Genomic DNA, 57,134 nt, shown 5'->3' with positions numbered 1-57,134 from the left:
ACCTTGAAGCCCTGCTTCTTGAAGTAGCCGGCCTGATCGGCGATGGCGGCTAGGCCGACCGAGTTGGCGTTTTCCATGTAACCGATCTTAATGGTGGTGAGGCTTGAGGTGCCGCTCTTGCCACAGGCCGTGACGATCAGCATCATCACCGCAATCAGGGGTAGCAGGAGCCAGCGCCAGCGTCGTTTTGTCATGTCTTTATCCTCCGAACATTTGATTATCGTTAGTTTAGTCTGAGAATATCCAAAAACCGGGGCCGAGATTGGAACGAGTTGTTGATTTTTTGTGAACAAAGTGTGACCGGCATCACGGCGCCGGTCCCAACCCGTCGCGACACGCCGGGCGAACTCCGAACGTTGCGACCGTGCCACCCTAAATGTGAAAAAACTGTGCTTTAGATGAGAAAATGTTAGGCTTTGATCGGTCAACCGCAGTCAAAAAGCGCGGCCCGTGCCGCCCTCATCGGGAAGCACAGGCCGCGCCTGTGGGTGATGCTATTCTTGTTTGGGTTTTGGTTTCCGCTCCAGCTTCCGCCGGGCCTTGTCCAGCTGCAGCAGCTGGTCGGTTCGCCACGGCACGTTGCGGCGGTTCTCCCGCATGATGAACGGGTCGGTGGACTTGGTGAACTCGTTGTGCGACCGCTTGACCTCGCGGAGGAAGTCGCGCGAGGAGATGCGCAAGGCGCCGCGGGAGAACACGGTCCACTGCTCGGCCTGATCGGAGGTGACCACGGTCAGCTGGACCAGCGGCGTGTTCAGGTCGTTGGCGAGCTTTTCGATGTAGGAGTCGGCGGTCAGGTCCTGCTGGGTGAATACCACCTGAAGGTCCCACTTGTCGTATCGCTCCCCGATCCCCGGCACGAACATCGCGTCGAAGACCACGATCATATTGGCGTTCTCGTGGCTGCGGTACTCGGCCAGCTGATCGAGCAGGCGGTCCCGTGCGGCGTCGAAGTGACCATCGGCCTTGAGCTTGGCCAGCTCCGGCCAGTTACCGATCACGTTGTAGCCATCCACGATCAAAATGTGCTTGCGCATGTCAGGCCTTCGTGCGAGCGGTGAAGGCCTGGTACATCAGGATGCCGGCCGCCACGCTGGCGTTGAGGCTTTGGACGTGGCCGACCATCGGAATGGTCAAGGTCGCGTCCATCAGCTTGGCGACGCCCGGCGAGATGCCCTTGCCCTCGTTGCCGATCACCAAGGCGACGGCACCTTGCGCGTCCCACTCGCGGAAGTCCTGGCCGTCCATCGCGGTGCCGAAGACCCACATGCCGCGGTCCTTCAAAGTTTTGATGGTCGCGGCGAGGTTGGTCACCTTGGCCACCGGCACGTGTTCGATGGCCCCGGTCGAGATCTTGGCCACCGTGCTGGTCAAGCCGACCGCGCGGTGCTTGGGGATGATGATGCCGTCGACGCCGACCGCGTCGGCCGTTCGCATGATGGAGCCCAAGTTGTGCGGGTCCTCGAGGTTATCGAGCACCAGGAAAAATGGCGCGTGGCCGGCGTTTTGCGCGTGTTCGAACAGCTCATCCAGGGTCGCGTAGGCGTATGGCGTCATCGCGACCAGGACGCCTTGGTGGTTGCCGCCGTCGGACAGCAGGTCGAGCTTGGCCTTGGGAACGCTTGAGACCAGGATCTTGGCCTTGGTCGCCTTTTGGACGATGTTGCGAATCTGATCGGCATTCAGGCCGGTCTGGACGAACAGCTTGTTGATGGTCTTGCTGCTGCCGACCTTCAGCGCCTCTTCGACCGCGTGGCGGCCGAAGACGAACTCGTCCTCGTGTTCCGCGTCGCTCGGCCGGTCGCGGTACTTCTCCGGCACCACGTTGGCCCGGGGCTTGCGGTCACCGCGGCTGCTCGGCCGCTCGCCGCCGCGGTTGGCCGGCCGCTGACCGCCGCGGTTATTGCTAGGCCGGCGGCTGCCTGGCCGGTTGTCGCCGCCCCGACCGCCTTTGGGGCCGCCGGTGGTGGCCCCGCGGCCGGTTGGGCCTTGTGATTCTGAATGCGCGTTAGGCTTTGCCATGACCGGTTCCTCCGTTCTCCACGTAATCGATGCACCACTGCGCCAGCTGATCGATTCGCGTCAGCTGGCCGTCAAGCTTCAGGTAGCCGAACAGCGCCTCAAAGCCCGTCGAGGTGCGATAGGTCACCACGTCTGTGTTCTTGGCGTGGGTGTAAGACTTGGCGTTGCGGCCGCGCTTGAACATCTCCCACTCGTCTTCGGTCAACAGCGCCGCGTCCGCCATGCCGGCGATTAGGGCCGCCTGGGCCTTGGCCGACACGAAGGACTTCGCCGTTTTTTGCAGCATGTTCGGCCGCACGATGCCGCGGTTGAGCAGGTGCTCGCGAACGTAAACCTCGTATACCGCGTCGCCGAGGTAGGCCAAGGTGACCCCGTTCAGTTGTTTTGCTTCAGTCAAATTTTTCTCCATCTTGTGCCTTGCGGGGTGTCTTCCAAGACGACTCCGGCTTCCGTCAGTTGGTCGCGAATCGCGTCGCTGGTGGCAAAGTCCTTCGCCGCCCGGGCCGCATTGCGCTTGGCAATCAGCGCCTCGACGTCTTCGTCCAGCAGCTGCGCCTTGAACTCAACGCCAAAAATCGCCAGCCACGCCGCCTGGGTGTCAAGCAGCAGGCTCAGGCTTGCGGCCTGCACCTGTGTCGCCGCGGCGTAGCTGTTCATCAGCTTGGTCAGCTCGTACAAGGCGGCCAGGCCGTTTTGCACGTTAAAGTCGTCGTCCATCGCCTGCGTGAAGGCCTCACGTAGCGTCGCGACCTGCGCCGTGATCGCCGCGTCCTCACCGGCCGCCGCGTCGGCCTGGCGGTAGGCCACGGCGTCGTGGGCGTTGCGCAGCTTCTCCAAGTTCCGCGCGGCCTCGTCCAGGCCGGCCTGCGAGTAGCGAATCGGCTTGCGATACTGGGTGGTCGCCATCAAGAAGCGCAGCACCTGCGGGTCGACGGTCTTGACGATGTCATGCACCGTCACGAAGTTGCCCAGCGACTTGCTCATCTTCGCGTCGTCGTCGCCGACGGTCACGAAGCCGTTGTGCATCCAGTAGCGAACGAAGGGCTTGCCCGTCGCCGCCTCGCTTTGGGCAATCTCGTTTTCGTGGTGCGGGAACTCGAGGTCCTGGCCGCCGCCGTGAATGTCGATGGTCTCGCCCAGCATCGACGTTGACATCACCGAGCACTCGATGTGCCAGCCCGGCCGACCGGCGCCCCAAGGCGAGTCCCAGCTGATCTCGCCCGGCTTGGCGCCTTTCCACAGGGCAAAATCGATCGGGTCCTCCTTACGCGCCGTCTCGGCGTCGGCCGTGTGCTGGCTGGCGCCTTGCTCGAGCTCGTCGAGGTTCTTGTGGGCCAGCTCGCCGTAATGCGCGAACTTCCGGGCCCGGTAGTAGACGTCGCCGGCGACCGCGTAGGCGTAGCCCTTGTCAATCAGCTTCTGGACGAAGGCGATGATCTCCGGAATCATCTCGCTGGCCCGCGGATGCGCCGTGGCCGGCTCGATGTTGACGGCGGCGGTGTCTTGCATGAACGCGTCGATGTAGCGCTGCGCCAAGGCCAGCGGCGCGACGCCTTCCGCGTTGGCGCGGTTGATGATTTTGTCGTCCACATCCGTGAAGTTGGACACGTAATCGACCTGGTAGCCCGAGTACTCGAGGTAGCGGCGAATGGTGTCGAACGCGATAGCGCTTCTGGCGTTGCCGATGTGGATGTAGTTGTACACGGTCGGACCGCAGACGTACATGGTGACCTTGCCCGGCGTCAGCGGGTGGAACACCTCTTTCTTGCGCGTGAGGGTGTTATAGATTTCAAGCATAAGCGTTATCCTTTCGCAAGTGTCTCACTATTAGTGTACTCGAAAAGCAGGCCGGGCGAAAGCCGGCGGCCGCAATGTTTGTCGCTTACCGCGCTGCGGTGCGGCGCCGCGATCGGCCCGACTGATACCGGGTGTCGACCTGCACCGTTGCCGATCGCCAAGCGCCAAGCGCAGACCGCTTGGCGTCCTGCCCACGCTGGCCGTGTGGCTAAGCCTGCGCGTCTTCGCCCTGGTCTTCTGCCAGCGCGGCCAGGAAAGCCTCGCCGTACTTGTCGAACTTGGCCTGGCCGATCCCCTTGACCGCCAGCATCTCGACTTCGCCTTGCGGCTTGGCCGAGCAGAGGTCGCGCAGGGTCTGGTCGGAGAAAATGACGTAAGGCGGCACCCCGCCCTTTTCCGCCAGCTCGCGGCGCAGGTCGCGCAGCTTCTGGAACAGCGCGTCGTCGACCGGCTGGGTGCGGGTCGCACGAACCGCCTGCTTGCGCGACACGGTCTGCTGACCGCGCAGCACCGCGGCGCCGGCCGGTGTCACGTGCAGCGTCGGGTACTGGCCACCGATCGGCGTCAGGTAGCCGCCGGCGGTCAGAAAATCGATGAACCCGCTGATGTCTTTTTTGCGGAGGCTACTCATCAAGCCGTAAGTCGAGAGCTGATCGAAGTGCAGGTCCAAGACGCGCTGGGTCTTGGCGCCGGCCAGCACGTCGGCGATCAGCGCCTTGCCGAAGCGTTCGTGCATCCGGTAGACGCAAGACAGCACCTTCTGGGCGTCGACGGTGACATCGAAGCTCTCGCGGTCGTCCAGGCAGTTGGAGCAGCGGCCACAGGGAGCAGATGCCTGGCCGAAGTAGCGCAGGATGAACTGCTGGAGGCAATCGCCGGTGTTAGCGTACTGGTTCATCACCTGCAGCTTCTGGTACTCGCTGGCGCGGTAGGCCTCGTCGCCGTCGCTTTGGTCGATGAAAAAGCGCCGAATCTGTAGGTCGGCCGGGGCGAACAGCAGGATGGCCTCGGAGGCCAGGCCGTCACGGCCGGCGCGACCGGCCTCTTGGTAGTAGGACTCGAGGTCGCCCGGCACCTGGGCGTGGATGACGAACCGCACGTTGCTCTTGTCGATGCCCATGCCAAAGGCGTTGGTCGCGACCATCACCGGCTTGCGGTCGTAGAGAAAATCCTCCTGGGCGGCCGACCGCTCGCCTTCCGACATGCCGGCGTGGTACTTGGCGACCTGGATGCCGTTTTTGGCCAGCAGGGCATACAGCCGCTCGACCTCCTTGCGGGTGGCGCAGTAGACGATGCCGGCGGAATCCGGGTTCAGCCGCAGGTAATCCAGCAGGTAGGCGTCCTTGGCCTGGTCCTTGATCACCTTGAAGCTGAGGTTGGGCCGGGCGAAGCCGGTGTTGATGCGGCCGGCTTCGGGAATCGCCAGCCGCGAGCTGATGTCTTCGGCGACGCGGGTGGTGGCCGTGGCGGTCAGCGCGATGACGGTCGGGTGCGACGGGAGGCTCGCGGCGACGTCGGCGATGGCCAAGTAGCTGGGGCGAAAATCGTGCCCCCACTGCGAGATGCAATGCGCCTCGTCGACGGCCAGCAGGTCGATTCTCAGCTGCCCGAGCTCGGCCTGAAAATCGGCCATCTCCAGCCGCTCCGGGGCGACGTACAGCAGCTTGACCTGCCCCCGGGCCGCCATGTCCAGCCGGTGGTCGGCCTCACCCCTGGCAATCGTGCTGTTGATGAAGGTGGCGGGGATGCCGTTCTCGTTCAAGGCGTCGACCTGGTCCTTCATCAGGGCGATCAGCGGCGACACCACCACCGTCAGCCCGTCCAGCATCAGCGCCGGAATCTGGTAACACAGCGACTTCCCGCCGCCGGTCGGCATGATCACCAGCGTGTTGTCCCCGGCCAGCACCCGGCTGATTGCCTGGCCTTGACCGGGCCGGAATTCGTCGTAGCCGAATTTTTCCTTCAATAAAGCATGCTGCGTGTCCATCTCGCGTCTCCCCCGTTTCGTATCCATCCATTCTACGCGTTCGGCCGGTTGAAGTAAATTACGCCAAAAAGGCCGCCTCCCCGCAACCGGAGGCGACCAAGTCGGCTTCAAGCCGGCCGTTGCCAAGATTAGCCGTCCCCCAGCCCCGGTGCGACGGCGTTTGGGCCGCGGGGGGTGACAAAACGGCGGCTGCCTTGCGACACTGGGGCTGTCGCTACGCCCTGCCGCGTGATACCGCGCCGGAAAGGGGTGGCATCACTTGTCGGATTTCGATGTCGCGGTTACCGCACCGCTGATCGTGGGCGTGCTCATTGCACTTTTTGAGCACTGGCTGCAGCACCACGACTAGCGCTTGTAGCGACGCGCTCAGCCTCCTGGCGCCACACCGGCCACCGCGGTCCCACAACCCGCGGTGGTTTTTGATTGCACCAAAAAACCGCTATCCCCACAACAGGTAGCGGCTTGGGCATCTCTTGTCGAATTTCGATTCGCAGTGAGTATACCACGATCAGCAGTTGGGTGTAAAGAACCGGCATCTGCGACCCGTTGTTGCGCCGCTTCAAATCCGCCACAGCCGGTTTTGGGTCACCCGAATCGGCGCCCAACCGGCGCCATCACCGGGTCACCACTTGCGGTCACCGGTCCCAACACCCAAAAGGCCGCCGCAACCCGAAAAGTTGCGGCGGCCGCGCCGAAGCCACCGGACGCGGTGAATCCGGTGGCCTTGGCCTAATTCGATTACGTTGCTGTCCATTGCTTACTATGGTGGTGCCACCACCGCGCTCGCCGGGGCCGCAGCTACCTCGCGATGCGAGTAGGTCCCAGCTTGGTGCGAGCGGTGGGTTGGTGAAATCCTTTACCCTGGTATCTCCTCCTAAGTTGAAGGAGTTGCACTAAAACTCTTGAGTTTGAAAGCCGTGTGGCACTACACTGCGGCTTGGCATGGGTGGGGTACTAGAGGCGCTTGCGCTCCGGATCGTTCCCCTATGCGGCAGAGGTGCCAGCGCTGCGGCCGCAGCGCCATCCCCGCACGTGACTGATCATTCGAGTGTAGCTTAACACCGGACCAATTTTTCGTCAAGTAATTAGACTCACACGCATTTCGCGTCTGGTGCGTGCCTGAAAATCACCGTGCAACCCCCTCAACCACGCGGTACCCCCGGCCTGCCCCGCCCCAAAAATGACGACGACGCTCACCCCTGCTAGATTATGACCGTCGCTACGCCCGGCACCGCGTGATCCCGCGTCGGCAAGGGGGGAGCGAGCTGGTCTACTTTTGATCGCGCAGTCACTGCGCCCCTCATCGTGGGCATACTCCGGTGCGTTATCCGACGACTGGCTGAGCCACCACAATGAGCGCAAGTCGCGACACGCGTTCGGTCGATCCGGCCGCTGTGGTCCACCGTTCGCGCAAAGAGCCGCTATTCCACAGTCGCTAGTGGCCTCCGTACAAATCTGACCCGCAATGTCTCTACATAGCCAGCGCGTTACTCAAGTTTTCCTCGAACGGGCATCGCGGCTTGCGGCCGCGTGGGTCGATCACCGCATTAAAAAACCGTTATCCCACAACAGATAGCGGCTTGGGTATCAAGATTGTCTACTTTTGATGCAGCACCAGCATAACACGCCGCCCGGTTCTCCTGTTAAGTCAGCGCCGGCTGGGCCCAGTCAATCGCGGCCAGGTGCCTGTCGTGTCGGCCTTGGCGCCACCCCGCATCGTCCTTGCCGCCGACTCAAAAACCGCCGCCTTCCTGAACGGAAGACGGCGGCAGCGGGGCTACTTGGTCATTTCGGCAATCGTCTTGTCGATGTTGGCCAGCACCTTGTCGCGACCCATCAGCTCGATGGTCTCGGCCAGTTGCGGCCCGTGCATGTGGCGGGTGGTGGCGATGCGGATCGGCATGTAGAGCTTGCGGCCCTTCACGCCGCTTGAAAGCCGCACCGAATTGACCAGCTCGTTGACGAAGTAGGCGGCGAAGGTGTCCAGGTGGTGCAGCTTTTCAGCCACGGCCTTGATCACCGGCAGCGCGTTGTCGTCTGCGAGCTCCTTGAGTTCGTCTTCGGTCAGGCTGTCGCGGTCGTCGAAGAAGATGCTCGACATGTCCGTGATCTGGGCGGTGTAGCTCATCTGCGGAATGTAGAGGCTGATCATCTGGCGGGTCCACTCGATGGTCTTCGGGTCCGGATCCTTGGCGATGCGGCCGGCCTCGATCAGGTTGGACAGGGCCAAGGCGGCGAGCTCGGAAGGATCCGTCTTCTTGACGTACTGGTTGTTGACCCATTCCAGCTTCTTTTGGTCGAACCGCGCCGGGGACTTGCTCAGGCGGTGTTCGTCGAAGAGCTTGATGAACTCCTTCTTGGTGAAAATCTCGTCTTCACCCTTCGGCGACCAGCCGAGCAGCGTGATGAAGTTGAACATCGCGGTCGGCAGGTAGCCGAGCTCGCGATACTGCTCGATGAACTGCAGCACGTTCTCGTCGCGCTTGGACAGCTTTTTGCCCGTGGCGCCGTTGATGATCAGCGTCATGTGGCCGAAGACCGGGGCCTCCCAGCCAAAAGCGTCGTAAACCGCCATCTGCTTAGGGGTGTTGGCGATGTGGTCGTCGCCGCGCAGCACGTGCGTGATTTCCATCAGGTGGTCATCGATGACCACGGCGAAGTTGTAGGTCGGCATGCCGTCGCGCTTCAGGATCACGAAGTCGCCGCCGATGGTGTTGCCGTCGATGGAGATGTCGCCCTTGACGATGTCTTGCCACTCGTAGGTCTTGTCGGCCGGAATGTGGAAGCGGATGACCGGGGTCAGGCCCTTGGCCTTGGCCGCCTCGATTTTGGCCTGCTTTTCAGCCTCGCTCAGCCCTTCGTACTCGTAGACATAGTGCGGCATCTCGTGGTTAGCCTGCTGGGCTTCGCGGTCGGCCTGCAGCTCCTCTTCGGTCTTGTAAGACTCGTAAGCCTTACCTTCCGCCAGCAGCTGGTTGACGTACTTGAGGTAGATGTCCTTGCGCTCGGACTGGCGGTAAGGGCCGAAGTCGCCGCCCTTGTCGGGACCTTCATCCCAATCGATGCCAAGCCAGTGCAGGTTTTCGATCTGACTCTTTTCACCATCCGCGATGTTGCGCTTGGTGTCGGTGTCTTCGATGCGCAGCACCATGGTCCCGTTGTTGTGACGCGCGAACAGGTAGTTGAACAGCGCAGTACGCGCGTTGCCGATGTGTAAGTGCCCGGTTGGACTTGGTGCATACCGCACCCGAATTGGTCGATCTGTCAATGCATGACGCCTCCATTTGTTTTAACAATGCATTGCTAGTGTACCACAATCCCTCATAGATGGGGGCGAAAATGCCAGAGTTGCGGCCCGGGCCCAAGGCTTGCGCTCACCTCCCGCCGGTGGCCGCTCGCCGGTTCGCCAGCCGCCGCACGAACGGCGCGTACACGGCGGCACCCAGCGCAAGCTCGAGCAGCTGCAGGGCGGCACCGCGCCAGGAGCCAGTCGCTAGCCACCCGGAAACCAAGGGCGGCGTGGTCCAGGGCAGCATCACCCCGTTGGGCCGCGGCACCCAGCCGAGGTTAAAGGCGGCGCCGGACACGACGACGTTGAGCAGCGGCACCAGCACGAACGGCACGGCCAGCATTGGCTCCAGCACGATCGGCAGCCCGAACAGCAGCGGCTCGTTGATGCCAAACACCCCCGGGGCCAGCGCGAGCCGGCCGGTGCGACGCAGCTCGGCGTTGCCAACCCCCAACAGCACCAGCGATAGCGACAGCGTGGAGCCGCCGCCGCCGTACGTGGTGAAGAAGTCGATGAACGACTGGGTGTAGATGTGCGGCAGCGGCAGCCCGGCGGCAAAGGCCTGCAGGTTGTCCAGGCTCAGGCCCAGCCCAAGCGGCGACCACACGGCATTGACCACAGCCGGCCCGTTGATGCCCAGGCTCCACAGCAGGCTGGACAACCCAGTGTACAGCAGCTGCGCCGGCATGGTGTCGGCCAGGGCCAGCAGCGGCCCTTGCACCCAAGTGTCAGCCAACCGGGCCAAGGGCGGCCACCACGCGTCGGCGGCCACCCGCAGCGCCGCGCAAAAAGCAACCAGCACCACCCCCGGCACCAACTCGCTCAAAGACTGCGCGACGGCCGGCGGCACCGCGGCCGGCAGCCGGCGCGGCCACGGGTGGCGGCTCAGCCAGGCCAGCGCCTCAGCCGCCGCCAGCCCGACCAGAATACCGAAAAACAGACCACCGGTGCCCAGACCCTGGGCCTGGGCGGCGGCGTCCCAGGTGGTCAGCTTCGCCGGCAGCGTCAGAATCGTCAGGGCCAAGCCACCGGCCACCGCGCCGACCGCCGGCCGCAACCCGCGGTTTCGCGCGTGGCTAGCACCGACCGCCACGGCCAGCGCCAGGCCCATCAGGGTGCTGGCGCCGTGCATCGCCACGTTGGCCCACTCGTGCCAGGCCGGCCCCAGCAGCTGCTGCCAAAAGGCGTCCCACCCCGGCAGCGGCAGGTTGACCACCAGCAGCACCAAGGACAGGGTCGCAACCCACGGCACCACCGCCGCCAGGCCGTCTCGCAACGAGCGCAGCACCAGCCAATCGGCGACACCGCCCAGCGGCGCCAGCCGCTTCTCAAGTTTCTCCATCATCTGCGTTCTCCAAAGTCTTGTCGTGGTGGGCCACGCCGCGGCCGCTTCTGCAAGCGCCGCGTGACGCAAAACGGCGCCGCATTCACCCGCGCCGCGGCACGAGCGGCACCGGTCGCGCGGTTTTGCGCGGCGTCAGGCCCTCGGCATCAGTTCCGCGCTGGGTCGGCCAAACCCGGCACCGGCGCCTTGATCCGCTTTTCGTAGGCGTCCAGCCAGTCCTGCGTGATCGGTTCGATCGTCGTGGTCTGGTCGGGCCCGGGGTTGGCCAGCAGGATCCGCGCCGGGTTGCCCTGCGTCGCCACGCTGAAGGTGAACTCGACGTTGGTCGCCACGCCCCACTCGCCTTGGTGGTTCATCGCGATCAGCGAGAACTCGCCGGCCTTGCCGTAGCGGCGGCGGAGTTTTTCGATGAACGGATACACCGCCGCATCGCAGGCCTGCTGCGGGGTCTGCCCCTCACCCATGCGCCGGACGATTTCGTAGGCCAAGCAGCCCTTCATGATGTCCTCGCCCAAGCCGGTGGCCGCCGCGCCGCCGATGGTCGAATCGACGTAGTAGCCGGAGCCGGACAGCGGCGAGTCCCCCACCCGGCCGGCCTTTTTCATGAACAGGCCCGAAGTCGACGTGGCCGCGGCCATCGAGCCCTGCTTGTTCAGCGTGATGGCGCCGACCGTGTCGTGGCCGTCGTAGGGGTTGAGGTCTTGGTCGCGCATCTCGGCCAGGCGGTTGAGCCAGACCTGCTTGGCGCGAGGCGTCAGCATGTTGGTCATCTCAAAGCCCTGCAGCTGGGCGAACTTGGTCGCCCCGGCACCGACGCGAAAACTGTTGTAATGCTCGGCGCTCAACGCCCGGGCGACGGACACGGCGTGCATCACGTTGTGAATGCCGGCCACGGCGCCTTGCGCCAGCGTATCGCCGTCCATGAAGGCCGCGTCCATTTCGACGACGCCTTCCTCGTTGGGCAGGCCGCCGAAGCCCACGCTTTTGTAGTAAGGGTAGGCCTCCACCAGGTTGATCAAGGCCTCCACCGCGTCGCCGGCGCTTGCGTCTTGCGCCAGCAGCTCGCTGGCCTTGACCACGCCTTCATGTGCCATCCGCCACGTTGCAATCGTTCCCCAAGTCATGTGCGTCATCCTTTCTGTTTACCAGTTACACCTATTATGCACCGCCGCCGCTCGCGCCGCCAAGTTTGCGGTCGCCGACCGGGCCGCCGGTGAGCCGGGCAGCCCACGGCCGGTTGCGCGACCCCGTCAGCCGCTGACCGCGGCCAAGGCCCGAGCGTAAATGCGAACGCAGGCGATCAAGTCGGCCTTGGCCAGCCACTCGTCTTCCTTGTGGGCGATGCCTTTTTGCCCCGGGAAAGACGGGCCGAACGCGACGATGTTGGGCACCGCCCGGGCGTAAGTCGCACCGGTGGTGGTGACCGGCGCCGCGGTACTGCCAGTCACCGCCGCGTAGGCCGCAGACAGCGCCTGAATGCGCGGATCCAGCGGGTCGTGGCGGGTGCCGGGCAGCGACCGGGTCACGGTCACGCGGCTGCCGGTCGGCACCGCCGCGGCCAGCCCAGCCGTGACCTGCGACTCGGTGACGCTGACCGGGTACCGAACCGCCAGCTCAAGCGCCAGCCCCGTCGCCGTGAGGGTCAGGTTGTACGGCGTCTGAATCAGGCTGCCGCTGGCGACGTCGTGAAAAACGATGCCAAGCCCCTCACCGTGGTGCTTGCCGTGCAGGCCACCCAGCCAGCCGCAGTAGGCGGCAAGCTGCCCGGCGGCCACCGGGGCCACCGCCTGTGCCAGCTTAGTCAGCGCGTTGTCGCCGAGCTCCGGGGCGTTGCTCGGCGACCGGTGGCCGTGAGCCTCAAGCAGCTGCCCGGCCACGGTCGCACGCATCACCGCCGGCACGTGGCCGCGGTCGGTGTCGCCGCTCAAGGCGGTCAGCGCGGCCAGGCTGCCGTCAACGATCGGCGTGTCGATGCGGTAGTTGACGATGCCGCGTTCGCCGTAAACCACCGGAAACTTGCAGTCCGGGGTCCAGCCGAACGCCGGTGCCCCTGCCGCCGCCAGGTACCGCGGCATGTCGCGGCTCCCGCTTTCCTCGTCCGACCCCAGCACCAGCCGCACCCGCCGCCGCGGCGTGAAGCCGGCGTCCTTGAGCAGCCGCATGGCAAAGAAACAGGCCCAGGCCGGCCCCTTGTTGTCCAAAACCCCGCGGCCGTAGTAGCGCCCGGCGCGTTCGGTCAGCACAAACGGGTCGCTGTGCCAGTCCGCCCCCGCCGCCACCACGTCCAGGTGGCCGAATAGGCCGATTCCACCATCAGTCGCCGGGGCCGCGACGGTGGCTGGCGGTTCGGTCCCGCCTGAGGTCCCGGCCGCGAGCCCGGCCGGAGTCGCCGGCGCGGCCCCCGCCGCCCCTGGGTCACCCGCTGCTGCGGCCGGTGCTTGGGCTGCCGGGGCCGCGACCGTCGGCCCCCAGGTCACCTCGGCGGCCGCGTCTGCGACCACCCGAGCCGAGAAGCCGGCGGCCGTCGCCAGCTCGCAGGCCACGTCCAGCACCCGCCGTGGGGCCTGGCCGAACGGCGCGTGGGGCGCCGGCTCGCCGGCGCTGCTCGGCACCGCGATCAGCGCCGCAAGGTCCGCCGCGAACTCCGGCAGCCGCCGCGTGACGGCCGCATCCAATGCTGTCCAATCGATCATGTTCGCACCTCCGTTGTCTTGTCCATTCTAGCGGGACCGGCCCCGAATTGGCAAGCGCTCATAAACTTTCACATTCGGCCGTGTTAGCGCTTTCCTCTGTGATATAATGAACGTATCAACGAAAAGAGGGTGGCAGAATGACTGAACGAAAAGTGATCCTGTATTTATCTGAGAGCTTAGACGGTTTCATCGCCGAGGAAGACGGTTCCACCAGCTTCCTGAGCAAGCTGAACTCAAGCGCGGCCGACCAAGCCTACCAAGACTTCTACCAGACAATCGACACCGTTTTGATGGGCCGCAAGACCTACCAGCGGGCGCTGCGGCTGGCCGGGGTCTACCCGTACCAAGACAAGGAAAGTTACGTCTTCTCCACCACGCTGCACGACACCGACGACCCGACCTCGGTCGTGGCCGGGAACATTCCGCAGTTCGTGCGGCAGCTCAAGGCCAAGAAGGGCAAGGACATCTGGCTGGTCGGTGGCGCCGACATTTTCACCGACCTGCTGAAGGAAAAGCTGATCGATGAGCTGATCATCACCGTCGCACCGGTGCTGCTCGGCTCCGGGGTCAGCCTGGTGTCGACGAACCTGGCCGACGTGCCGCTGCGGCTGACCAACGCCGTTCAGCACGACCAGTTCGTCACCCTGACCTACGCGCTGGACTAGCACACCGTGGCGCGGTTGGGGCCCACCCTGCCGCTGGCACCAATTCAACCCACAACGTAAAAATCGCACCGCCGCCCTTGTCGGGCGACGGTGCGATTTTTGCGTCTCAGTTGAACAAGCCGGTGACCCAGTCGGCGATCGCCTTGAAGAACGACACGATGGAGTCCCAGACCTTCTGCAAGAAGTTGCGGTTCTCCTGGGTGTTCAGGCTGGACAGCTTGGAAAACAGGCTCTTGGCCGAGTCCTGAATGCTGGTCGCGAGCTTTTGGGCCTGGGCCTTGAAGTCGCTGGACTTCAAGGCGCCGGAGCTTTGAATCTTGACCAGCAGGTTGATGATCTGCGTGCGTTGGTTGTTGTTGATGATGTTGGTCAGGTTGTTGACCTTGAGCTGCGAATCGACGATGTTGCCGATCTGATTCTGCGACAGGGTCTGCTCGCCGCTGTTGCTTTGGCTGGCCATGTCCTTCTTCATGCCGGCGACGGCGTTGTTGAGCTGCTTGTCGGTGTAGCCGTCCTTGTCCTTGTTCTCGGCGGTGATGCCCGACAGCGTGTTGACCTCGCTTTGCGCCGCGTCAATCTGGCTGGCGTTCAGGGTTTGGCCGTTTTGGGCGAACGCGGCGTAAACGCCGGCCAAGGCCCCGGAGCCGTCGATCTTGACGGCACTGGTGATGTACAGGTTCGCGTTGGTCACCCCGGCGGTCAGGGCCGCGTTGCGGTACTGGTCGGCGGTGATGGTCGTGATGTTATTGACGTTGTTGTACGGCACGATTTTGACGTTGATGCCACCGTCGCTGGTCTTTTGCACCAAGGCGCTGGACCACACGCCGCTGGCACTGGTGAAGCTTGAGCCGGACGGGTTCAGGTACTTGACCAGGGTGTCGCCGGTCACGGTCAGCTCGTTCACCGTGTCCAGGCCGGCGGCGCCTTTCAGGGTGCTGAGCGTCCCGCTCTTTTGATCCGTCGTCAGGCTGGTGCCAAGCGTCGCCACCGGCTGAAAGCTTTCGGCGGCGCGAACCGGCTTGGCAGCCGCCACCGCCGCGGTGGCCAGGGCCGCCACCGCCGTTAGTGTGATGAGCCATTTTTTCATGCTGAACGCTCCAATCTCAGTCTGTTTAGCTCAGTGTAGCAGACTCGCCGCGAATGCGCCGCGATTGGCCCCGGGACTTAACCAAAACTTCTCGATTGTGACGCCAAAGCAGCGGCCCCCAGGCGGGAGCCGCTGCTTCGGTCGTGCTTGCGTTGGGTCGTATCTAAAAATAAAACCAGCCTGTATTTAGCCTTGGCATACCACTTATTAGTGGCGTTACCACTAGGGAGGGCGGAGGCTTGGGACCACCATTGCTACGGCGTAGGGCCGGGGCGAGCCAGCGTGAAATTCCTGTTAGTCGGCCGTACTTGCCGGCTTACAGGAAGGGCGGGTCCTGAGACCGGAACGGGCTCAGGAGAGCCCCACGCGTTCCGCCGCCCCGGCCCGGAGCCGTAGCAGTGATCCTCCGTTCGGGCCGGAGCCCGGATTTTCAGATACTGCCTAACCCTGCTCATGCGCGTTGAGGTAGGCGTACAAGGCGCCTTCGCGCAGGCCGTTTTGGGAGAAGGTCAGGCGGTCGGAGTCCAGGTAGCGAATCATGGTGATCACCGGAATCAGGCCGCCGACGATGATGTCGGCGCGTTCCTTGGCCAGGCCGGGAATCGCCTTGCGCCCCTCCAGGTCCTTGGTCAGAATGTCTTCGAAAATGGTGTTGGCGGCGCTGGTCGCCATGCGGTAGCCGTGAATGTCCTCGAAGTTGACCGCCTGCTCCTTGCGCCGCTGAATCTTGGCCAGGGTGCGGTTGGAGCCGCCGAGGGCGACCACCGGCAGGTTCAGCGCCTTTCTCAGCCACCAGATCGAGTTGAGGACCCGGTTGAACTCGGAGATCAGGGCGAACAGCTCCGCCGCCGTGATCAGGTTGTGGTTCAGGTACCGCTCCGTCAGGTTGACCGAGCCGACCGGCAGCGAGATGCGGTGCTGCAGCTTGCGGTTTTGCACCAGCACCAGCTCCGTTGACGCGCCACCGGTGTCCATGATCAAGGCGTTTTGAATCGGCAGCGTGTTGATCACGCCGAGGTAATCGAGCTCCGCCTCGCGGGTGCCGGGAATCACCGTGATGGTCAGGTTGCAGGCCTGCTGCACCTGGCGCAGGAAGTCCTTTTGGTTGACCGCCTGGCGAGTGGCCGCCGTCGCGAAGGCCTCAAGCGTCAGGTCCGGGTAGGCCGAGGCGGCCGCCACGAACCGCTTGAGGGCCGCAAGCGTCCGGGCGATGGCCGCCGGCTGCAGGGTCAAGGTCTGCCCCATGCCCTCGGACAGCCGCACCATTTCCTTGAGCTTCAGGACCTGCCGCGGCGCCGCGTCCTGGTCCAAGGCCCACACCGACAGCCGGGCCGAGTTGGAGCCCAGGTCGATCACACCGTAATGCCTCATTCGTCTTCCTCCTCACTGTCCGGCGCCTGCATCGGCGTGAAGCGCCGGGTGTTTTGGACGTCGCCGACCTTTTCGGCGGCGTCTTCGGCCTTGGCCTCCTTGATGGTCTTGGCCACGGCCTCCGCCATGAAGGTCGCCTGGGCGTTTTGCTTGGTCTGGCCGCGCAGGTCGATGCGCTCCCACGAATCGTCCGGCATCAGCACCCGGGTCTTGACGTTGTCGGCCCACAGCGTGTCGAAAATGTCGCAGACGCGCTGATGGATGTCCGGCTGCAGAATCGGGAACAGCAGCTCGACGCGCCGCGACAGGTTGCGCTTCATCAGGTCGGCCGAGCTCAGGTACAGGTTCTCGGCCCCGCCGGCGTAAAAATAATAGATGCGCGAGTGCTCGAGGTAGCGGCCGACGATCGAGTGAACCTCGATGTTTTCGGAGACACCGGGGATGCCGACCTTGAGATTGGTAATGCCGCGAACGATTAGCTCGATTTTGACCCCGCAGGCCGCCGCCCGGTACAAGGCGGCGATCATGCCGGCGTCCGACAGCGAGTTCATCTTCATCCGAATCAGCGCCGGCCGGCCGGCCTTGGCGTTTTGGCACTCCTCTTCGATCCGCTCGTAGAGAAAGTCGCGGATGCCCAAGGGTGCGATCACCAGCTGGTTGAAGTAGGCGGGTTCGGAGAAGCCCGACAGCATGTTGAAAATGTTCGAGGCGTCTGCGCCCATTTCGGCGTTGGCCGTGAACAGCCCGAGGTCGGTGTAGACGTTGGCCGTCACGTCGTTGTAGTTACCGGTCGCCATGTGCATATAGCGGCGGATGCCGGTTTCCTCGCGCCGCACCACCAAAGCCAGCTTGCTGTGGGTCTTGAGCCCGACCAGCCCGTAGATCACGTGGCAGCCGGCGCGTTCCAGCTCTTGGGCCCAGTGGACGTTGTTCTCCTCGTCGAATCTCGCCTTCAGCTCGACCAAGACCGTGACCTGCTTGCCGTTTTCGGCGGCCTGCTTGAGGTAGCGGATGATCGGTGACTTGGAGGACACGCGGTACAGCGTCATTTTCACCGCCAGCACCTGCGGGTCCGTCGCCGCCTGGTGGATGAACTCGACCACCGGCGTGAAGGCGTCGTAGGGGTGCTGCACCAGGATGTCGCGCTTGGCGATCGCCTCGAAGATGTTGCCCTCGATCAGCTTGCGGTCGACGTACGGCGTGAACGGCGAGAACAGCAGGTCGGGGTGGCCCTGCACCTGCTTGACGAGCTTGCTCATCACGTTCAGGTCGATTGGGCCCTTGATCTCGTAGACATCGGCGGCGGCGCGAACCTCCAGGCCCTTTTCGAGGTGCTTGCGCAGGTACTTGCTCATCCCCGCGTCGATTTCAAGCCGCATCACCTTGCCGCGCTGGCGCTTTTTGAGCTGCGACTGAATCTCCTTCATCAGGTCCGACGCGTCCTCTTCGGCCACGTCCAGATCCATGTCGCGGGTGACGCGAAAAACCGCGGTTTCCTGCACCGTGGCGCCGACGAACAGCTCGCCGACGTAGGCCTGCACGACGTCTTCGAGCAAAATGAAATCATTCTCGGCAGCCGGCAGCCGCAGCACCCGCGGGAAGACATCCGGCACCTGCACGGTCGCAAAGCCCCGCGCCTTGTCGTCATCGCCGTCCGGCCGCTGCAGGCGAATCGCCAGGTTCAGCGAGTTGTTGGCCAGGAAGGGGAACGGCCGCGTCGGGTCGACGCCCATCGGGGTCAGCACCGGGTACAGCTCCTGGTGGAAGTACTCGGAGACGAACTCGTGTTGCTTGGGCGCGAGCTCGGCGAAGGTCTTCAGGCGAATCCCCAGCTCCTCGAGCTTGGGCACCAGGGACCGCGACCAGGTGGTGTACTGCTTTTCCACCATCGCGTGGGCGGCCTTGGCGATGTGCTGCAGCTGCGTCGCCGGGGTCATCCCCGCGGCGTCCGGCGTGTTGTAGGCCACCGCGACCATTTTGCGCAGCGAGGCGACCCGGACGTTGAAGAACTCGTCCAGGTTGCTTTGGGTGATGCCCAAAAACCGCACCCGCTCCAGCAGCGGGTTGTTGTGGTCCCGGGCCTCTTCCAGCACCCGGTCGTTGAAGGCCAGCCAGGACAGCTCCCGGTTGGTGTAGTACTTGGGGTCGGTGTAAGTCGCTTGCTTTGCCATTAGACGCGCGTCCTTCCTTTCAGTTCGATTGGCAGCCCGAACACCGCGGCGAAGAACTGCCCCTTACGCCGCAGCGTCCACTTCTCAAGCGCCACGTCGTCGTTGGCCGTGGCCGACAAAAGCACCCGCGTCGGCTGCACCGACACGCGGATCTTTTGAATTTTCTGCTGGCGGGAGGCGTCCAGCGAATCGGCCACCCGCAAAAGCGCCGAGAGCTTGGCGATCACCAGCCGCCGCCTCGAGTTGAGCTCGCGCAGATCCGACAGGTCGGTCTGCGGCGTGTCGCTCGAGTGGTACCGCGCGATGGTCGCGACCATGCGCTGCTCGGCGGCGGTCAGCCCCATCAGCTCGGAGGCCTGAATGATGTAATCGGAGTGCTCGTAGTGCTTGTGGGTGTCGACGTAGCTGCCGATGTCGTTGACCGTCGCCGCAATCTGCAGCAATAGCCGCTCGCGCCGCCCCAGCCCGTGGAGGCGCCGCAGCCGGTCGAACAGCTGCAGGGCGAAGGTCACCGTCGAGTCGCGGTGCTTGATGTCGACCTGGTAACGCTCCGACAGGTTTTGGGCCGAGATCAGAATTTCCTTGGTCGGGTCGATGGTCACCGCCGGGCTGTTGGCGGCGACGGCGGTGTTGATCTCCAGCCCATCGATCAGCTTGAGGTTGGAGATCCACAGCCGAGACGACTTGAGCACCTGCACCAGGCGGTAGACCAAAAGCACCGTCGGCAGCACCTGCGCCGTCTGCGTCGGCGTCAGGTCGTACTGGTCGCTCAGGTATTGATCGGAGGCGTGGGTGACCTCGTGGTAGATCAAGGCCAGCCCTTCCGAGTCGGTTTCAACCGTCACGTCGCCGGTGGGAATCAGGGTTTCAAACATCGACAAGGCGCTGCCCATCAGCACCAGGTTCGGGTAGTGAATGTCCTTGGGCAACAGGCGCATGAAGTCGACCAGCCGCGAATCGATGTAATCGCGCATCACGGCCACGTAATTGGGCACACTGCGCTGCAGGTCGCTCATCACCTCGAACACGCGCAGCGGTCCGATCGACAGGTTGCGCGAGAAGCCGAACTCGCCTTGCGTGAAGGCGGTCAGCTCCACCGAGCCGCTGGAGATGTCGATCAACAGCGTCCCGTCCTGGGTCACCGCCGAAAAGTTCGGGAACTTCGCCAGCACCGCCTGGGTGCGGTAGAACGACTCCTGCGACAGCGTCAGGGGCTGCAGCTGCCAGCCGGTGCGGCTGAGAATCTGATCCCGCACGAACTGCGCGTTATGCGCCTCGTAGAAGCTGTGCGAGCCGACCACCGAAAGCTTGGTCACGCCGTAATCGGCGAAGACCCGCGCGATGGCGGCCAAGGCGGCCACCAAGGTGTCGACGGTGTCCGGTTCGATCTGGTGCGTGGCGAAAATGTCCTCGCCGATCGCCACCGGGTACTGCCCCCGCTCGATTGTCTCCATGGTGCGAAGGTTCGTGATGCTAAAAAGTGTGCTTTGGGCGCCAATCACCACAAAGCCCTGCTCAGTCGCTGCCATATTGCCCCTCCTATCTAACTAAAGCCATTCTACCACGCATTGCCACCGCGCGTCGGCCCTAGGTGCCGCCCGGCGCCGCTGGGCGACCACCGGCGGTCGCGCGGCCACTGCCGGTCGCCGAGTCGCGGCCGCGTTCGGCCCGGTCGCGGCCGAACCTGACCTCCGGGCGAGTTGAGTGGTCGGGGCATCACAACTTTTGCGGCCGGCGCCGCAACCTGCGTCGCGGCAGTCTTGCACCCGTTTTCACGTTGTGCTACGCTAGCCGCGAGGTGATAACTTATGAAAATGATCGACCTGGGCCAAAGCGGCCTGAAGGTATCCGCCATCGCGCTGGGCGTGATGCGCATCACCGGCCTCGACTTGGCCGGCGCCACCAACCTGCTGGAAGCGTCCCACGATGCCGGCATCAACTTCTTTGACAACGCCGACATCTATGGCGACGGCAAGTCCGAGACCTTGTTCGGCCAGGCGCTGAAGAACGCCAACTTCAAGCGCGAGGACGTCATCGTTCAAAGCAAGGCCGGCATCGTGTCAGGCCAGCGCTACGACTGGTCCCACGACCACATCATCGAGGCCGTCGACGGCAGCCTGAAGCGCCTCGGCGTCGACTACCTGGACGTGCTGCTGTTGCACCGGCCGGACGCCTTGTTCGAACCGGAGGCGGTCGCTTCCGCCTTCGATGAACTGCACAACAGCGGCAAGGTCCGTAGCTTTGGCGTGTCCAACTGCAACCCAAGCCAGATCGAGCTGCTGAAGTCGGCCGTGAGCCAGCCGTTGGTCGCCAACCAGCTCCAGTTCTCCCTGATGCACACCGGCATGATCGACTCGGGCATCCACGTCAACATGACCGATGACCGCTCGCTCGACCACGACGGCGGCATCCTCGAGTACAGCCGTCTTCACAACATGACGATTCAGGCTTGGAGCCCTTACCAGTACGGGTTCTTCGAGGGCGTCTTCATCGACTCGCCGAAGTTCCCGAAGCTCAACGCCAAGCTGCAGGCGCTCGCCGACGCCTACCACACCAACAAGAACGCGATTGCCTCCGCCTGGCTGATTCGGGTCCCGGGCACCCAGGTGATCGCCGGCACCACCAACGCCCACCGCATCCAGGAAATCGCCGAGGCCGGCAACATCCGGCTCCAGGCGCAAGAGTGGTACGACCTGTACTTCGCGGCCGGCAACGACCTGCCTTGATCGCTGCACCGCGCAAAAAAGAGTCTCAGCTCACGCTGAGGCTCTTTTTTTGGTGTCATTGGCTCGGCGCCGTCTCACCACGTCTGCGCCTTGCTCAGCGGCCAGTAGCGCCACTTGACCACGCCGATGATGCCGGCCCGGTCCACGAAGCCGAAGTTGCGGCTGTCGTAGGACACGCGGCGGTTGTCGCCCATCACGAAGTAGGATCCCGCCGGCACGGTAGCGCGGTGGGTCGCCTTGAGGGTGGCCAGCGTGAAGTCATCGGTGAAGTGGCCGCTGGTGGTCACGTGCTGCTGCTTGGCCCAAAGCCGCACCGAGGCGGCCATGAACTTGGGCTTCAGGTAGGGCTGGGCGACCTGCTGGCCGTTGATGTACAGCCGCTCGTTTTTGACCCAGACGAAGTCGCCGGGCAGGCCGATCACCCGCTTGATGTAGGTGCGGTCCGGGTCATCCGGCCCGTGCAAAATGACGATGTCGTTGCGCGTCACGCTGGCGCGACGCACCGCCACCACGCGATCGCCGGGGTGCAGCGTTGGCTCCATCGAGGTGCCATCGATCACGTTGTTGGTGAACCACAGGCCCAGCAGCGCCTGGCCGCCCAGAATCACCAGGGTGACCAAAATCAGGGCCCCCATCAGGCGCAAAAGGGCAATCAGCTGCCGCCAGGTCTTCTTATCCGTCACGGTCGCGCCTCGGGGTGGTCATCCAGACCCGCTTCCAAGGCCCCGCGCTGCGCGTCCTCTTTTTGCCTAATGGTTCGCATCGTGCGGAAGTACATGGTGATCAACACGCAGACGGAGCCGATCCAGGCCAGCGGGTTGGCCATCGAGGCGCCGGCGAAGCCGAACTGGCCGACCAGCACGATGCCGGCGAAGGCCCGCATCGCCAGCTCGAAGAACCCGGCGACCGTCGGCACCAGCGTGTGGCCCAGCCCCTGCAGCAGGTTGCGCATCGTGAACAGAATCGCGAGCAGCCAGTACATGCTGGCGTTGTAGTGGAAGTAGGTCTGCGCAAGCGCCGTGACCGCCGGCTGGTTCGGCCCGAGAAACAGGTTGACCAAGGGCTTGCCGAAGACGATGATCAACGCCCCGAGGGCCGCGGAAATGCCGACGTTCAGGGCCAGCGTCTGGTGGACGCCCTGGCGGATGCGGCCGTACTCCCGGGCCCCGAGGTTCTGGGCCGCGTAGGTCGCCATCGCCACCCCGAAGGACGACGCCGGCAGCGTGGCGAGCTGATCGATCCGCCCCGCCGCGGTGTAGGCCGCCACGGCGTTAGTGCCCAAGGTGTTGAGCATCACCTGCAGGATGACGGAGCCGATGGCGATGATCGACATGGAAAAGCCCATCGGTAGCCCGACCACCAGGTGGTGCTTGATCTCGTGCCAGTCGATGGCGAGGTCCTCGCGCCGCAGGTTCAGCATCGGGATTTTCTTCTTAATGTAGATCCAGCACAGGATGGCCGAGACCACCTGCGCCGTCACCGTCGCCCAGCCGGCGCCGGCCACGCCCCAGTGAAAGCCCAGGATGAACAGGAACTCCAGCGCGATGTTGATGATGGTCGCGATGATCAAAAAGAACAAGGGCGTTCGCGAGTCACCGAGGGCCCGCATCATGTTGGACAGCAGGTTGAACGCCATCGCCGCGATGATGCCGTAGAAAATCACCCGGATGAAGGCCACCGAATCGTTCAAAATCTCCGGCGGCGTCTGCATCAGGGTCAGAATCGGGCGGGTCAGCCCGGCGGCCAGCACGGTCAGGATCAAAGAGATGCCAAGCGTGATCCAAACGCTGGTGCCGAAACTTTTTCGCACCCCCTTGGCGTCCCTGGCCCCGTACGCCTGCGCCGTCAGCACCGACAGCCCCGCCGTGGTCCCCTGGGCAAAGCCGATGATCAGGAAGTTGACGCTGCCGGTCGCGCCGACCGCGGCCAGCGCCGCCTTGCCGATGGTGCGGCCGACGATCAAGGCGTCCATGAAACTGTAAAGCTGCTGAAAGACGTTCCCAATCAGCAGCGGAATGGTGAAGAAGAATACCAGCTTAAGGGGGTTCCCCTTGGTCAAAGTACGCAACGCTTGCCCTCCTGTGTGTGACGTCGCGAGGTCCTGCCTCGCCCGAAAGATTCGATTCTCGGTACACCTTATCACACTTGACCGAACCAAGGGACCCCCTGCCGCCAAAAAGATTGCAATTGTCGCCGGGGCCTGGCGGTTGGTGGCGCTGCCGGCAAGGGCCGACTCGGCGGCGGGGGCGCCAAGGCGCGACCGCCGGCGGCCGCGGTGGTCTAGGTCGCCGAGAAGCGGCCAGGCAGTATGTGCAGCGCTGCACCGACCAAGCCGGTAGCGTCGCAGTTGCCGGTCGCTCGGTAGCGTCGCAAAAAGCCCTCGCCCGAAATCTACCGATTCCGGGCGAGGGCTTCCGTCAGCCGACCACGGGGTCACTGCAATCCTTCCTAGCCCAGCTGCCCCAACAGCCCCTGGAGCAGCCGGCTGCCCTGCGCAATCTGATCCAGCGCCGGGCCGAGCTTTTCGGACTCGGGCTCGATCACCAGCCAGCGCGTTCCGGCCTCCTGGGCGGCCGTCAGAATCGCCGGCCAGTCGTTCTCGTCCAGTGCCGAACCGAACGGAACGTCGTAGCGGTGGCCGTGAGCGAAGGGCTTGCAGTGCAGGAACGCCGCTCGGCCCGGCAGCCGCCGCAGCCAGGCGACCGGATCGGCGCCGCCCTCGATGCAGTTGCCAGAGTCGACCTCGATGGCCACGGTTGAGTAAACCCGCTTCATCAGAATCTCAAGCGACGGCGCCACGCCTTCGACCAGCTCGCCGTAATCGTAATCGTGGGTGTGATAGGTCAGGCGCATGCCGTGCTTGGCCAATTCGTCTGCGATTTCGTTGATGCGAGCGGCGTGGGACTGCCACATCGCCACCGTGTTTTCGCTGACCTTGTGGCCGGACTCCCACGGGCCGCCCAGCGCATCGATGATCACCTGGTGGTTGCCCAGCGCCTTTTGGTAGGCGATGGTCTCGGCCAGCGCGGTCCCTTGCAAAAGGCGCCAAGGCACCTGGTAGCCGGTGATGGTGATGCCGGCTTGGGTGGTGCAGTTCCGCAGCGCGGCCGCCGACATCAGGCGCGGCCCAAACATTTCCAGGCCCGCCACCCCGGCTCGGCGCAGCGCCGCCAGCGTTTGCGCCGGGTCCTGCTTGAACTCGGTCAAAACGGGAAACAGTTCAGCTGCAAGCCGCATCGTTTTTCGCCTCCAATTGTTCAAACCCGTACAACCCGCAGCCCTGAAGCGCGATTCGGTTCGGGTCAAGCGTCGTGTTCGCAACGCCGCCGGTGACAAAGCGCATCGTGTCGTTGGCCAAAAGCGGTTGCAGGTGGGCCGCCAGCCAGCCGCCGGTGGTCACCCCACCACCGAGCCGCACCGCCTTGGTGTTGGTCAGCCGCACGACGTTCATCACGAGGTTGGCCAGGGCCAACAGCGCCTCATCCACGACTTCACGCGCCAGCGGATCGCCTGCGTCGTAAGCGGCGAAGACATCGGCAATCGCTGGCAGCCGCGTCGCCGCCACCTTCAAGCTGGTGCGGCCTTCGTATCGCGACGCCAAGGTCTGCACCCTGTGGGCCATCCCCAAGCCCGAGGCCAGGGGCTCCACGCAGCCGTAGCGCCCGCAGATGCAGCGAACGTCGCTGTGTTGATCGACCACCATGTGGCCGAGCTCACCGGCGTCGTTGTCGCGCCCGAGCAGCAGGTGCCCGTCAACGACCAGCCGCCCGGCGATGCCGGTACCGATGGCCAGGTAAAGAAAATCGCTGTAGGTCTTCCCAATGCCCAGGCGCTGCTCCGCGTAGGTCGCCGCCACCAGGTCGTTGAGAATCACGCACGGCAGCCCGAACCGCGCCCGCAGCCTTTGGGCCAGCGCCAGCGGTTTGGCGTTAGCGGGGCTGATCTCATTCCAGATGCCCTGCGTGCTGTCGACGCGGCCGACCAGGTCCACGGCGATGCCGCAGATCTGCGTGTCGGGTCGCGGCTGCCTCAGGTAGGCCGCGATTTGGCGTTCGATGTCCGCTGCGGCCAGCGCCTGGCTGGCTACGTTGGACGGGGTCTTGTGATGTGTGATGACGGTTCCGGAAGCATCAACCTCTCCGACCAAAACCTTGGTCCCGCCGAGATCGACGGCTAAAATTGTTTGTTGTCTCATGAGGTCTGCCTTCCTCAAGCTGATTACTGCTGTTCGTGTTCGGCGATCAGGGCCAGGCCGTCTGCCAGGACCTTCTTGCCGTCCATCATGCCGTATGCCCGTTGGTCAATCATCACCACGGGAATCGCCACCTTTTTTTGCAGGTCGGGCACCGCGTAACGCACCTGAGGGCCGATCATGACCACGCCGGGGTGGTGCTTTTCAACCTCACTGGGCACGACCTTGATGGCGACGGCCGAAACCGAGACGTCCAGCCCCTGCGCGTTGGCCTCGGTCTGCATCCGTTGGGCCAGCATGCTGCTGGACATCCCGTTACCACAAGCGACCAAAATTGTCTGTTTTGCCATAATGATTTCTCCTTTGTTGTTCTAACGCGCCGTGAACCGGAAGTCGCTCCACGGCTTCAGCGCATTCATCAGCACCTGCTGATCGTCTGCCAAGTGCCCGACCACGTTGACCCGGCCGTCGTTGGGCATGTCCTGCAGCGCGATTTCCGCCTCGCCCTTGTACTGGCCGTAACCGCCGTTATCGATCAGCACGTCGCCGCGGTGAATGGCCGTGGTGTCATGCGCCGGAATCGCACTGGCCTGATACGCAGCTCGGGAAGCGGCGCTACGCAGCAGGTACTCGCTGTGGTCACCGCGGTAGCTGTGCTGCCCCTCAAACAGGATTGCGCGTTCAACCGGCAAAATACCGGGCCGCGTGGTGACGGCAAGCTGCGGGTACGGCTGGTTGAACGCCGCTGCCGCCGCCTTGAGCTCGGCCTCATCGGCGTAAGCGTTGGCGATGATCAGATCATCGGCCACGCCCAGCAGGCGGTGGTGCATCACCTGCGAAGCCAGCGGCATCGTGCGGTGAGCCTCAAGCGTCGGCAGCCCGTCTTGGGTCGGCCACGGGCCGAACGTCGCGCTGTGAGCGTTGAGAAAGGCGGCGGTGTGAATGCGATACTTCAGAAACGGGGCGCTGGCCTGCTTGAAGTAATCCACCCCCAGCCCGGCGAAGCGGTGCGGGTAGAAGTTGTGCGAGCCCAGCAGGTTGGCGCGGTTGGGTGAAAAGGCCATGATGTTGTCGATCAAAGGCGTCCCCTGCGACATGTTGACCTCAATCTTCAGGTTGTAAGGGTTGCGGGTCATTGCCGCTTCGACCATGCCGTTGAACCCGACGTCCAGGCGAATGCCCCAGGCCCCCAACGCGTGGAAGAAGGCTAGGTCGTCGTAGGACACGCCCAGCTGCTTGAACAGCCCCGGGTTGATGTCGACCATCACCTTCAGGCCCAGCTGGTTGGCGTGCGTGATCACCCGCTTGAAGCCGGCCAGCACCGCATCCTTGTCACCCTTGATCTCAAGCAGCGACGTGAACACGCGGCGGTAGCCTAGCGCGGCCGCCAACCCCAGGTAGGCCGCATCCTTGTCAAAAGTCGAGCGTTCCGGGTAAACAGAAACCCCTAATTCTCCCATGGTGACTCCTTTCAGGCCGCGACGTCTTCGCCGGCCTCTTCAAGCTTTTGCTGTTTGTTTTGCGCCATCAAGAACGGCATGTAAATCGCAATGTCGAGCACGATGTTGATGGCCTGCAGCACGGAACCCGCCACGCTGTTGGTCGCCAGGAAGCCGGAGATGATCGGCGGCATGGTCCAAGGCACCACGGTCCCGGTGCAAAGCGGCACCAGACCGGTGCTCATGGCGGTGTAGGTGGTGATCGCGTTGACCATCGGCGCGATGACGAACGGAATGATCAGGCTGGTGTTCAGCACGATCGGCATCCCGAACATCGTCGGCTCGTTGATGTTGAAAATCCCAGGCGTCAGCGTAATCGGCGCCAGGGCCTGAAGCTGCTTGCTGCCACGCTTGGTCACAACCAAAAGCGAAATCGCGATGACCAGGCCAAGCGTCGCACCGCCGCCGCCCATGTAGATGAAGTTATCGATGACGGCCTGGGAAATGATGTGGCCGCCATTCGCGATGGTCAGCTTACCGGCCTGGAACAAGGCGCGGTTGGCATCGGTGTTCATCAGCCAGATTGGCGTCATCACACTGTTGACAACACTGGAGCCGTGGATGCCGACGAACCAAAACGCGCTGTTCAAGAACACCGCAACCAGGGTCCCGGGCAGGGTGTCGCCCAACAGCCCAAGTGGCCCGGACAGTAGGTTCATCAGCAGGTCATGCACGTTGCCAAGCCCGGTCCAGGTGAAGAAGGCGTAGACGGCACCGAACAACGAAATGGTGACCGCGCCTGGAATCATCGCAGAGAAGCTCTTGGACACGGCAGGTGGCACCGTGGCCGGCATGTGAATCTGAATGTCGTGGTTGATGCACCACTGGAAGATGCCGCCGGCGACCAGTCCGATCAAAATGGCGATGAACAGCCCCTTGGAACCCATGTAGGCGTAGGGAATGCCTTCAACCGGCGCCTTGTCCCCGCTCATGATGCTTGGGGTGACGACGAAGAAGGATGCCACCGCGATGACCCCGGCGGATTGCCCGTCCGTGCCGTGGGACTCCGCGTAATTCGACGCGATCCCGAAGCAGGCGATCACGCCCAACAGCCCAAAGGAGCCGTTGACGATTTTGTTGAAGATATCCGCAATCGCGACCCCTTGGATCTTGGTCACGCTGATCCAGGTGGTCCAGGCGTTGATTGGAAAACTGCCGAGAATCAGGAACACGGAACCGATGATAATCAGTGGCATGCTCAGCGCGATCCCGTCGCGGATGGCCATCAGCGGCTTGTTGCCGCTCAGCTTCACCGCGATTGGTAGCAGGTGGCGCTGAATGAACCCGTTCAGCCCACCGTTACTTTCTTTGTCCATGACTAATGTCCTCCCGTAAAACCTCTTATGATTTCATTGTCTCTTGCGAGCGCTTGGGCGGCGCGGCCAACGCGGCCCTAACTGGTTACCCGATGAATCGGCGTCAACTTAGAAACGTTACCAAATTCTTGAGCTCGGGTATTAAGCGCTATCACTCAACAGCCACATTGTTGCACCGCGTGACTACCCTGTCAACCCCAATTTGGTAAGGTTACCAAATTGGGGTTGAGCTCCCGCGGCCAATGGCCTAGAATGGGGATATCAACGACGAGGTGATCACATGACGCCACACATCACAATCAAAGAAATCGCTAAACTGGCCGGCACATCGGTCTCCACGGTATCGCGGGTCCTGAACAACAGTCCCTCGGTATCCCCGGCCAAACGCGCCAGGATTCAGGCCATCATCGACGACAACCACTTCGCGCCCAACATGCTGGCGCGTGGGATGGTTTCCAAGACCACTAAGACGCTGGCCGTCGTGGTCTCCGACATCGGCAACCCGTATTTCACCGACCTGGTCTCCCAGATCGAGCAGATCACGCGGGGCTTCGGCTACACGCTGATTCTGGTCAACACCATGACCGCCGGCGGGACCAAGAGTGCCAACAGCACCCAAATCGAGGTGGCGGCCTTTGCCAGCATCGCCGAACGCCAGGTCGACGGCGTTTTGATCTTGGGCGGCGAAATCGACAGCGAATCCGTCTCCCAATCTTACTTGGAGGCCCTGAACCGCCTCAATGCCAAGACGCCGATCGTCATCATCGGCCAAAAGGTGGCCGGCTGCGACGCACATTTTGTCGAACGCGACCAGGCGCGAAGCGTGGCCCTGATCACGCAACACCTGCTGGCCCTCGGCAACCGCCGAATCGCCTTCATCGGTGGCGAGCCCGGCATTCGCGTGACCACGCAACGCCTTGCCGCTTTTCGCACCACCATGGCAACCTACGCCCAAGTCGACGAGGCTTTGATCGTGCTGAACGACTACTACCCCCAATCCGGCTACGACGCGATGCGTCAGCTGCTGACAAGCGGTCAGGCCCTGCCCGACGCGGTGGTGGCGATCAACGACCGCGTCGCCTGGGGGGCGATGCGCTGCCTGGCCGACCACGACCTGGCCGTGCCTAACGACATCGCCGTCGGCAGCTGCGACAGCTTCCCCAACGGCGAGTTCATGGTGCCGCGCATCACCACCGTCGACCAGCACAACGAGCGGCTCGGCCGCATCGCCATCGACCAGCTGTTCGCCCTGATCGACCACAAGCAGCCGGCCGCCGCGGCCGAGACCCACCTGCCCGAGCTGATCATCCGCGAATCCTGCGGCGCCCAGCTCAAGGCGCAGCACTAGAAAGGAAGTTCACCATGTCCAATCCCACTATGTTGACCTACATTCAAAAGGAACAGGCCGCGATGCAGCGCATCCTGGCCGCCTACCCGACCGCCCAAAATAAGGCGTTGGCCGAAATTCCGCTGGGCGATGCGCCTTGGCTGATGCTTGGCATCGGCTCAAGCTACAACGCGGCCCTGTCGGCCAAGCACTACATGGAAACGCAGGCCGGCGTTCGCATTGCGCTGGCGCAGCCATACAACTACCTGCATTACGAACGGGTCGACCCGGCCTTGCGGGTCGTCTTGGGCGTCTCGCAAAGCGGCCAAAGCACCGCCACCATCGCCGCCCTCAAGCGGTTCAACCGCGAGACGTTCACAATCGGGGTCACTAGCGCCCCGGGCAAGGCGCTGTCTTTGGCCACCGACACGACGCTTGACATCGGCATCGGCCACGAACGCGTCGGCTACGTGACGCTCGGCTTCACCGCCACCGTGCTGAACCTGATGCTGTTGGGGCTGCGCTTCGGCGCCTTGCGCGGTCGCATCGACGCCGTGTACGAGGCCCAGGAGTTGGCCGAGTTCCGGACCCTTGCTGCGCAGTTGGATGGTATCGTTACCACAACCACGGGCTTTTTCTGCGTCCATGCTTCGGACTTCAAGGCGGCCACGCAGCTGACCGGCATCGCCTACGGACCGGCGGTGGGCACCATCAAGGAGCTTGAAACCAAGTTCACCGAGACGGTGCGGATTCCAAGCGACGGCCAGGAGCTCGAGGCCTTCATGCACGGGCCATACCTGGGCATCAACCCCACCCACCGGTTGCTGTTCATCCAGTCGCCGGCCGAACCGGCGGTGGCGGCCAAGGCCCAGGCGCTGCGAGCCTACGAGCAAAAGTGTACCCCCCACGTCTTCACGCTGAACTTCGCGACGCCGGAATACGCCGGCCAGACGCTGAACCTGGGGCCGGTCCAAGACGAGGACAAGGTGCCGTTCATCGCGGCCACCGCCGTTCAGACCCTGGCCTGGCTGACGACCCAGGCCAAGGGCATCGACTTGGCCGTGCAAATTTTCACCGATTTTGCCGACCAGGTTCACAGCAAAACCGAACACCAGAATTACGTCTGAGGAGGCCGAACCATGAAAATTCTGATCAACCAGATCGGCTACACCGCAACGGCCCCCAAAGTCGCCGTGGTGCAAGCCGCCTCGCCGCTTGCCGCCGGGGCCTTCACGCTTGAAGACGCCGCCGGTCGCACGGTCTACACGGCAACGCTGACGCCGGTGGGGCGAGTGGCGAACTGGCACACGGGCTACTACGCGACCGCCGACTTCTCGACCTTCACCGGCCGCGGCCGCTTCACGTTGACCATCGGCGACCACCACTCGCACCGCTTCACCATCGACGACGGCGCGATGGACCTGCGCCTCACCTCGGCGCTGGCCTACTGGTTCAAGGGGCAACGCGCAGACGGTGAGTGGGCAGCAAGCGATCACCACGCCGAATTTGCCGGGCCGCGCGTCGGCCCCGTTGACGTGGCCGGCGGCTGGTTCGACGCCTCCGGTGACGTCGGCGTCTACCTGTCCCACCAGTCCCACACCAGCTGGTACAACCCGCAACAGATGGCCTTTGCCGCCTACGCCTTTTACCAGCTCAGCGAGCAGCTGGCCGGTGCCGATCAGAACTACACCGCGGTGCGGCGCCGCATTCTCGCCGAGGCCGCTTACGGCGCCGATTCCGTGATGCGCCGCTACGTGCCGGGCCGCTCGTTCCTCAAGGCCGTCACCCGCCAAGACGCCTTGGCCACCGTGTCCGAGGCGCGGCGGGTGACCTACGAGCTTCACCACAGCAGCGCCCAGTTCGGCGCGGCGGCAACCGCCGATCAGGAGCCCGTCACCGACCTGAACTACGAGGCCTCTTTTCGCTCGGGCGGCGGCACGGCCATCGCGGCCCTGGCCATTGCGGGGCGGCACTACTACCCCGGCACGGCCAATCCGGCCGCGGCCTACATCCAGACGGCCAAGAACGCCTTTGCCTACCTCAAGGCCCACAACGCCGAGGTGACCAACGACGGCCAGTTCAACCTCGTGGACGCTTACTGCGCGTTGCTTGCCGCCGTCGAGCTCTACAAAACCACCGCCGAGTATGGTTACCTGCGCGACGCTCGCAGTTTTGCCCAGCAGATTCTGGATTCTCGCGCCGATTTTGCCGGCTACCGGTGGCTGAGCGTCGCGCCTGACATGCCGTTCTTCCACCCTTCAGATGAGGGGCTGCCGATCGTCGCCTTGGTGCTTTACGCCGGCATCGAAAACCAGCCGGTGGCCAAGGCCGCCGCGCTGACCGGCGCAAGCGAGCTGATGGCGACGGCGCTGCGGCTGACCGCCGCGGTCAACAACCCCTTCGCCTATCCGCGCGAGCTGACCAAGTGTCGTCCAGAAGAGCCGGTCGTTCCCCAGTTCTTCTTCCCCCACCACACCGCCGCGACCCCGTGGTGGCAGGGCGAAAACGCGCGGCTGGCCTCGCTGGCCTGCGCCGCTTACGCCGTGGCCGGCACAAGCGATGACCCCAAGTTTGGCGACCAGCTGGTGGCCTTCGCCCAGGCACAGCTGGACTGGCTTGCGGGACGCAACCCCTACGACGCCTCGATGATCGAGGGCTTCGGCCGCAACCACGTCCAGTACCACTTCGGCGAACGCCTCGACTTTCTGAACGCCCCGGGCGGCATCATCAACGGCATCACCTCGGGCCTCGACGACGAAGGCGACATCGCTTTGATCCGCGGCCCCCAAGACGGCATTGACGACAACTGGCGCTGGGCCGAGCAATGGCTGCCGCACGTCGCCTGGACGCTGTTGGCGCTAGGTGAAAAGAACCGCCTGCACCAACACCGCCCAACTGAATAACGACCCCGTCACCGGGCGTCACGCTTGCGCTGGTCCTACCCAGCCGCAAGCGTGACGCCCGGTTTGGCTAGCCAAAAAACGCCCGGCGCAATCGCTTAGCGCCGGACGCGCCGAAGCCACCGGGAGTCCTAGAACCCCGGCAGCCTCGGTATTTTTTGCTGATTCGTGGCAATCTTGCGGTGTTGACCTCGCAGTGGTGCTGCGTTCAAGGCCGCTTGGAGCAAGCCACGCGCCGAGCCCCTCCGCAGCTACCTCGCAAGCGAGTAGGAGAGACAGTGTGACTGCGCGTGGGTGGTGGCGCTCGCCCTGGTATTCGGGCCCATCGAGGGGCGCCGTAACGCGAAAACACGTGTGTTGAAAGCCAGGTTCGGCTTGGTATGGGCGGGGGTACTGGGAATGCTTATCTCCCGGCCATTCCCCCTTGGGACAGTGGACGCGCAACGACCAAGGCCTTTGGCCGCCTCCCTGTCCTAGAATAATCATCCAAAGTCAGTGTAAGCCCTGCCATTTTGGCTGTCAATTTTTAAGCTCACACTACAGTTGCAACGTTCCCCGGTTCGCTAAAGTCGCTCGGCTTCGCGCTGGTTCGTCGAGCTACGAAGCGCAACGCGAACACGCCGGCTTACGCTCTGGTTCGTCGAGCTGCGCCGCGCAACGCGGGAGCGGTTAGCTACGCCGCGTCACTTGGGACCAGGTGTGGGTCCCACGCGCCGCGGCTAGGCTACCCGTCCCGCTAAACCCGCTCGGCTCCGCTCTGGTTCGTCGAGCTCCAGCCGGCAACGCGAACACGCTTAGCTCGGGCTGGCACTCGGGGCCAAGCCCGGCCCCAAGCGCCAGCCCAACGCTACGCGGTTCGCTAAACCCGCCGGCTTACGCTCTGGGCATCAAAAAAAGACCCATCCGCGGATGGGTCCTTGGTTGTCTCAATTAGACGTCGGCGCCGCCACCGCCGGAGCTGCCGCCGCCCCAACTGGAGCCGCCGCCACCGCCGAAGCCGGAACCGCCGCCGCCCCACGGGCCGCCGCCACCGCGGCGCGAGCCGGACAGCAGGATGTCCAGCAGCCACCACAGCCACCAGCCGGAACCGGAGCCGCGGCCACCACGGCCACCGCGACCGCCGCCGCCCAGGCCGAGGAAGATCACGACCAGCACAACGATGAAGAACAGGCCGATGATTCGCACCAGCAGGTTGGACCCGCTGTCGCCGCCGCGGTCCGCTGTCGCCTGGCGGTAGCTGGCCATGCGCGAGTCGGACACCGTGTTTTGGTCCTTGGGGAACTTGTACTTCTTGTCGATCACGGTCGCCACGGCGTTGAACACATTGGTGATCGCCTTGTTGACGCGGCGATCGGACTTGGCCTTGATGTCCTTGAGGTTCTGGTTGAGGATGCGGCCGGCCAACGCGTCGGTCAGCGTATCCTCCAGGCCGTAGCCGACCTCGATGCGCATGTTGTGGGCCCCGTCGTTGTCGGCAAAAACGATCAAGACGCCGTTATCCGCGCCCTTTTTACCGATGCCCCACTTGGCAAACAGGTCCGGGGCGTACGAGCCGATCGCGTCGCCGCCGGTCGACTTCACCACCGCCACGCCGATCTGCGGCCTCTGGCTGGTGGTCTGGTAGTACTGGTTCTTCTGGTCGATCAACGACTGGTTGGCGGCGTCCAAAAGCCCCAGCCCGTCGTAGTAATAATGCGCCGCCGGGCGAGCCGGCAGCGTCGCCGCCTGAGTCGGCTCCGGCCGCCACAACCCAAGCGCCAGCGGCAGTAACAGCAACCAAAGCCACCACGCGCGTTTTGTCATCGCGGGCCTCAGTCGGTCAGGTCAACCGTCGGCGCCTTGTAGGCACTCGGGTCGGCCTTGAACGTCGCCTTTTGGCCCAGACCCATCATGTTGGCGAACAGGTTCTTCGGGAAGGTGACGACGCTTGAGTTGTAGTCGCGAACGTCATCGATGTAGCGCTTGCGCTCGACGGCGATGCGGTTCTCGCTGCCTTCGAGCTGCGTCATCAAGGTCGAGACGTTACCCGAGCTCTTGAGGTCCGGGTAGCTTTCCTGAATCACGTTCAGCAGGGTGCCGACGCTTTGGTTCAGCTTGGCATCGGCCGCGGCCTTGGCCTTGGTGGAGCTGGCGCTGCTGTATTCGCTGCGGGCCTTGGCGATGTCGTCGAACACCTGCGTCTCGTGCTTCATCTGCCCCTTGACGGCGGCCACGAGGTTCGGGACCAGGTCGGCGCGGCGCTGCATCACGTTTTCGACCTGGCTCCACTGCGCCTCGACGGCTTGGTTCTGCTTGGCCAGCCCATTGTAGGTGGTGACGCCAAAAATCGCCACGAACAGCGCGATGACCCCGATCACAATGCCGGTCACGGCGACCGGACTGAGCTTTTTGTTTTGCATACTTTTCTCCTTATTGGTCCTCAAGTATCCCCATTGTATCATGCCGCCGTAACCCGGCATCAGTCCCAAGCATGATTTGCGGTCAACAAAGCCGGCCCCTGACGCTGCGAATGGCGTCTGGAGCCGGCAATTGAGTGGCGGTCACCCGCCGGGATCGCTTGCGTTACTTGAAGTAGTTGAAGCCGATGGCGTCTCGCACCTCGGCTAGGGTCTGGTTGGCGACCGAGTTGGCCTTGGCCGTGCCGTCAATCAGAATCTGGGCGACCTGGCCCATGTCCTTGGCGTAGGTCTCGCGCCGCTCGCGAATCGGCGTCAGGATGCCGTCCATCACTTCATTGAGGTAGCGCTTGATCTTGACGTCGCCCAGGCCGCCGTGCTGGTACTGGGCCTTGAGCTCGGCCACCTTGGCCTTATCCGAATCGAAAATGTCGAGGTAGGTGAAGACCATGTTGCCCTCGACTTGACCCGGGTCCTCGACGTGGATGTGGTTGGGGTCGGTGTACATCGACATGATTTTTTGCCGCACCACGTCGGCGGAGTCGGCCAGGTAGATGCCGTTGTTCAGCGACTTGCTCATCTTGGCGTTGCCGTCGATGCCCGGCAGGCGGCCCTGCCCCTTCGGCGGGAAGTAGCCCTCGGGCTCGACCAGCACTGCCTGGTTGTAGGTGCGGTTGAAGGTACGGACGATCTCGCGGGTCTGCTCGAGCATCGGCTCCTGGTCGTCGCCGACCGGCACGGTGTCGGCCTTGAAGGCGGTGATGTCGGCGGCCTGCGAGACCGGGTAGATCAAAAAGCCGGCCGGAACGGACTCGCCGAACGCCTTTTGCTTGATCTCGGTTTTGACCGTCGGGTTGCGGTTCAGGCGCGACACGGTGACCAGATCGAGGTAGTACATGGTCAGCTCGGTCAAGGCCGGAACGCCGCTTTGAACCAAGATGGTGGACTTGGCCGGGTCGATGCCGACGGCGAGGTAGTCCAGCGCGACTTCCATCAAGGAGTTGCGGATTTTCTCCGGATTGCGGGCGTTGTCGGTCAAGGCCTGGGTGTCGGCGATCATGATGAAGTTGTTGTACTCGCCGGAATTTTGCAGCGCCACGCGATTTTGCAAGCTGCCGATGTAGTGGCCGATGTGCAGGCGGCCGGTCGGGCGATCGCCGGTCAGAATCGTATGTTTGGTCATGTTTTCTCCTCCTATTTGCAAAAAAAGGCCGCCCTATCCCAAGGATAGGGCGGCTGAGCGCGGTACCACCTATCTTGCCGCATTGCGGCCTCTAAGGCTTAAGGCGCTCCCACCGTGTGTCTCACGCGAGCCAATTCACCCAAGCGTTGCGTCGCCTTCCCAGTCCCGGCGGCTTCCTGACCAACCACTTGCGCTACTCATCGCGTTCACTGACGTCTGCCTTCATTCTAAGGGGGGCGGCCGGAGGTGTCAAGCGCTGCCATGGCCGGACCCGGGCAGCCCGCTGCGCTTGCGGTGACTTGGGTCGGGGCGGCCGCAAAAGCTGCCGGTTGGCCATCACCGCGGCGCCGCCGAGCGCTGCCGCACGGGTCGGCCACCCCGCCCCTGCGGCCATCGCTGTCATCACTCACGGCCTGAACGATTCGCTTCGAACGCCGGTCCGCTGGCCTGACCAGGCGGGAATTGGCCGCGCCGCCGTCGAATTTCTTTCGGCGGCGGCATTAAATATTTTATAATTACTTATGAAGTCAATAATCACCGCCAAAGGAGGACCCTATGCCCCTGTCGCTTGCCCCAGGCCCGGCCAATCCGTTCCCCATTCCCGGTGGCATCATCAGCCCCTGGCTCGAATCACTCGGCCTAGCGCTTTTGCTGATTGCCGTGGCCTCGTTTTTGATCCTACTCATCACATCCCGCGGGTCTTAGACCGCCAACTAAGGAGATGGCGCCATGTTCCACCTCATGATTTTGTTCGTCGCAGGTCTTGCAACCTTCAACTTCGCCCGGATTTTCACCTCACTGGCCGTGGCCAACTTCGCCAAGGCCAAAAAGCTCCGCGCCGCCAAGCGCCAACCGGTGCCGACCGCCGGCATCGCCGTGGTCATCCCCGCTTACAACGAGGAGAAGGACATCGAAAAATGCGTTCGGTCCGTCGTCGCCAACACTTACCCGCACAAGCAGGTCATTGTGGTCGACGACGGTTCGACCGACGCCACCGACGCCGTCCTCGACCGACTGGCCCAGGAATTCGCCGACTTGGTGGTGGTTCACCAGCCCAACGCCGGCAAGGCCCGGGCCCTGAACAACGGCATCATGAACTACGCCGATTACGAGCTGGTGATGGTGCTGGACGGTGATTCCGCGCTGGCCCCAGGCGCCTTGGCCGCCATGGTCGCGCATTTTGAGGCCGACCCGACGCTGATTGCCGCAGCCACCAACGTCGTGATCGAGGCCGCCCATAACGTGATCGAATACACCCAAAAGCTCGAGTACCTGATCGGCAACAAGTACAAGGAGGCCGAACCGGCGCTGAACCTCGAGTACATCGTCGGCGGCATCGGCTCGACCTTCCGCAAGAGCGCGTTGCAGGAAGTCGGCGGCTACAGCACCGACTCGATTACCGAAGACATCGACCTGTCGATGAAGCTGATCCACCACTTCGGTAACCAGCGCTACCACATCGACTACACCGACGACGTGGTCTGCTACACCCCGGCCGCTCACAGCTTCGCCGACCTCAAGACCCAGCGGCTGCGCTGGAAGTACGGCCGGTTCAAGGCGCTGGCCAAAAACCGCCGGCTCTTTTTCTCCCGCGACTTCGCCAAGTACAGCCCGACTTTGACCTGGTGGAAGCTGCCCAAAATCGTCTTTTTCGAAGAGCTGATGATGCTGTTGGAGCCGGTATTCCTGTGCCTGATGGCCTACCTGCTCTACTTGTACAGCGACCTGACCACGATGTCCGGCACCGCCATCGTCTACGCCCTGGTGGCGTTCACCGCGATCTTCGCCGATGCCCACCTGCCGCGCCGCGAGCGGCTGCAGCTGCTGGTCACCGCGCCGTTCACCATCTGCCTGCTGTACATCGTCAACGTGGTCGACTTCGTGTCCCTGATCAAGTGCCTGGGCAAGTCGCGCGAAATCGTCTTGAACACCAACCAGACCTCGGCGTGGGAACACATCGAACGCTGACCCCGACGCCTGCAGAAATGCGGGCGTCTTTTGGTACCCAGAGCGTAGCCGAGCGGGTTTAGCGAACCGCGTAGCGCTGGGCCGGCGCTTGGGGCCTGGGCTTGGCCCCGAGTGACGGCCCGAGCTAGGCGTGTTCGCGTTGCCGGCTGGAGCTCGACGACCCAGAGCGGAGCCGAGCGGGTTTAGCGGGACGGCTAGCCTAGCCGTGGCGCTTGGGACCCGCACCTGGTCCCAAGTGACGCGGCGTAGCTAGCCGCTCCCGCGTTGCGCGGCAGAGCTCGACGACCCCGAGCGTAAGCCGGCGCGTTTAGCGAACCGCGTCGCGTTGGGCCGGCGCTTGGGGCCTGGGCTTGGCCCAAAGTGACGCGGCCGGCGACGCAATCCACGATTCGGCTTTACATCTGCGGCCAAAACGCCTAGACTTGATGAACCAAATTAAGCGCGGCGGGGGCAACCCGCCAGTCGGGAGGGCCCATGCAGGAACAGACGAAGCAGCAGGAACAGGCACGAGTGGACTGGGTGCGTGAGCAGATGACCGCCCGGCTGGCGGCCGTCAAGGCGCAACAAGCCGCCGCCCATCAGGAAACCACCCGCGTCGAGCAGGCTTACGGCGAGGCCACCCGCGTCAACATCACCGAAATCGACGACCGGATGGAGACCAACGCGGCCGTTCAGCAGCAAAAAATGATGGTGGCCCGGGCCGTGGAAAACGAGACGATTCTGCAGCACGAGGAGGACCGCCTGACGCGGCTTTTGCCGGCACCGTATTTTGGCCGCATCGACATTCAACAAGACGGCGAGCAAGAGACGCTTTACATCGGCACCGGCACCTTCATCGACGGCCAGGACCACTTTCTGGTTTACGACTGGCGAGCCCCGATCGCCAGCGTCTACTACAACGGCACCCTGGGCCCCGTGACCTACCAGGCGCCGGTCGGTCCGATGACCGTCACGCTTGAGAACAAGCGCCAGTTCACCATCGAGGCCGGCCGCGTCACCAACGTGTTCGACACGGACGAAACCGTCGGCGACGCGGTGCTGCAGGCGGTGCTCGGGGCCCAAAGCGACGCCTTGATGCAAAACATCGTCGCCACTATCCAAAAAGAGCAAAACGACATCATCAGAGACACCACGGCCGACGTCTTGGTAGTGCAAGGCGTCGCCGGCTCGGGCAAGACGTCGGCGGCGCTGCAGCGCGTCGCCTACCTGCTATACCACAGCCGAAAGACCCTGGACGCCGATCAGATGGTGCTGTTTTCGCCCAACCAGCTGTTCGCCAATTACGTCTCCGCGGTGCTGCCGAGCCTCGGCGAGAAAAACACGCGCCAGGCCACGCTTTACGAGTTTTTCGCCAAGCGCTTCTCCGGCCTGCACGTCGAGACGCTGTTCGAGCGGTACGAACGCGACCTGAGCGGCCTGCCCGAGGCGGCGCAGCGCATCCGCCGCTTCAAGGAGCAGTCCCGCTACCTGGATCTGATCGACACCTACCTGAAGCAGCCCGAGCGGGTGCCATTTTTCGTCGACATCACGCTTGACGGCGAGGTCTTCTTCTCGGCCAAGACGATCGCCAAGATTTACGCGGCCCAGCCGGCGACCGCGACGGCGGCCAACAAGTTCTTGGACACCAAAAACACGCTGATCCGCCGGCTGAAGCTGCGCGTCGGCATGGCGCTGGGCGACGACTGGGTTCAAGAGCGGCTCGGCAGCATGTCCGAAGAGGAGGCAAGGCGCCGGCTGGGCGGCCACCGCTTCGCAAGCGCCGACGCCGAGGCGACCTTTTTGGCCCGGCAGCTGGTCGAAGAGGCCGACGCCCCGGTTTACGACGCGATTTACAACGACTACTTCCTCGATGCCTATCAGGAGTACGGGCGCTTCCTCGACGCGGTGGTTGCCCCGGTCGCACCCAAGGTCTGGGCCGTCGCCGTCGCCGCCTACCGCGCGGATCTGGAGGCGCATGTGCTGCGGCTGGAAGACGCCGCTCCCCTCCTGTGGCTGCGCGACGCCTTGACCGGCGGCGGGGCCAACCACCGGATGCAAAACGTGTTCGTCGACGAAATGCAAGACTACAGTGAGGTGCAGCTGCGCTACTTGCACCACGCCTTTCCCAAGGCCAAGCTGACGCTTTTGGGCGACGCCAAGCAGGACGTGTTCTCAAGCGGCTACCAGGCCCTGGACCTGCGCCGCGAGCTCGGCCGCGTTTTCCCCGGGCAGCGGGTTCACCAAGTCGACCTGATGCGCAGCTACCGCTCGACGCGGCCGATCACCGAGTTCGCCAAGGCGCTTTTGACCGACGGTTCCCACATTCAGGCCTTCAACCGCGACGGGGCCAAGCCGCGCCTAATGGTCCTGCCGCACGACGGCTACCGCGACGCGCTGATTGCCACGGTCACGCGGCTTTTGGCCACCAACCACACCGTGGCGATCCTGACGCGCGACGCCGCCACCGCCGCCAAGCTGTTCGCCACGCTGCAGCTGGACGTGGCGGTGACGCTGCTGACCCCGGCCGACCACCAGATGCACACCGGCTGCGTGATCCTGCCGGTGTATCTGGCCAAGGGACTGGAGTTCGACGCGGTGGTCGGCTTCGATGTGTCGGCGAAGCACTTCGCGGCGGCAGGCGATGGCGACGTGCTTTACACGCTCGCCACCCGGGCCTTGCACACCCTGGTGCTGATCGCGCTGGACGCGGTCAGCCCGTTGATTGCGGCACTGCCGGCCGAGCTGTACGACCGGGTACCGGCCGAAGCTCCCGCAACGAATTAACGTCAAAGGGCCGCCTCGCAATCGCGAGGCGGCCCTTGACGTCACCGGTGCCAGCGGGGCCGGTCGTAGCTGACCGGGCGACCGGGTCGCACCGCCAGCCACCGACGACCTGATAATTTGGTTAGAACGGTCCGGCTACGCTCGACCGCTGCGGCGTTGAGAAACAACAGGGCAAACCCGACGCCCTTGGCCCCCCAGCCCATGGCAAAAGGCGACGGCCACGGCAACGTCAGCAAAAGAATTAAGGCCGCATTCACCCCATAGCAGGCCCAATACACCCACCGGCTGTCGGCCACCAGCCGCTCGCGCTTGGCCAGCACCGCTCGCATGGCGGCGTCCCCTTTCAGCAGCGTGTCGAGGCTGACGCCCAAAGTATCCCCGATGCGAACCAGTGACGCCAAGTCCGGGTAGCTACGCCCGTTCTCCCAGCTGCTGATGGTTTGTCGGGCGACGCAGCACGTCGTCGCCAGCTGGTCCTGGGTCAGCCCCTTGGCGCGACGTGCCGCCGCCAACCTCTCTCCAAACATTTCGTCACCTCCATGGTCTTCAGTATACGAGATTCGCCGCGACTTGCCGAGATCATTTCCCGGGAAATAACGGCTAAGAATCTTGGCGTCGCAAAAGCCCTGCGCGGTTGCGCAGGGCTTTCTTGTCCAGCTATTTCACTGGTCCTTGGAACAAGTCTTGGTGGGACCCGATCCGCACAAGCCGAATGAAGAGATTGCTTCGCTGTGGCTTGTACAAAACAAGGACAGCTACCTCACCGTCGGCTAAGTGGAATTCGCTGTGACCATTAATTCAGCGCCGCGGTTCGCGGTCGCTCAGCCGACGGTCACGGCCGCAACGTCGTGGCTGTCAAGCGTCGTCAGCGCCAGCGCCGTCAGTGTCGAGGCGAAGGCGGCCGCATCGACTTGCGCTTGCGGGGCGTAAGCGATCAGCAGAAACTCGGTGGTGGCCGGCGTGACCATCGCCCGGCGCGAATCGCTGGTGGGGCTGCCGAATGGCCCGGCCGCGTCGGCGGCCACGATCAGGTGAGCCAGGTCGATGCTGCCCTTGCCGATGCCGGGGTAGCTTTGGCCAGCCTCGCCGACGGTGACCGTCAGCGGGGCGGTCAGCGCAGCTCGGTCGTACAGGCCGCAGCTGACCCTGAAGCGCAGGGACAGGTAGTTGTTCAAGTCGACGGCGCGGTTGACCCGGTACAGCCCCTTGCCCTGGGCGATTCGCCGCCACAGCGCCTCTTGCGATGGCCGGTAGCGCGACGGCTCCTTGCCCAGGCGCTTGTAGACCGCTCGCATGGCGGCGATGGCGGGGTCTTGGGCGACGGCGGCCGGCGTTTGGTACGGGCAGTCGGCGATCAGCGGCGTGAGGTGCGTGGTCCAAAGCTGGTCGGCGGCTTCGGCATTCGCGCCGGAGAAGGTGAAGGCGAACGGGGCAAGCCCCGCGGCGGCGACGGTGGCATTCAATTCGATGTGCATGATATAGTCCTTTCAGCGGTTGACTCGGAATCAGGCAACGGCTGGGGTCGGCACATCGTTTTCAAAAAGCGGCGCAAGCAGCATGGCGAATCTCCTTTCTCACAGGAACAAGGCGACGAAATTGTTCAAAAAATGCAGGCCGACGTCGTAGCGCAGGTCGCGGGTGTAGGCGTAAGTCGCGGCGAACACCCCGCCCATGGCGACGTAAATCGCGAGGTTCAGCGGATCGTCAAACCCGGTGTGAGCCAGGCCGAACAGCAGGGCCGACAATATGCTGCTGGCCACCCGCCAGCCGACGCGGTCCTGGTGCGGCAGGCAATGCATCAGCAGACCGCGAAACAGGAGCTCCTCGGCCGGCGGCGCCCCGACCACGGTGATCAAAACCATCGGCAAGGGCGACTGCTGCATCATTTTGATCAGGTCGGTCTGGTTCTCGGCCTCCGGCGTCACCTGCCAGCTGACCAGAAGGCTTGAGACCACCTGGATCAGCACCAAGGCGGCGACCATCAGCGCCATGTAACGCGCGACCGGCCAGTCGAGCCGGCGCAGCCCGTAGACCTGCGGCGACTCGGTCTTCAGGAACCGCTGGTAAATCTGCCACACGGCCAGCAGCAGGCCGCCGAACAACACGGTGAACCACACCGCGTTGGCCAGTGCGGTCTGCGGCCGAATCAGGTTCGGGGCGAGCACGAACGCCGCCACCAGTTGGTACAAAATGAACAGGCCGCCGACAATCAGCAAGCGGCCGACCGTGCGGCCAATCTGATGGCGCATGGGCGTCACTCCCTTCGGTGTTACTAGTAACTATACACCAGTCTGCGCGAATCTGCCGTTCTGCCCTACCACCCCGCCGCCAAAATGTGTTAGGATGGGCGAACGCCTCGCAGCAAGGCACACCAAACCGCCCGACCACGGGAACGGTCGGGCGACGGCTGGCGCATTACAATGGTGGGGTGGCGGGAAACGGGTTCCACCGCGCATCGCGGGAGCGGCTAGCTACGCCGCGTCGTCCGGGCCAAGATCGGGCCCAAACGCCACGGCTAGGCTACTCATCCCGTTAAGCGCTCGGTTCCGCCCTCTCCTAAACGGGCTTCACCCGGCAACGCGAACGCGACTAGCTCGAACCGGCACTCGGAGCCAAGACCGCTCCAAGTGCCAGTCCTACGCTACTCGGTTCGCTAAACCCGCCGGGCTCCGCCCTCTCCCAAACGGGCTTCACCCGGCAACGCGAACGCGGCTAGCTCGAACCGGCACTCGGAGCCAAGACCGCTCCAAGTGCCAGTCCTACGCTACTCGGTTCGCTAAACCCGCCGGGCTCCGCCCTCTCTTAAACGGGTTCCACCGAGCATCGCGGGAGCGGCTAGCTACGCCGCGTCGTCCGGGCCAAAATCGGGCCCACACGCCACGGCTAGGCTACCCGTCCCGCTAAGCGCTCGGTTCCGCCCTCTCTAATCCATCAACACCTCGTTCGCCGTTTCCAGCAGCTCGATCAGTTGGTCGAACTGAGTCTGGCCCATGCCCTCGCGCAGGCGGTTCATCGGCTCGAAGTACGTCGGGCTCAGGGCGGCGACCTCAGCCTCGCCGGCCGGGGTCAACGACAGGGTGAAGCTGCGGTTGTCGCGAACGTCCATAGTTTTGGTCAGCAACCCGTCGTCGATCAGGGGGTTGAGCATCTTGGTGATGGCGGCCTTGGTCAGGCCCATGGCGTCGGCCAGGGCCGACGGGGTCGGCGGCTGGTCTTCGGCGGCCACCCAGAACAACAGGTTTTGCTGCGACAGCGGCCGCTTGGTGTCGTCAATGGCGGGACTGAGGCGGTTGAACTGATTCAACGTCTGATTCATCTGCAAGTGTTTGAGTTTCATAGCGACGCCCTCCTTAACTTAATTGTACCGGGGTGCAGTAGCGGAACTCAACGAATTAGGAGGTTACGATGAACGAAAAAATGCTTTGGGCACACGCCCAACACATCCTGGCCCAAGACGCCTCGGGCCACGCGATGGATCACATCACCCGGGTGGTCGCGACGACCCGCAACCTGCTGCGCCAGACGCCGGCGGCCGACGCGACGATTGCCGTGGCCGCGGCGCTTTTGCACGACACCTACGACGACAAGTTGGTCGCCTCGGTGCCGGCGGCCAAGGCGGCCACCGCCGCGGTGCTGACCGCGGCCGGGGCGACGGCGGCGCAGGCCACCGCGATTTTTGCAATCATCGATCACATGAGCTTCAAGGCCAACCTGGCCGGCCGGCAGCCGCTGAGCCTCGAGGGCCAGCTGGTGCAAGACGCCGACCGGCTGGACGCGATCGGCGCCATCGGCATCGCCCGGGCGATGATGTACGGCGGGGCTCACGGCAGCCGGCTGTACGACCCGGCAATCCAACCGCGGGAACAACTGGACGCGGCCGGTTATCGGAGTACCGAAAGCACCATTTTGAACCACTTCGACGAGAAGCTCCTGAAGCTCGCCGCCCTGATGAACACGCCGGCGGCCAAGCGTCTGGCCGCCCATCGCCAGGCCGTGATGCAGGACTTTCTCGCCGAGTTTCACGCCGAGTGGGACGGGCAAAGTTAAGCACCGACAAACTTTTTCGGTCAAAGGGTTGCACCCCACGCGGAAATATTGTATATTAATCAGGCAGTTGTTTTACGACAACATGCCGTCTTAGCTCAGTAGGTAGAGCGCATCCATGGTAAGGATGAGGTCGCTGGTTCGAATCCAGTAGACGGCAGAAGCTAGAAATACACGCGTGAATCCCGCTGAATTCGTTCAGCGGGATTTTTGTTGTGGTAGTATGGAATAAAAGTAAGCAAAGAAGGCCGCGTTATGAATCCAACAGACATCATCGTCAAGGGGGCTCACGTCAACAACCTCAAGCACCTCGACGTCACCATTCCCCTGCACCAGCTGATCGCCATCACCGGGCCCAGCGGCGCCGGCAAGTCGTCTCTGGCCATGGGGGTGCTTTACGCCGAGGGCATGCGGCGCTACGTCTCGGCCCTGTCCACCTACACGAGGCGCCGTTTGGGCCAGGTCGGCCACGCCCAGGTCGATTCGATTCAGCACATTCCCAGTGCCATCGCGCTGCGGCAGCGGCCGGTGGTGCCGGGCATTCGCTCGACGGTCGGCACCACGACCGAGGCCCTGAACGTGATTCGCCTGGCCTTCTCGCGGCTGGGCTCGCCGCGCTGCCCCAACGGCCACCAGCTGCCGCCGACGCTTGAGATCGCCCATGCGATGGACGTCGCCGGCAAGGACGCGACGCTGACCTGCCCGGTCTGCGGGGCGGTGTTTCCGCTATACGGCGCCGAAAGCTTCGCCTTCAACTCCGTCGGCGCCTGCCCCACCTGCGACGGCACCGGCCAGGCCAAGCACCTGGACGAAACCAGACTGATTCCCGATCCAACCAAGACCATTCGCGACGGCGCGGTGGCCTCTTGGCGGCTGCCCGGCCGCAACTTCATGCAGATCGTTGCCCAATACGCCGGTATCGACATCGACACGCCCTTCCAAGCGCTGCCGCAGGACCAGCAGGACTTTGTCTGGCACGGGCCGCGCAACCATTACGCGATTAACATTCCGTCCAAAACCGGGAAAATTTTCCACATGGACAACGCCGTCTACGAGAACGCCTACAACGCGGTGCTGGACTCGATGGCCACCACCACCAACGAACGCGCCATTGCGCGGCTCAACCGCTTCTACGTCTTCGGCCTGTGCCCGACCTGCCACGGCACCCGCTTTGACCCGAAGCTCTTGACCCAGCTGCTGGCCGGGCAGACCATCGCCCAGGTCTCGGCGATGACGCTGGCGCAGCTGAGTGCCTTCATCCCCCAGGTCTACGCCGCCTTGCCGGAGGACATGCAGCCCTTGGCCCACGACATTTTGCGGGAGCTCGCCGGCATCCTCAAGCCGCTGATCGACCTGGGGCTCAACTACCTGAGCCTGGACCGCGCCGGTGCCAGCCTGTCGACCGGCGAGCTGCAGCGCATCCAGCTGGCCCGGACGCTTCGCACCCAGACCACCGGCGTCTTGTACGTCCTCGACGAGCCGTCGATCGGGTTGCACCCCGCCAACGTGGCCGGGTTGATCGCCGTGATGCGCGGCCTGGTCGCCCAGGGCAACTCCGTGGTGGTGGTCGACCACGACACCGCCATCATTGAGGCCGCCGATTCGGTGATCGAGATCGGTCCGGTCGCCGGGGCCGGCGGCGGTCGCCTGATCAACCAAGGCACCCCCCAGCAGCTGGCGGCGGCGCCGCATTCGTTGATCGGCCCTTACCTCACCGGCACCGCGCGGCTGCGCGTCCGGCCCGAGGCGGCGCCTGCGACCAAGACGTTCGGCCTGACGGTGTCTGACCGCTTCAACCTCCACCACCTCACCGCCGCCTTTCCGATCAACCGGCTGTCGGTGGTGTCGGGCTTCTCCGGTGCCGGCAAGTCGACCTTAGTATTCGACGCCTTGGTGCCGGCCCTGACCGCGACCCGCCGCCAGCCGGCGCCGAGCTTCGTGCAGGACCTGCACCGCGGCGGTCTGCGCCGCGTCGTCGCCATCGACGCCGCCCCGGTGGGTAAAAACGTGCGCAGCACCGTGGCGACCTACACGCCGATTCTCGACCACCTGCGGGCGCTTTTCGCCGCCCAACCGGCCGCCCAAGCGGCCGGCTACACCGCCAGCAACTTCTCCTACAACGTCGCGGCCGGCGCCTGCCCGACCTGCGGCGGCACCGGCAGCATCAGCCTGGACATCCAGTACCTGCCGGACATGCAGCAGACCTGCCCGACTTGCGGTGGCAAGCGCTACAACCCGGACGTTTTGAAGGTGACCTGGCACGGCTACTCGATTGCCGACCTGCTGGACCTGGATGTCGATCACGCGCTGACCGTTTTGGCCGATCAACCCGCCGTCGCCGCCGCCTTGCAGACGCTGCACGACATGGGGCTAGGCTACCTGCACCTGGGTGAAAGCACCCCGAGCCTGTCGGGCGGCGAGGCCCAGCGCCTCAAGCTCTCCGCTCACATGGGCCGCACCCAAAAAGGCACCTTGTTCGTCTTCGACGAGCCGAGCGTTGGGCTCCATCCGCTGGACATCAAGACCCTGCTGCAGGTGTTCCAGCGCCTACTCGACCAGGGTGGCACGGTCTTGGCCATCGAGCACGACCTGGACGTGATGGCCAACGCCGACTACCTGCTGGACCTCGGCCCGGAAGGCGGCAGCCGCGGCGGCCAGATTGTCGCCGCCGGCACCCCGGCCGCCATCGCCCAAAGCAGCGGTCACACCGGCGAATTCCTCGCCGCTCACCTCGCCAAGTTCGGGCTCGCTGAGGCCAAATCAGTTAAATAATGTTATCGCGGCGGCCGCACCTATCATTCGCGCCGCCGATGCACTCTCTTGCGGCCTCGCACCGCCTATCGATTAACTGCAAATAAATTTTGTTACTCACGCAAAAGCACCCCGGACCCGGCAGTCAGCTGCTGGTGTTCGGGGTGCTTTTGACGTGATTGAGGCGCTGACGCAGGTGCCACCGGGAAGTCGCGCGACCTGCGCCACCGGGAGAACGGCCCAGGCCAGCGGGAAGCGGCGGCCTGGCCCGGCGCCTGGTGCTTACAGCGTCGTCAAGCGGTCGATCTCGGCCAGCTCGTCTGCGGTGAAGGCCAGGTGGTCCAGCGCCTGCAGGTTGTCTTGCAGGTGCGTCGTGCTGGTGGTGCCGATCAGCACCGAGGCGACGATTGGGTCGCGCAAAAGCCACGCCAGGGCCATCTGGGCCAGCGTCTGGCCGCGGCCTTGGGCCAGGTCATTGAGCTGGTTGAGGCGTTGCACCACCGCCGCCTTGCCGTTGGCGAAGGTCTGCTGGTTGGTCGGGTGAATCTTGAAGGTGTCCGGAATGCCCGCGAGGTAGCGGTCGGACAAAAGGCCTTCCGACAGCGGCCCGTAAGCGACCAGGCCGGCGCCCGCGCGGCGCAGCGTGTCGAGCAGCCCCGAGGTCTCGACGTCGCGGTTGAACAGGTTGTAGCTCATCTGGTCGACCACGAACGGGGTGCCGAGCGCCGTGAAGCGGTCGATCGCCTCTTGGGCCTGCGGGGTGTCGAAGTTCGACACCCCGATGTACAAGGCTTTGCCGGCTTTGACCACGTCGTCCAAGGCGCGAACCGTCTCGGCGACCGGCACCGTGGTGTCGAAGCGGTGGGCGTAAAGCAGGTCGACGTAATCCAGATTCAGGCGGCCCAGCGAGTCGTCGATGCCCTGCAGAATCGCCTTGCGACTGGTGCCGGTGCCGAACGGGCCGGGGTGAATCTCGTAGCCGATTTTGGTCGCGATCACCAGCTCGTCGCGGTACGGCCGCAAGTCGCTCGCCAGCACCTGGCCGAGCAGCGCCTCGCTGGAGCCAAAGTCGCCGTCGCCGTAGTGGTTGGCCACGTCGAAGTGAAACACCCCGCGGTCGAACGCGGCCAAAATCACATCGCGCCGTGCCGCATACGGGTCGGCGGAGCCGTAATGCTGCCACAGCCCCAGGGCGATCGGCGGCAGTACCAGGCCACTTTTGCCCAGCGGCCGCGGGGTCACGTTGTCGTATCTCGTGTCATTCGCTTTGTACATTGAACTCATCCTTTCCGGGCCGCTTCGGCCCAGCTAAGCGTCTCACGCTTGGCCTGCGCTTGCAACTTTAAGCCCACTCAGGCGAAAAAGTGGTTCAAAAACTGCGCGACGCCGTCCTCCTTGTTGCTGACGGTTTGGTACCGCGCCGCCGCCTTGACCGCCGGCACCGCGTTGCCCATCGCGACGCTGATGCCGGCGGCCTGAAGCATCCCCAGGTCGTTGAGGCCGTCGCCGAACGCGATGGTGCGAGCCGGGGGAATGCCCGTTTTGGCCTGCAGCTCGGCGATCGCATTGGCCTTGTCGACCTGGTGGGGAATCAGCTCCAGGTTGGTCGGGTCGCTGGCCGACACCGCAAGCGCCGGCTCGCGCTTCAGCTTGGCGGCGACGGCGGCCAGGCCGACCGGATCGTCCAGCGAAAAAACAATCGCGTTGGCGATGGCGCCGGCGCGTTGGCCAAGCGCCGCCGCTTCGAGCTGCTCGACCCCGACTTGGGCGCTGGCCGGCGCGAAGTGCGTCAGCATGTCCTGAATGGCCTGGGCCGGCGGCGTGGTGTAGTACACCATGTCGTCCGTGAAGTACAAGGCGGCCAGGTCGTGTGCCGCACAGGCAGCCTCGATCGCGGTGATCGCCGGCTCGCCCAGCAGGTGATGCACCCGCGAGCCGCCGAAATCATAGACGGCGCCGTTGGCCGCGATAATCTCCGCCCCGGGGCCGATTTGCGCCGCCATCAAAGCTGCTAAATTATACATGCGCCCGGTGGCCAGGTAAAACAGGTGGCCGGCCGCCAAAAGCCGGTTGACCGCGGCCTTGGTGCCAGCCGATATCGTCGCGGCGTCGTAGGCCAGGGTGCCGTCAACGTCGCTGACAATCAGGTATAGGTTGTCCATCGTGTGCCTCCTTTTCTTGCTTCCTTTAGCCTACCACTCACGCCCCGGTTTGGGCACGTTGAGTTTCGGTGCCAGGGCAACGAAAAGCGAGCGACTCGCACGGCGTCAATCTGGGGGCGGCGAGCTGCGCTGAGCCACACGAGAATGTCCAGCTCCGCTCTGGGTCGTCGAGCTCCGCTGAGCAACGCCGGAGCGACTAGCTTGGGTCGGCCACTGGACCAAGCCCAGGCCCAATGCCCAACCCCACGCTACTCGTCCGGCTAAACCCGCTCGGCTCCGCTCTGGGTCGTCGAGCTCCGCGGGGCATCGGCGACGCGGCCTGCTAGGGCCGGTGCCTGAGGCCAAGTTCGGCCTCAAACCCCAGCCCCACGCTAGCCGCTCGCCTAACCGCCCCGCTCCGCTCTGGGACAAAAAAACGCCCCGCACCGCGAGGCGTAAAGCGTTAGCGTCCTTGGGCCACCGCGGCAATTTCGCGGTCGAACCAGGTCTGCCACGGAATGTCGGGAATGCCGTTCGCGTTGAAGGTGGACTTCAGGACCTTCAGCAGCGCAATGAAGTTATCGCTGCGGTTTTGAACCAGGCCCTGCAACTTCTCATCGTGAAGAAAGTTCACGTTATCAACCAGCCACTGATTGATATCCGCGATGTGGCCACTGGTATCGATCTGCGCGAACAGGTCGAGTCCCTCGTGCTGGTACTTATCCAAGTAAAATTTGGCGAACGATTCCACCGCTGCATGCTGTGCTTCGGGGGTCAATTCGCTGATGGTCAACGTTCCATCTGCCATTGTCGACAGCCATCCTTTCGTGTATAAGGTTCATCCCTAGCATATTCCAGTGCCCGGCTGTTGGCAAATCCTAACGAAACGTTAAGAAAAGCGATAAATCACTTGATTTATCCAATCGCTTGTTATACTATGCTCCCTATCAATTGAAGACCCATTGAGTCGTGAAAGGAAATGATTCTGTTGAAGAAGGAAGACATCCACCTCGGCGACACCTTAACCGTGAAGGTGAAGGAGGACATGGAGCGTCCATTCACCGGCACCGTTCAGAAGGTCTACGAGAACTCGGCGCTTTTGATCATCACCGACTACGAATCCGCCGACAAGCAAAACGCCGCGGAGCTGAACTTCAAAATCGTGATCAACTTTAAGGCGATTGTGAAGAACCTGGGCGGCGGCCGCCCGAACCCAGAACCGGCCGAAGCGGAAGAGCACTAGCCAGCCGCTGCCGCCTGGCGCATTAATCTAGACATGAAATACGGCCCGAGGCGCTTTTGCCCCGGGCCGTTCGTGTCTTCAGGCGTCGCAGTGGCGAGCCAGGCCTAGGCCGACCACTAGGCCGATGGCGGCCGGAACGCACCAGCCGAGCCCGACCGCCGAACCCGGCAGATGCGCCGCCAGGGCCAGCAGTTGGCCGACCCAGCCGCCTTGCCAGGCCGCCGGCAGCGCGTTGAGCCCGTCCAGCAGGGCCGGCCCCGCCGTCGCCAGCGTCACCGTGCCGAACAGCCAGCGCGACTCGCCGAGCCACGGACTCGCCAGCGCCAAGGCAATCAGCACGATGGCCAGCGGGTACAGCGCCATCAAGGCCGGGGTGGAAACCGCCAGCAGCCGGTCGAGCCCGACGTTGGCGAACACCAGCGGCACCACGGTCGCCACGCCGATCAAAAGCGGGTAAGGCAGCCGCGGGAACAGCGCCTTGAAGGTGTCACCGAACGCCGTGATCAGGCCGATCGCCGTTTTGAGGCAGGCGAGCACCACGATGATGGCCAACAGCACGTTGCCGAAGTCGCCGAAGTAGGCATGGGCGACGTTGGCCAGAATCGGACCACCGTTGGTCGCGCGACCAAAACGGCCCAGGGCGTTTTTGCCCAGCAGCGCCAGCAGCACGTACACCACGCCCATCAAGGTCGCGGCCAGCACCCCGGCGCGAATCGTGGCGCCGGCCACCGCCTTGGGCGCGGTCACGCCCAGGCCGCGAATCGCGTCGACCACGATGATGCCAAAGGCCAGGGCCGCCAGCGCGTCCATCGTCGCGTAGCCATCGGTGAAGCCGGTGGTCAAGGGCTGGCCCTGGTAGCCGGCGACCGCGGCCCCGCCACCGCCCAGCGGCCTGAACACCGCGGCGGCCAACAGCACCCCAAGCGTCACCAGGAAGGCCGGCGTCAGGAACTTCCCAACGTAGGTCATGATCTGGCTCGGCCGCCGGGCGAACCACCAGGCCGTCCCGAAGAACAGCACCGAATAGGCGGCCAACGCCCAGTGCGTTGATCCCGGCGCGACGAACCGCACCAATCCGACCTCATACGAGATCGACGCGAGCCGCGGCAGCGCGAACGCCGGGCCGATGCACAGGTACAAGGCGATGGTGAACACATACGCGTAAGGACGCCCGACCTTGGCGGCCAGCTCGAACACCCCGGCGCTGCCGGTCATCCCGATGGCCGCGACCCCGAGCAGCGGCAGGCCGACCCCGGAGGCCAGGAAACCGACCATCGCCCAGGGCAGGTTCGCCCCCGCCTGCTGCCCGACGAACACGGGGAAAATCAGGTTGCCGGCCCCAAAGAACAGGCCGAACAGCATCGCCCCGATTACCCACAGCTGCCGCGGCGTCGGCTTCGCGCTACTCATGCCGCGGTCCCGCGGCCGAACCCGCTTCGCCGGTGTGGCGAGCGGTCGCACCGGTCGCCGCGGCACCGCGCCGCCCCGCCGCCACCAGGCTCAAGTCGTCGAAGGCGCCGACGCTGAAGCGCGAGCCATCCCAGGCCACCCGGGTCACGCTGCAGTTGTGCAGCATCTCCTGGCCGTGGGTGTCAAAGCCCAAAAGCGCCAGCCACATCAAAACCACCGTGCCGTGGGCGACCACCAGCAGGTTTGGGCCCGGGGCCTGACCCACGATATCGCGCATCGCGGCGTCGAAGCGCCGCTGCACCATCGCGTTGTCCTCCGCCCCGTTGGCCCCGGCGTTGGCGGCGTAGGTCGCGTCGGCAATCTGCGCCAGGCTCAGCCGGTGGTCCAACAAGGCCTGGGTGAAGTCCGGCAGCCCGAAGACCGCCTGGGCAAAATCATTGGTCAACTGCCCCTCGAACTTGCCGTAATTCTCCTCCCGCAGCCCGGTGTGAAGCGTCAGTGCCAGGCGCGACTGCCCCGCGGCGTCCAGCGCATGCCGCGCGGTGTCGGCGGCGCGGGTCAGGTCACTGGCCCAGGCCGCAGCGAAGTGAACCCCGGCCTGGGCCAGGCCGCGGCCCAAGGCGTCGGCATCGGCCACGCCTTGGGCGGTCAGCGCGGAGTTGGCCATCCCCTGAACCCGGTCTTGCCGGTTGTACTCGGTTTGGCCATGCCGCACCAGCCAGATTTCTGTCATCAGTCATTATCCTTTCCAAACTTGCGCGAGCTACAGGTGCAGGTACCGCACCAGGAAGTTGGCGACGCCTTGGTGGTCGTTGTCCGTCGGCGTGACGGCGTCGGCCGCCGCTAGAATCTCCGGCCGCGCGTTTTGCATCGCGACGCCGACGCCGGCGTATTGAATCATGTCCAGGTCGTTCAAGTCGTCGCCGAACGCGACAATGTCTTGCTGGGCGATGCCGTAAGCACCGGCAACGTAGGCCAGGGCCCGGGACTTCGACGCGTTGCCGGCGGTCACCTCAAGGGCGGTGTTCTCGCCGCTCCAGGCCCCCCAGGTCTTGGCGGTCAGCTGCGGGAACCGCGCGGCCACCGCCGCGGTCAAGGGCGTCAGGTCGCGGTCATCGATGAACATGGTGACCGAGATCGGCGCCTGGGTCAGCCCCGCCGCGTCCAACAGCGCGGTTGGGTGCGGCAGGTCGGGCAAGAACGGCACGTTGACGTAGCCGTGATCGGCCCGCAGTAAGCGCTTGCCCTCCGCCACCATCACCTTGATGTCAAATTCGGCCTTGAGCTCCCGCAGCGCAAGCGCCGTGGCGATCGGCATGGTCACCGCGCGTTCGGCGGCCCAGTCGCGGTGCGGCACGTGAATCAAGGCGCCGTTGAAGTTGATCATCGGCCCGGTCAGCCCGAGTTGGTCGTAGAGGTCCTCCGAAATCGCGTCGGGGCGACCGGTGGCGATCACCACCAGGTGGCCGGCGGCGGTCGCCGCCTGCAGCGTCTGGATGGTCGGGGCGGCCAGGCGACCGGCGCGGTCCAGCGTGGTGCCGTCGAGGTCCAAGGCAATCAGTTTGCGTGGCATGGCGAGACTTCCCTTCAATATGGCTTGGCCTCAATTTTAGCAGATAATCCCCGATTTGCCCAAACCCGTGTCAGCAAGTACACTGATAGAGTTACGGGAGGTAAACATGGCAGAAATTCAACTTTACACCGACGGCGGCAACCGCAACACCGGCAACGTCGCCGGCGGCTCCGTGCGGCCCACCGACAAAAGCGCCTGGGCCGCGCTGCTCATCTACGGCGAGCACCAGAAGATGCTGACCGGCGGCGAGTTCGGTCGCACCAACAATTACATGGAGATCACCGCCGTCATCGAGGGCCTGACCGCGCTCAAACGCACGGACCTGCCGGTGACCGTCTACTCCGACTCCGCCTATGTCATCAACACGATGACCCAAAAGTGGTACGTCAAATGGCGCCAAAACGGCTGGCAAAAGGGCAGCAAGCCGGTGATCAACGCGGAGCGGTGGCAAAAGCTCCTCGCCCAGGTCGCCCGCTTCGACGACCTAACCTTCCAAAAGGTCAAGGGTCACGCGACCAACCAGCACAACAACGAGGTCGACGCGGCGCTGAACAAGACGATGGACCACCTGACGCGGTGAAGCGGCAAGCCGCAAACCCGCACCGCCACAGCGTCACCCGCGGCTCGCGGTGGCCGTCTGCACCACCGCGACTCGCGCCGGCGACTGATTGAATCGGTCGCCGGCTTTTTGTGGCGATTAAAGCTGGCCATCGTCGGGTGAGGGGCAGCGCTCGCTCACGCGAACACCGGGTGGCGCGACGGCCCGGATTGGTCGCTGCGACTCATTCCCCAAACAGGCAGGCCTTGCCGTACTCGCGGCGCAAGAAGGCCTTGATCACCGTCAGCATGTGGGCGACCGACGGTGATTTTTGCGTGGTCGGGTTCATCACCAGGCACAGCGTCCGGGCGAAGGGCTGCGACAGCGGGTAGACGTTGACGTCCCCGGTCAGCTTGGTCAGGGCCAGCCGCGGCAAAATGCCCCAGCCCAGGCCGGATTCGACCATCGACAGAATCGACTGGTCGTCGATCGAGTAGTTCAGCGAGTTGGTCGAGACGTGGTAGCGGTCCAGCGCCGCCTTGGTATCGCGGTCGTAGTCGCCGCGCTGCAGGATGAAGGTGTGGCCGTCCATGTCGGCGCCGGTCATGTCACGCCCGTTGGCCGGCGTGAAGGTGGTCGGCGTCAGGCAGTAGATCGGATCCTCGATTAAGGGCGTCACCACCAGGCTGTCGTCGGCCGGCAGCAGCGAGAAGCCGATGTCGATGGCGCCGGTTCGCACCTGGGCGACGATGTCGTTGAAGCTGCCTTGCATCACGCTGACGTCGACGTCGGGGTACTGGCGCTTGAAGTCCAAAATGATCGGCGCCAGCCAGTTGGTCGATACCGACGAGAAGGCGCCGAGCCGCACCCGCCCGGTGTTGAGACCGTTGATGTTGTCGGCAATCTGGGTCAGCTGGTCCTCGAGGTTCAGGATCGACTGCACCGTCGGCAAAATGGCGGCCCCGTCCGGCGTCAGCTCGACGCCGGTGCGGTTTCTGATGAACAGCGGAAACCCCAGCGCCGACTCCAGCTGGCTGACGCTGTGGCTGACGGCGCTGGGTGTGACGTTGAGCTTGTTGGCCGCCTGAATGAAGGTCCCCTGCTCGACCACGGCGCGAAAAACCTCGTAACTGAAATTGCTCATGTTGGCTCCCTTCCGGCGGCGTGGTTGTTTTAGATGAATCACGTTCACTCACCGCTGAACAAGTTGAAGTTTACTTCATCATAGGAGCGGGTTACGATAAAGTCAATCAATAGAAACGGAGTGAGCGGCATGAAATTGGCAGCGAGACTTGAGGCTTATCAGACCAACGGCTTGGACGGTGTTTTGGCCGCCAAGGACGCGCAGACCATCGCCTTTGCCGGCGGGTACCCCGACCCGGCGCTTTTCCCCCAGGCCGCACTGGCGGCCGCCTGGGCCCAAAGCGCCAGCGAGAAGACCCTGCAATACGCCGGGCCGACCGGCGACTTGGCGCTGCGCCGCCAGCTGGCCCAGCGCATGGGCCAGGACGCGGTGGCCTGCACCGCAGCCGACCTAATGCTCACGCAAGGGGCCCAGCAGGCGCTGGACCTGATGGCCAAGCTGCTGCTGGACCCCGGTGACGGCCTGGTGGTCGAGGGGCCGACCTACATCGGGGCCCTGTCGGCCTTTGACGCCTACCAGCCGACCTACTACGAGGTACCGGTGCAGCGAGACGGGATGGACCTGACCGCCTTGCAGCAGGTGCTCGCCACCCGCAAGGTCAAAATGATCTACACCGTGCCCGACTTCCAGAACCCGACCGGCACCGTGATGTCGTTGGCCAAGCGCCGCGCCTTGGTCGCCTTGGCCAACCGCTACGACGTCGTGATTCTGGAGGACGCGCCGTACCGCCAGCTGCGCTACCGCGGCGTTCAGCTGCCGCCGATCAAGGCCTTCGACACCGAGGACCGCGTGGTGTTCGTCTCGAGCTTCTCCAAAATCCTGGCGCCGAGCCTGCGCCTGGGCTGGCTGGTCGCCGGCCCGAGCCTGATGGCGCCGCTGCGGGCCCTCAAAGGCGGCTGTGACCTGGAGACCAGCGGCCTAACCACCGCGGCGGTCGCCGCCTACCTGCAGCGCAACGACCTGGACCGCCACATCGCCCGGCTGAAGGAAGTGTACAGCGCCAAAATGGCCCGGATGCATACGGACCTGGCGGCGGCGCTACCTTCCGGCTTCACCCTGACCCACCCGGAAGGCGGCTTCTTCCTGTGGCTGACCGCGCCGCAAGGCTTCGACATGCTAGCCTTCGCCCAGGGGCCGCTGCGCGACGCGAACGTGACGGTGGTGCCGGGCAGCGGCCTGAGCCCCTTCGGCCACTTCCAAAACGCGGCGCGGCTGAGCTTCACCGGCGCCAGTCTCGCCGAAATCGACCGCGGCTGCCGGCGCCTCTGTGCCGCCTTGACCGCGGCCGGCCGCCCGGCGCAGGTCGTCGCGCGGTAGCGCCTGCAACTCCGTGCCAGCTCCCCGTGGCTACCGCGTCGTGCAATCCCGTGCCAGCTTCCCGTGGCTACCGCGCCGTGCGGTCCCGCACCCGGACCCGTACCGCCCGTCAGCCGTATGTGCCCGACCGCGACCCTCACCCGCAGGCGCCGCGGCCGGGCTTTTTTTGGCGCGACGTGTCCAGTTGTATTTCGCGATGCATTGGCTTACGCTGTGAGTCAAAAGGAGGCGTGTACCATGCAAGAAGAAACCGATCCGCTGCTGCGCCAGATCAAG

50 protein-coding genes and 1 tRNA gene (2 of these 51 cut by a window edge) are annotated in these 57,134 nt (G+C 64.1%); 16 read left to right on the top strand and 35 right to left on the bottom strand.

All coding sequences use genetic code 11. The annotated features are described in order from the left end of the window. From NUH19_RS06115 to recQ, 6 genes are all read right to left on the bottom strand, one after another. Positions 1-194, bottom strand: partial view of an ABC transporter substrate-binding protein gene (locus NUH19_RS06115; protein ID WP_262315668.1) — the 5' end (the start) only. 817 nt of this gene lie to the left of the window's left edge; only the first 194 of its 1,011 coding nucleotides appear in the window; the start codon lies at positions 192-194; the stop codon falls past the left edge of the window. A gap of 300 nt (positions 195-494) precedes the next feature. After that, a complete protein-coding gene (locus NUH19_RS06110) occupies positions 495-1,037 on the bottom strand; it encodes an NYN domain-containing protein (RefSeq protein ID WP_262315667.1) in 543 nt (180 codons plus the stop codon). A 1-nt stretch (position 1,038) separates the two neighbouring features. Beyond that, positions 1,039-1,821 (bottom strand): 23S rRNA (guanosine(2251)-2'-O)-methyltransferase RlmB, encoded by a 783-nt coding sequence (gene rlmB / locus NUH19_RS06105; protein ID WP_262315741.1) that lies wholly within the window; start codon positions 1,819-1,821, stop codon positions 1,039-1,041. 187 nt (positions 1,822-2,008) lie between these two features. Next, on the bottom strand, positions 2,009-2,431 hold the full coding sequence (locus tag NUH19_RS06100) for a Mini-ribonuclease 3 (RefSeq protein ID WP_262315666.1): 423 nt from the start codon (positions 2,429-2,431) through the stop codon (positions 2,009-2,011). After that, a complete protein-coding gene (gene cysS, locus NUH19_RS06095) occupies positions 2,416-3,819 on the bottom strand; it encodes a cysteine--tRNA ligase (protein WP_262315665.1) in 1,404 nt (467 codons plus the stop codon). Before cysS ends, NUH19_RS06100 begins: the two co-directional genes overlap by 16 nt. Before the next feature lie 208 nt (positions 3,820-4,027). After that, the gene (gene recQ, locus NUH19_RS06090; RefSeq protein ID WP_262315664.1) at positions 4,028-5,806 is read right to left on the bottom strand and encodes a DNA helicase RecQ; all 1,779 of its coding nucleotides are present in this window, start codon (positions 5,804-5,806) and stop codon (positions 4,028-4,030) included. A 259-nt stretch (positions 5,807-6,065) separates the two neighbouring features. Between recQ and NUH19_RS06085 the strand changes: the two genes are divergently transcribed. Next, entirely contained in the window at positions 6,066-6,155 is a 90-nt protein-coding gene (locus tag NUH19_RS06085) for a type I toxin-antitoxin system Fst family toxin (protein ID WP_225048080.1), read from the top strand. 1,428 nt (positions 6,156-7,583) lie between these two features. On the opposite strand, the gene gltX is transcribed toward NUH19_RS06085, so the two are convergent. From gltX to NUH19_RS06065, 4 genes are all read right to left on the bottom strand, one after another. Further along, entirely contained in the window at positions 7,584-9,074 is a 1,491-nt protein-coding gene (gene gltX / locus NUH19_RS06080) for a glutamate--tRNA ligase (RefSeq protein ID WP_262315663.1), read from the bottom strand. Between the two features lie 106 nt (positions 9,075-9,180). Next, positions 9,181-10,440: a PTS transporter subunit EIIC gene (locus NUH19_RS06075; RefSeq protein WP_262315662.1), complete on the bottom strand. Its 1,260-nt coding sequence runs from the start codon at positions 10,438-10,440 to the stop codon at positions 9,181-9,183. A 146-nt stretch (positions 10,441-10,586) separates the two neighbouring features. Further along, positions 10,587-11,573, bottom strand: coding sequence for a glycosylasparaginase (locus NUH19_RS06070; protein ID WP_262315661.1), 987 nt, complete (start codon positions 11,571-11,573; stop codon positions 10,587-10,589). A 117-nt stretch (positions 11,574-11,690) separates the two neighbouring features. Continuing rightward, positions 11,691-13,133, bottom strand: coding sequence for a M20/M25/M40 family metallo-hydrolase (locus NUH19_RS06065; RefSeq protein ID WP_262315660.1), 1,443 nt, complete (start codon positions 13,131-13,133; stop codon positions 11,691-11,693). 137 nt (positions 13,134-13,270) lie between these two features. On the opposite strand from NUH19_RS06065, the gene NUH19_RS06060 reads away from it, so the two are divergent. Next, on the top strand, positions 13,271-13,798 hold the full coding sequence (locus NUH19_RS06060) for a dihydrofolate reductase family protein (RefSeq protein ID WP_262315659.1): 528 nt from the start codon (positions 13,271-13,273) through the stop codon (positions 13,796-13,798). 106 nt (positions 13,799-13,904) lie between these two features. Here the strand turns inward: NUH19_RS06060 and NUH19_RS06055 are convergent, their stop codons facing one another. From NUH19_RS06055 to NUH19_RS06040, 4 genes are all read right to left on the bottom strand, one after another. Beyond that, a complete protein-coding gene (locus NUH19_RS06055; protein ID WP_262315658.1) occupies positions 13,905-14,885 on the bottom strand; it encodes a DUF1002 domain-containing protein in 981 nt (326 codons plus the stop codon). A gap of 441 nt (positions 14,886-15,326) precedes the next feature. Further along, complete coding sequence (locus NUH19_RS06050; RefSeq protein ID WP_262315657.1) at positions 15,327-16,256, bottom strand: Ppx/GppA family phosphatase; 930 nt, start codon at positions 16,254-16,256, stop codon at positions 15,327-15,329. Beyond that, on the bottom strand, positions 16,253-18,427 hold the full coding sequence (locus NUH19_RS06045; protein WP_262315656.1) for an RNA degradosome polyphosphate kinase: 2,175 nt from the start codon (positions 18,425-18,427) through the stop codon (positions 16,253-16,255). The genes NUH19_RS06050 and NUH19_RS06045 overlap by 4 nt, the downstream gene beginning before the upstream one ends. Next, a complete protein-coding gene (locus tag NUH19_RS06040; RefSeq protein ID WP_262315655.1) occupies positions 18,427-19,956 on the bottom strand; it encodes a Ppx/GppA phosphatase family protein in 1,530 nt (509 codons plus the stop codon). The genes NUH19_RS06045 and NUH19_RS06040 overlap by 1 nt, the downstream gene beginning before the upstream one ends. Positions 19,957-20,235: 279 nt before the next feature. Between NUH19_RS06040 and NUH19_RS06035 the strand changes: the two genes are divergently transcribed. Next, positions 20,236-21,153 carry an aldo/keto reductase gene (locus NUH19_RS06035; RefSeq protein ID WP_262315654.1) on the top strand — a complete coding sequence of 306 codons (918 nt, stop codon included), beginning with the start codon at positions 20,236-20,238 and terminating at the stop codon, positions 21,151-21,153. 74 nt (positions 21,154-21,227) lie between these two features. Here NUH19_RS06035 and lepB read toward each other — a convergent pair whose 3' ends face one another. From lepB to NUH19_RS06000, 7 genes are all read right to left on the bottom strand, one after another. Beyond that, positions 21,228-21,836, bottom strand: a complete 609-nt coding sequence (gene lepB, locus NUH19_RS06030) for a signal peptidase I (RefSeq protein ID WP_262315653.1) — start codon at positions 21,834-21,836, stop codon at positions 21,228-21,230. Continuing rightward, positions 21,833-23,221: an MATE family efflux transporter gene (locus NUH19_RS06025; RefSeq protein WP_262315652.1), complete on the bottom strand. Its 1,389-nt coding sequence runs from the start codon at positions 23,219-23,221 to the stop codon at positions 21,833-21,835. Before NUH19_RS06025 ends, lepB begins: the two co-directional genes overlap by 4 nt. A 380-nt stretch (positions 23,222-23,601) precedes the next feature. Then, complete coding sequence (locus NUH19_RS06020; RefSeq protein WP_262315651.1) at positions 23,602-24,390, bottom strand: sugar phosphate isomerase/epimerase family protein; 789 nt, start codon at positions 24,388-24,390, stop codon at positions 23,602-23,604. Further along, positions 24,374-25,348 (bottom strand): ROK family protein, encoded by a 975-nt coding sequence (locus NUH19_RS06015; protein WP_262315650.1) that lies wholly within the window; start codon positions 25,346-25,348, stop codon positions 24,374-24,376. The genes NUH19_RS06020 and NUH19_RS06015 overlap by 17 nt, the downstream gene beginning before the upstream one ends. 23 nt (positions 25,349-25,371) lie before the next feature. Further along, positions 25,372-25,695 carry a PTS sugar transporter subunit IIB gene (locus NUH19_RS06010; RefSeq protein WP_262315649.1) on the bottom strand — a complete coding sequence of 108 codons (324 nt, stop codon included), beginning with the start codon at positions 25,693-25,695 and terminating at the stop codon, positions 25,372-25,374. A 21-nt stretch (positions 25,696-25,716) separates the two neighbouring features. Continuing rightward, complete coding sequence (locus tag NUH19_RS06005; protein WP_262315648.1) at positions 25,717-26,805, bottom strand: DUF871 domain-containing protein; 1,089 nt, start codon at positions 26,803-26,805, stop codon at positions 25,717-25,719. Positions 26,806-26,816: 11 nt separating this feature from the next. Then, positions 26,817-28,136, bottom strand: a complete 1,320-nt coding sequence (locus tag NUH19_RS06000; RefSeq protein ID WP_262315740.1) for a PTS sugar transporter subunit IIC — start codon at positions 28,134-28,136, stop codon at positions 26,817-26,819. Positions 28,137-28,440: 304 nt separating this feature from the next. Here NUH19_RS06000 and NUH19_RS05995 point away from each other — a divergent pair, with 304 nt between their 5' ends. From NUH19_RS05995 to NUH19_RS05985, 3 genes are read left to right on the top strand one after another with little or no spacing between them, the layout of a single operon-like run. Continuing rightward, positions 28,441-29,508, top strand: a complete 1,068-nt coding sequence (locus NUH19_RS05995) for a LacI family DNA-binding transcriptional regulator (protein WP_262315647.1) — start codon at positions 28,441-28,443, stop codon at positions 29,506-29,508. A gap of 14 nt (positions 29,509-29,522) precedes the next feature. Next, a complete protein-coding gene (locus NUH19_RS05990; protein WP_262315646.1) occupies positions 29,523-30,614 on the top strand; it encodes an SIS domain-containing protein in 1,092 nt (363 codons plus the stop codon). Positions 30,615-30,626: 12 nt separating this feature from the next. Next, positions 30,627-32,390, top strand: coding sequence for a glycoside hydrolase family 9 protein (locus tag NUH19_RS05985; RefSeq protein WP_262315645.1), 1,764 nt, complete (start codon positions 30,627-30,629; stop codon positions 32,388-32,390). A gap of 927 nt (positions 32,391-33,317) precedes the next feature. Here the strand turns inward: NUH19_RS05985 and NUH19_RS05980 are convergent. From NUH19_RS05980 to trpS, 3 genes are all read right to left on the bottom strand, one after another. Next, positions 33,318-34,190: a TPM domain-containing protein gene (locus NUH19_RS05980; protein WP_262315644.1), complete on the bottom strand. Its 873-nt coding sequence runs from the start codon at positions 34,188-34,190 to the stop codon at positions 33,318-33,320. Between the two features lie 8 nt (positions 34,191-34,198). Next, a complete protein-coding gene (locus tag NUH19_RS05975; protein WP_262315643.1) occupies positions 34,199-34,786 on the bottom strand; it encodes a LemA family protein in 588 nt (195 codons plus the stop codon). Positions 34,787-34,949: 163 nt separating this feature from the next. Next, positions 34,950-35,966 carry a tryptophan--tRNA ligase gene (gene trpS, locus NUH19_RS05970; protein WP_262315642.1) on the bottom strand — a complete coding sequence of 339 codons (1,017 nt, stop codon included), beginning with the start codon at positions 35,964-35,966 and terminating at the stop codon, positions 34,950-34,952. A gap of 555 nt (positions 35,967-36,521) precedes the next feature. Here trpS and NUH19_RS05965 point away from each other — a divergent pair. From NUH19_RS05965 to helD, 3 genes are all read left to right on the top strand, one after another. After that, positions 36,522-36,671, top strand: a complete 150-nt coding sequence (locus NUH19_RS05965) for a hypothetical protein (RefSeq protein ID WP_262315641.1) — start codon at positions 36,522-36,524, stop codon at positions 36,669-36,671. A gap of 24 nt (positions 36,672-36,695) precedes the next feature. Beyond that, positions 36,696-37,934 carry a glycosyltransferase family 2 protein gene (locus NUH19_RS05960; protein WP_262315640.1) on the top strand — a complete coding sequence of 413 codons (1,239 nt, stop codon included), beginning with the start codon at positions 36,696-36,698 and terminating at the stop codon, positions 37,932-37,934. Between the two features lie 474 nt (positions 37,935-38,408). Beyond that, positions 38,409-40,697, top strand: coding sequence for an RNA polymerase recycling motor HelD (gene helD, locus NUH19_RS05955; protein WP_262315639.1), 2,289 nt, complete (start codon positions 38,409-38,411; stop codon positions 40,695-40,697). Between the two features lie 41 nt (positions 40,698-40,738). On the opposite strand, the gene NUH19_RS05950 is transcribed toward helD, so the two are convergent. From NUH19_RS05950 to NUH19_RS05935, 4 genes are all read right to left on the bottom strand, one after another. Next, entirely contained in the window at positions 40,739-41,224 is a 486-nt protein-coding gene (locus NUH19_RS05950; RefSeq protein WP_262315638.1) for a helix-turn-helix domain-containing protein, read from the bottom strand. 294 nt (positions 41,225-41,518) lie between these two features. Beyond that, positions 41,519-42,172: a B3/B4 domain-containing protein gene (locus tag NUH19_RS05945; protein WP_262315637.1), complete on the bottom strand. Its 654-nt coding sequence runs from the start codon at positions 42,170-42,172 to the stop codon at positions 41,519-41,521. A gap of 99 nt (positions 42,173-42,271) precedes the next feature. Then, complete coding sequence (locus NUH19_RS05940) at positions 42,272-42,946, bottom strand: type II CAAX endopeptidase family protein (RefSeq protein ID WP_262315636.1); 675 nt, start codon at positions 42,944-42,946, stop codon at positions 42,272-42,274. 674 nt (positions 42,947-43,620) lie between these two features. After that, the gene (locus tag NUH19_RS05935; protein WP_262315635.1) at positions 43,621-44,034 is read right to left on the bottom strand and encodes a MarR family winged helix-turn-helix transcriptional regulator; all 414 of its coding nucleotides are present in this window, start codon (positions 44,032-44,034) and stop codon (positions 43,621-43,623) included. Between the two features lie 68 nt (positions 44,035-44,102). On the opposite strand from NUH19_RS05935, the gene NUH19_RS05930 reads away from it, so the two are divergent. From NUH19_RS05930 to NUH19_RS05920, 3 genes are all read left to right on the top strand, one after another. Further along, entirely contained in the window at positions 44,103-44,744 is a 642-nt protein-coding gene (locus NUH19_RS05930; protein ID WP_262315634.1) for an HD domain-containing protein, read from the top strand. 84 nt (positions 44,745-44,828) lie between these two features. Then, positions 44,829-44,901, top strand: a tRNA-Thr gene (locus NUH19_RS05925). Positions 44,902-44,996: 95 nt separating this feature from the next. Next, on the top strand, positions 44,997-47,513 hold the full coding sequence (locus NUH19_RS05920) for an excinuclease ABC subunit UvrA (protein ID WP_262315633.1): 2,517 nt from the start codon (positions 44,997-44,999) through the stop codon (positions 47,511-47,513). Between the two features lie 261 nt (positions 47,514-47,774). Here NUH19_RS05920 and NUH19_RS05915 read toward each other — a convergent pair whose 3' ends face one another. The 3 genes from NUH19_RS05915 to NUH19_RS05905 all read right to left on the bottom strand — a co-directional run bounded on the left by NUH19_RS05915 (position 47,775) and on the right by NUH19_RS05905 (position 50,441). Beyond that, complete coding sequence (locus tag NUH19_RS05915) at positions 47,775-48,767, bottom strand: aldo/keto reductase (RefSeq protein ID WP_262315632.1); 993 nt, start codon at positions 48,765-48,767, stop codon at positions 47,775-47,777. A gap of 77 nt (positions 48,768-48,844) precedes the next feature. Continuing rightward, positions 48,845-49,654: a Cof-type HAD-IIB family hydrolase gene (locus NUH19_RS05910; protein ID WP_262315631.1), complete on the bottom strand. Its 810-nt coding sequence runs from the start codon at positions 49,652-49,654 to the stop codon at positions 48,845-48,847. A 442-nt stretch (positions 49,655-50,096) separates the two neighbouring features. After that, positions 50,097-50,441 carry a hypothetical protein gene (locus NUH19_RS05905; RefSeq protein WP_262315630.1) on the bottom strand — a complete coding sequence of 115 codons (345 nt, stop codon included), beginning with the start codon at positions 50,439-50,441 and terminating at the stop codon, positions 50,097-50,099. A gap of 180 nt (positions 50,442-50,621) precedes the next feature. Here NUH19_RS05905 and NUH19_RS05900 point away from each other — a divergent pair, with 180 nt between their 5' ends. Continuing rightward, a complete protein-coding gene (locus NUH19_RS05900) occupies positions 50,622-50,876 on the top strand; it encodes a DUF2187 domain-containing protein (protein ID WP_262315739.1) in 255 nt (84 codons plus the stop codon). A gap of 78 nt (positions 50,877-50,954) precedes the next feature. Here the strand turns inward: NUH19_RS05900 and brnQ are convergent, their stop codons facing one another. From brnQ to NUH19_RS05885, 3 genes are read right to left on the bottom strand one after another with little or no spacing between them, the layout of a single operon-like run. Further along, a complete protein-coding gene (gene brnQ, locus NUH19_RS05895; protein WP_262315629.1) occupies positions 50,955-52,286 on the bottom strand; it encodes a branched-chain amino acid transport system II carrier protein in 1,332 nt (443 codons plus the stop codon). Further along, positions 52,279-53,019: a histidine phosphatase family protein gene (locus tag NUH19_RS05890; RefSeq protein WP_262315628.1), complete on the bottom strand. Its 741-nt coding sequence runs from the start codon at positions 53,017-53,019 to the stop codon at positions 52,279-52,281. The genes brnQ and NUH19_RS05890 overlap by 8 nt, the downstream gene beginning before the upstream one ends. Before the next feature lie 30 nt (positions 53,020-53,049). Next, positions 53,050-53,859, bottom strand: coding sequence for a Cof-type HAD-IIB family hydrolase (locus NUH19_RS05885; protein WP_262315627.1), 810 nt, complete (start codon positions 53,857-53,859; stop codon positions 53,050-53,052). A 106-nt stretch (positions 53,860-53,965) separates the two neighbouring features. On the opposite strand from NUH19_RS05885, the gene NUH19_RS05880 reads away from it, so the two are divergent. Next, positions 53,966-54,439 carry a ribonuclease H family protein gene (locus NUH19_RS05880; RefSeq protein ID WP_262315626.1) on the top strand — a complete coding sequence of 158 codons (474 nt, stop codon included), beginning with the start codon at positions 53,966-53,968 and terminating at the stop codon, positions 54,437-54,439. A gap of 202 nt (positions 54,440-54,641) precedes the next feature. On the opposite strand, the gene NUH19_RS05875 is transcribed toward NUH19_RS05880, so the two are convergent. Next, positions 54,642-55,541, bottom strand: coding sequence for a LysR family transcriptional regulator (locus NUH19_RS05875; RefSeq protein ID WP_262315625.1), 900 nt, complete (start codon positions 55,539-55,541; stop codon positions 54,642-54,644). A 129-nt stretch (positions 55,542-55,670) separates the two neighbouring features. On the opposite strand from NUH19_RS05875, the gene NUH19_RS05870 reads away from it, so the two are divergent. Together NUH19_RS05870 and NUH19_RS05865 are read left to right on the top strand one after the other, a co-directional pair. Beyond that, on the top strand, positions 55,671-56,858 hold the full coding sequence (locus tag NUH19_RS05870; RefSeq protein ID WP_262315624.1) for an aminotransferase-like domain-containing protein: 1,188 nt from the start codon (positions 55,671-55,673) through the stop codon (positions 56,856-56,858). Between the two features lie 237 nt (positions 56,859-57,095). Continuing rightward, positions 57,096-57,134, top strand: the beginning of a protein-coding gene (locus NUH19_RS05865; RefSeq protein WP_262315623.1) for a DUF6483 family protein. 330 nt of this gene lie beyond the right edge of the window; only the first 39 of its 369 coding nucleotides appear in the window; it begins with the start codon at positions 57,096-57,098; its stop codon lies off the right edge, out of view.

The sequence above is a fragment of the Lacticaseibacillus parakribbianus genome, from assembly GCF_025490915.1.
Taxonomy (GTDB): Bacteria; Bacillota; Bacilli; order Lactobacillales; family Lactobacillaceae; genus Lacticaseibacillus; species Lacticaseibacillus parakribbianus.
Note: the sequence above shows the minus strand (reverse complement) of the source record. Positions and strands in the feature narration are given on the sequence as shown.

Coding starts and splice junctions, on each gene's coding strand:
- NUH19_RS06110 (WP_262315667.1), bottom strand. CDS start 1,037: ATGCGCAAGCACATTTTGATCGTGGATGGCTACAACGTGATCGGTAAC.
- NUH19_RS06100 (WP_262315666.1), bottom strand. CDS start 2,431: ATGGAGAAAAATTTGACTGAAGCAAAACAACTGAACGGGGTCACCTTG.
- cysS (WP_262315665.1), bottom strand. CDS start 3,819: ATGCTTGAAATCTATAACACCCTCACGCGCAAGAAAGAGGTGTTCCAC.
- recQ (WP_262315664.1), bottom strand. CDS start 5,806: ATGGACACGCAGCATGCTTTATTGAAGGAAAAATTCGGCTACGACGAA.
- NUH19_RS06075 (WP_262315662.1), bottom strand. CDS start 10,440: ATGATGGAGAAACTTGAGAAGCGGCTGGCGCCGCTGGGCGGTGTCGCC.
- NUH19_RS06070 (WP_262315661.1), bottom strand. CDS start 11,573: ATGACGCACATGACTTGGGGAACGATTGCAACGTGGCGGATGGCACAT.
- NUH19_RS06065 (WP_262315660.1), bottom strand. CDS start 13,133: ATGATCGATTGGACAGCATTGGATGCGGCCGTCACGCGGCGGCTGCCG.
- NUH19_RS06060 (WP_262315659.1), top strand. CDS start 13,271: ATGACTGAACGAAAAGTGATCCTGTATTTATCTGAGAGCTTAGACGGT.
- NUH19_RS06055 (WP_262315658.1), bottom strand. CDS start 14,885: ATGAAAAAATGGCTCATCACACTAACGGCGGTGGCGGCCCTGGCCACC.
- NUH19_RS06050 (WP_262315657.1), bottom strand. CDS start 16,256: ATGAGGCATTACGGTGTGATCGACCTGGGCTCCAACTCGGCCCGGCTG.
- NUH19_RS06045 (WP_262315656.1), bottom strand. CDS start 18,427: ATGGCAAAGCAAGCGACTTACACCGACCCCAAGTACTACACCAACCGG.
- NUH19_RS06040 (WP_262315655.1), bottom strand. CDS start 19,956: ATGGCAGCGACTGAGCAGGGCTTTGTGGTGATTGGCGCCCAAAGCACA.
- NUH19_RS06035 (WP_262315654.1), top strand. CDS start 20,236: ATGAAAATGATCGACCTGGGCCAAAGCGGCCTGAAGGTATCCGCCATC.
- NUH19_RS06020 (WP_262315651.1), bottom strand. CDS start 24,390: ATGCGGCTTGCAGCTGAACTGTTTCCCGTTTTGACCGAGTTCAAGCAG.
- NUH19_RS06015 (WP_262315650.1), bottom strand. CDS start 25,348: ATGAGACAACAAACAATTTTAGCCGTCGATCTCGGCGGGACCAAGGTT.
- NUH19_RS06010 (WP_262315649.1), bottom strand. CDS start 25,695: ATGGCAAAACAGACAATTTTGGTCGCTTGTGGTAACGGGATGTCCAGC.
- NUH19_RS06005 (WP_262315648.1), bottom strand. CDS start 26,805: ATGGGAGAATTAGGGGTTTCTGTTTACCCGGAACGCTCGACTTTTGAC.
- NUH19_RS05995 (WP_262315647.1), top strand. CDS start 28,441: ATGACGCCACACATCACAATCAAAGAAATCGCTAAACTGGCCGGCACA.
- NUH19_RS05990 (WP_262315646.1), top strand. CDS start 29,523: ATGTCCAATCCCACTATGTTGACCTACATTCAAAAGGAACAGGCCGCG.
- NUH19_RS05985 (WP_262315645.1), top strand. CDS start 30,627: ATGAAAATTCTGATCAACCAGATCGGCTACACCGCAACGGCCCCCAAA.
- NUH19_RS05980 (WP_262315644.1), bottom strand. CDS start 34,190: ATGACAAAACGCGCGTGGTGGCTTTGGTTGCTGTTACTGCCGCTGGCG.
- NUH19_RS05975 (WP_262315643.1), bottom strand. CDS start 34,786: ATGCAAAACAAAAAGCTCAGTCCGGTCGCCGTGACCGGCATTGTGATC.
- trpS (WP_262315642.1), bottom strand. CDS start 35,966: ATGACCAAACATACGATTCTGACCGGCGATCGCCCGACCGGCCGCCTG.
- NUH19_RS05965 (WP_262315641.1), top strand. CDS start 36,522: ATGCCCCTGTCGCTTGCCCCAGGCCCGGCCAATCCGTTCCCCATTCCC.
- NUH19_RS05960 (WP_262315640.1), top strand. CDS start 36,696: ATGTTCCACCTCATGATTTTGTTCGTCGCAGGTCTTGCAACCTTCAAC.
- helD (WP_262315639.1), top strand. CDS start 38,409: ATGCAGGAACAGACGAAGCAGCAGGAACAGGCACGAGTGGACTGGGTG.
- NUH19_RS05950 (WP_262315638.1), bottom strand. CDS start 41,224: ATGTTTGGAGAGAGGTTGGCGGCGGCACGTCGCGCCAAGGGGCTGACC.
- NUH19_RS05945 (WP_262315637.1), bottom strand. CDS start 42,172: ATGCACATCGAATTGAATGCCACCGTCGCCGCCGCGGGGCTTGCCCCG.
- NUH19_RS05940 (WP_262315636.1), bottom strand. CDS start 42,946: ATGCGCCATCAGATTGGCCGCACGGTCGGCCGCTTGCTGATTGTCGGC.
- NUH19_RS05935 (WP_262315635.1), bottom strand. CDS start 44,034: ATGAAACTCAAACACTTGCAGATGAATCAGACGTTGAATCAGTTCAAC.
- NUH19_RS05930 (WP_262315634.1), top strand. CDS start 44,103: ATGAACGAAAAAATGCTTTGGGCACACGCCCAACACATCCTGGCCCAA.
- NUH19_RS05920 (WP_262315633.1), top strand. CDS start 44,997: ATGAATCCAACAGACATCATCGTCAAGGGGGCTCACGTCAACAACCTC.
- NUH19_RS05915 (WP_262315632.1), bottom strand. CDS start 48,767: ATGTACAAAGCGAATGACACGAGATACGACAACGTGACCCCGCGGCCG.
- NUH19_RS05910 (WP_262315631.1), bottom strand. CDS start 49,654: ATGGACAACCTATACCTGATTGTCAGCGACGTTGACGGCACCCTGGCC.
- NUH19_RS05905 (WP_262315630.1), bottom strand. CDS start 50,441: ATGGCAGATGGAACGTTGACCATCAGCGAATTGACCCCCGAAGCACAG.
- brnQ (WP_262315629.1), bottom strand. CDS start 52,286: ATGAGTAGCGCGAAGCCGACGCCGCGGCAGCTGTGGGTAATCGGGGCG.
- NUH19_RS05890 (WP_262315628.1), bottom strand. CDS start 53,019: ATGACAGAAATCTGGCTGGTGCGGCATGGCCAAACCGAGTACAACCGG.
- NUH19_RS05885 (WP_262315627.1), bottom strand. CDS start 53,859: ATGCCACGCAAACTGATTGCCTTGGACCTCGACGGCACCACGCTGGAC.
- NUH19_RS05880 (WP_262315626.1), top strand. CDS start 53,966: ATGGCAGAAATTCAACTTTACACCGACGGCGGCAACCGCAACACCGGC.
- NUH19_RS05875 (WP_262315625.1), bottom strand. CDS start 55,541: ATGAGCAATTTCAGTTACGAGGTTTTTCGCGCCGTGGTCGAGCAGGGG.
- NUH19_RS05870 (WP_262315624.1), top strand. CDS start 55,671: ATGAAATTGGCAGCGAGACTTGAGGCTTATCAGACCAACGGCTTGGAC.